The 40610-nt window shown below is 28.5% G+C and carries 27 protein-coding genes, 1 tRNA gene, 1 rRNA gene and 2 pseudogenes; 6 read left to right on the top strand and 25 right to left on the bottom strand.

The window, feature by feature from the left end:
* From T395_RS03680 to T395_RS0102110, 4 genes and pseudogenes are all read left to right on the top strand, one after another.
* On the top strand, positions 1–312 hold a 312-nt coding region (locus tag T395_RS03680), incomplete at its 5' end, for an IS3 family transposase (protein ID WP_029512851.1).
* Positions 313–407: 95 nt separating this feature from the next.
* Positions 408–3293 carry a hypothetical protein gene (locus T395_RS0102115; protein ID WP_029512850.1) on the top strand — a complete coding sequence of 962 codons (2886 nt, stop codon included), beginning with the start codon at positions 408–410 and terminating at the stop codon, positions 3291–3293.
* A 3-nt stretch (positions 3294–3296) separates the two neighbouring features.
* Positions 3297–3461: pseudogene (locus tag T395_RS03745) on the top strand (hypothetical protein); the annotation flags it as partial.
* Positions 3462–3551: 90 nt separating this feature from the next.
* On the top strand, positions 3552–10187 hold the full coding sequence (locus tag T395_RS0102110) for a lipoprotein 17-related variable surface protein (RefSeq protein ID WP_029512849.1): 6636 nt from the start codon (positions 3552–3554) through the stop codon (positions 10185–10187).
* Between the two features lie 195 nt (positions 10188–10382).
* On the opposite strand, the gene T395_RS0102105 is transcribed toward T395_RS0102110, so the two are convergent.
* From T395_RS0102105 to T395_RS0102040, 14 genes and pseudogenes are all read right to left on the bottom strand, one after another.
* A complete protein-coding gene (locus T395_RS0102105) occupies positions 10383–11006 on the bottom strand; it encodes a Fic family protein (RefSeq protein ID WP_029512848.1) in 624 nt (207 codons plus the stop codon).
* Positions 10996–11373 (bottom strand): hypothetical protein, encoded by a 378-nt coding sequence (locus T395_RS0102100; protein ID WP_029512847.1) that lies wholly within the window; start codon positions 11371–11373, stop codon positions 10996–10998. Before T395_RS0102100 ends, T395_RS0102105 begins: the two co-directional genes overlap by 11 nt.
* A gap of 202 nt (positions 11374–11575) precedes the next feature.
* A pseudogene (lon, locus tag T395_RS0102095) lies at positions 11576–13459 on the bottom strand (endopeptidase La); the annotation flags it as partial.
* 1055 nt (positions 13460–14514) lie between these two features.
* On the bottom strand, positions 14515–16854 hold the full coding sequence (locus tag T395_RS0102090) for a class I tRNA ligase family protein (protein WP_029512845.1): 2340 nt from the start codon (positions 16852–16854) through the stop codon (positions 14515–14517).
* A gap of 12 nt (positions 16855–16866) precedes the next feature.
* Positions 16867–17565, bottom strand: coding sequence for an MPN527 family putative ECF transporter permease subunit (locus T395_RS0102085; RefSeq protein WP_029512844.1), 699 nt, complete (start codon positions 17563–17565; stop codon positions 16867–16869).
* Positions 17552–18181 (bottom strand): uracil phosphoribosyltransferase, encoded by a 630-nt coding sequence (upp, locus tag T395_RS0102080; RefSeq protein WP_029512843.1) that lies wholly within the window; start codon positions 18179–18181, stop codon positions 17552–17554. The genes T395_RS0102085 and upp overlap by 14 nt, the downstream gene beginning before the upstream one ends.
* Positions 18182–18275: 94 nt before the next feature.
* Positions 18276–18986, bottom strand: a complete 711-nt coding sequence (locus tag T395_RS0102075; protein ID WP_029512842.1) for a B3/B4 domain-containing protein — start codon at positions 18984–18986, stop codon at positions 18276–18278.
* 60 nt (positions 18987–19046) lie between these two features.
* The gene (locus T395_RS0102070; RefSeq protein ID WP_029512841.1) at positions 19047–19733 is read right to left on the bottom strand and encodes a LemA family protein; all 687 of its coding nucleotides are present in this window, start codon (positions 19731–19733) and stop codon (positions 19047–19049) included.
* 166 nt (positions 19734–19899) lie between these two features.
* Positions 19900–22593, bottom strand: a complete 2694-nt coding sequence (locus tag T395_RS0102065; protein ID WP_029512840.1) for a cation-translocating P-type ATPase — start codon at positions 22591–22593, stop codon at positions 19900–19902.
* 78 nt (positions 22594–22671) lie between these two features.
* Positions 22672–22763, bottom strand: a tRNA-Ser gene (locus tag T395_RS0102060).
* A 67-nt stretch (positions 22764–22830) separates the two neighbouring features.
* Positions 22831–24120: a CNNM domain-containing protein gene (locus tag T395_RS0102055; protein ID WP_029512839.1), complete on the bottom strand. Its 1290-nt coding sequence runs from the start codon at positions 24118–24120 to the stop codon at positions 22831–22833.
* A 2-nt stretch (positions 24121–24122) separates the two neighbouring features.
* Positions 24123–25568, bottom strand: a complete 1446-nt coding sequence (dnaB, locus tag T395_RS0102050) for a replicative DNA helicase (RefSeq protein WP_029512838.1) — start codon at positions 25566–25568, stop codon at positions 24123–24125.
* A 48-nt stretch (positions 25569–25616) separates the two neighbouring features.
* Positions 25617–26066: a 50S ribosomal protein L9 gene (gene rplI / locus T395_RS0102045; RefSeq protein WP_029512837.1), complete on the bottom strand. Its 450-nt coding sequence runs from the start codon at positions 26064–26066 to the stop codon at positions 25617–25619.
* A gap of 15 nt (positions 26067–26081) precedes the next feature.
* Positions 26082–28070 carry a GGDEF domain-containing protein gene (locus T395_RS0102040; protein WP_029512836.1) on the bottom strand — a complete coding sequence of 663 codons (1989 nt, stop codon included), beginning with the start codon at positions 28068–28070 and terminating at the stop codon, positions 26082–26084.
* A 342-nt stretch (positions 28071–28412) separates the two neighbouring features.
* Between T395_RS0102040 and T395_RS0102030 the strand changes: the two genes are divergently transcribed.
* Together T395_RS0102030 and T395_RS0102025 are read left to right on the top strand one after the other, a co-directional pair.
* Positions 28413–28739, top strand: coding sequence for a hypothetical protein (locus T395_RS0102030; protein WP_029512835.1), 327 nt, complete (start codon positions 28413–28415; stop codon positions 28737–28739).
* A gap of 88 nt (positions 28740–28827) precedes the next feature.
* A complete protein-coding gene (locus T395_RS0102025) occupies positions 28828–33087 on the top strand; it encodes a rhoptry family protein (RefSeq protein ID WP_029512834.1) in 4260 nt (1419 codons plus the stop codon).
* A gap of 181 nt (positions 33088–33268) precedes the next feature.
* On the opposite strand, the gene rplQ is transcribed toward T395_RS0102025, so the two are convergent.
* From rplQ to T395_RS0101970, 11 genes are all read right to left on the bottom strand, one after another.
* The gene (gene rplQ, locus T395_RS0102020) at positions 33269–33631 is read right to left on the bottom strand and encodes a 50S ribosomal protein L17 (RefSeq protein ID WP_029512833.1); all 363 of its coding nucleotides are present in this window, start codon (positions 33629–33631) and stop codon (positions 33269–33271) included.
* Complete coding sequence (locus tag T395_RS0102015) at positions 33631–34632, bottom strand: DNA-directed RNA polymerase subunit alpha (RefSeq protein WP_029512832.1); 1002 nt, start codon at positions 34630–34632, stop codon at positions 33631–33633. Before T395_RS0102015 ends, rplQ begins: the two co-directional genes overlap by 1 nt.
* A 21-nt stretch (positions 34633–34653) precedes the next feature.
* Positions 34654–35040: a 30S ribosomal protein S11 gene (gene rpsK, locus T395_RS0102010; protein ID WP_029512831.1), complete on the bottom strand. Its 387-nt coding sequence runs from the start codon at positions 35038–35040 to the stop codon at positions 34654–34656.
* A gap of 18 nt (positions 35041–35058) precedes the next feature.
* Positions 35059–35427, bottom strand: coding sequence for a 30S ribosomal protein S13 (gene rpsM, locus T395_RS0102005; RefSeq protein WP_029512830.1), 369 nt, complete (start codon positions 35425–35427; stop codon positions 35059–35061).
* 3 nt (positions 35428–35430) lie between these two features.
* Positions 35431–35544, bottom strand: coding sequence for a 50S ribosomal protein L36 (rpmJ, locus tag T395_RS0102000; protein WP_029512829.1), 114 nt, complete (start codon positions 35542–35544; stop codon positions 35431–35433).
* Between the two features lie 9 nt (positions 35545–35553).
* Positions 35554–35769, bottom strand: a complete 216-nt coding sequence (gene infA, locus T395_RS0101995) for a translation initiation factor IF-1 (protein ID WP_029512828.1) — start codon at positions 35767–35769, stop codon at positions 35554–35556.
* Positions 35769–36518: a type I methionyl aminopeptidase gene (gene map, locus T395_RS0101990; RefSeq protein WP_029512827.1), complete on the bottom strand. Its 750-nt coding sequence runs from the start codon at positions 36516–36518 to the stop codon at positions 35769–35771. Before map ends, infA begins: the two co-directional genes overlap by 1 nt.
* Before the next feature lie 231 nt (positions 36519–36749).
* Positions 36750–37907 (bottom strand): hypothetical protein, encoded by a 1158-nt coding sequence (locus T395_RS0101985; RefSeq protein ID WP_029512826.1) that lies wholly within the window; start codon positions 37905–37907, stop codon positions 36750–36752.
* A gap of 78 nt (positions 37908–37985) precedes the next feature.
* Positions 37986–38639, bottom strand: a complete 654-nt coding sequence (locus T395_RS0101980; protein ID WP_029512825.1) for an adenylate kinase family protein — start codon at positions 38637–38639, stop codon at positions 37986–37988.
* Positions 38633–40114 (bottom strand): preprotein translocase subunit SecY, encoded by a 1482-nt coding sequence (gene secY / locus T395_RS0101975; RefSeq protein ID WP_029512824.1) that lies wholly within the window; start codon positions 40112–40114, stop codon positions 38633–38635. The genes T395_RS0101980 and secY overlap by 7 nt, the downstream gene beginning before the upstream one ends.
* Positions 40115–40316: 202 nt before the next feature.
* Positions 40317–40610 (bottom strand): 23S ribosomal RNA (locus tag T395_RS0101970); the annotation flags it as partial.

The raw sequence follows: 40610 nt of genomic DNA, 5'->3' as shown, positions 1-40610 counted from the left end.
AAACCTTGAATTCTTCACTCAGATCACGGATTTCAATATTCATCATCTAAATATCTCGATGTAGTTGCAAAAAACAATGGAAATGTATCTATGGGCAGGGTCGGAAATTCATTAGATAATAGGGAAGTTGAATATTTCTTTTCAAACATCAAATCTGAGTGTTTAAACTTTGTAAATTACAAAACAATTTGCTTTGATAAACTCAAAAACATTATCAAAGATTACATTGAATGATATAACAATGAAAGATTTCAATCTGTGTTAAATTGAAAAACACCTCAACAATATTGAGATGCTTTGAGTTTTTTATAAATTGTCTATAAAACTTGTCCTAGTTTAGGCTTTTAGGCGCTACTCTTTCTTCATCCGTATTTTTAATTCCTTTTTCTGGGTCAGTTCCTATCTATATGGGTAAAGATACTACTGATAATAAATATGACAGTTTCTTTTATGAAGATAATAATATTTATACTAATTCAAGATATAGTCCATATGGTTCATATGACAATGGAAATGGCTATCAATTCTATGGATATAAAGGAACTCAAAATTTAGTAACTGTTGGTGATCCATCAATAACTGATAATAAAAATCCTAATTTCTTAAATACAACTTATTTTGATAGATTCAGTAAAAAAGGTAATTGGGTTGATGATAAATCATTAAATGGTAATCGTAGAAAATGAAAATTAATTTTTCATAAAGAACAACCAGCTAATTTTAGAGAAAACAGATATTTAGGTGGTTTCTATCTTTCTCAAGACATGATTTTGGCGGATGATTCATTCGTTAAATTTTCATTTTATCCTGCTGATATTAATGTTATTGATTATGCTAATGTTTCAACAAAGGAAATTCCGGTTTCATGAACTAAATTACCAACCAATAAAAGTAATTACACTTTTATTAACCCGCTTTATTCTCAAAATCCTTACTTTGAAGATAAGTGAGATAATATTGTTAACTGAGTAAATCCAGAAAATACTTCTGTCACTGGAGCATCTGGATATAACAATAATAGTGAAATTAGATTAAGAGGATTGTGAACTAATTCTGCCTACCCTTGAACCGCAGAAGAGCAAATAGTTGCTGAAAGAAATGGTTTAACTCGTGATAGCCGCTCAACTATTGCTAATAGATTAATTAACGACCAAGTTACTACCCTTGGAAAGGGAACACCTGGTTTCTATCATAAATCTATTAAAAAAATTACTAAATTTGAAGATGGTAAAATAGCACGGCAATTAATTGATGATGGCTTGTTTGATGAAAAATTATTAAATAATGAAGGTATTGGTTTTTGAAATCTATTAGACCAAAATGCTGGATATATGTTTACTTTTTTCATCGATGCACCAAATGCTAGAAATAGGGGATGATTAAACAACGTTGTGGTAGTTGAATTTGAAACAGTTGATAATCCTAATTTTAGATGAAACGGCAAAACTTCTGTTCCAACCTTTTTAGGTGGAGCTTACACTCTTTTTGATGTTGGATTGAACTCTGGTTTTGAAGGTGAATCAGGATTTATCATAAGAAGTGAAAAAACTAAATCAACTGAATACAAATTCAGAATTAAAGAAACAGTTGGTTCATCTGAACCCAACATATATTTACCTAAATCATTTAAAAGAAGAGAAGATGATGAAATTGGTAATAAATTGTACGAATTAGGTGTTTATTACACTAATCAAGATGGTACTGAAATTAAATTATTTGATTTAGATAGAACAAAATACAATAAAATAAATAACGCAACAGAATATTATAGTGAATACACTTTAAATTCACCGTTTAATAATATTGATCCAAACACTTTGAAGATTAAAGCAACAATTAAAGACACTAATTTCCAAAATCAATGAAAAATTGCAGAAACAAAACTTGCTAATGCAACTAAAGATTCTCAAGGTTTTTATGTTTTTAATGATTTAGTTTATACTCCTCTTATTACTGATAGATTAAAAATTGAGCAAATGTTACAAACAGAATATCCTAATTTATCAGGATGAGTTAGTGAATTAGTTCAAAAATTTATTACTAATGAATTTAAAGAATGGGGTGAAAATAAGAATGAAAGTGATGTTTGATTTGATGATTATAAGTATACAAACATCGAGGATAATAGAAAGCATGTATCAACTTTTATTAGAACATTAAGAACAGTGATTCCTATGATTCAATTTGCTTCAGAAGTTGATCAAACTTATTATTCCGAAACTAATAAAGCATTATCTAGTGATGAAAACAAATTAATTTCTCAATTAAATTTTGCTTATTCTTCTACTCAAAATTTAAAAGATAAGGTAGTGAAACTTCACGAATATTTATCTGCTGGAAAAAATGCTTTGAAAAACAAACAACCTCTGCCAGAGGAACAAAAAAGTACTACTAAATGAGGTTATAACTTAACTACCATATTAGGTATAAATCACCAAGACTATGATCAAGCAGTAGCAAAATTAAATGGATATAAAGTTGTTGATAATGTAGTAAGTGGAAATATTTATGATATTGCTACTAGTGAATTTGCTACTACTTATCCAGAACTATATGAATCTTTAAGTCAAGGTGAAAAAACTAATCTTTACAAATTATTCAAAGATAAAGCAATTGAAATAATTAATAATCAATTCACTTTAACTGCAAATAATGGTGGAATAGATAATTTAATTGACACTAATTCAACTACAAACTTAGATAAATTAAAAGAATTCCAAGCAACAGTAGCTGAAGAAATTAAGAAACGTAAATATTTAAATGATTATGTAACTTGAATTAAAAGTAACTTAAAAACAAATGCTGGCAAATGAAAAGAAACTGTTTCAGAAAATACTCTGTCAACTCGTGAAGATGATCAAGAAAAATACAATAAATTCACTGAAAGTTTTGATAATGCAGAATATCAACAAATTTTCTTAAATGATCCAACAAAAGGATTTTTATTAGATTACAATAAATTTAATAGTTTTAAAACTAAATTAGATAATGGAATAGCCTCTTTAAGTCAAACATTAGAAGCTTTAGATGGTAACAAAAATCAAGCTAAAAAAGCTGTTGAATCATTTATTTTTGTTGAAAGCACTGAAGATGAAAGACAACAATTTAATACTTTAATAACTCAATTACCAAATAACTATCAAGCAAATGATGGAGTTGTAACAGAAACAAATTGAACTTCTAATAATCAAAAATTAGCTGAGCAAATTAACACTATTTTTGACAAAGCCAAAGCTAATTTAACTACTAAATTAAATCAATTAACTAATTTAAAACCAGATGAAAGAAATTAGTACATTCGATTAGTTAATCAAGCTCAACTTAATCCAATTAGCAAGGAATTTAGTCAATTTGGTAATGATGCAAATTTAAAATCAATTCATGATAAAGCAGTATTAATTGATCATATTCGTTCATTAACTAATTTAACCGCTAAACAAAAACAAGCTTTAATTGATCGAATAAATATTACAGATAGTGATGATAGTGATTATGTAAATCCTGAAAATTATGGAACATTTAAAACTAATGCAACTAATTTAAATACACAAATGAACGCATTAAAAGATTACTATGATAAATTGCCTGATTCACTTAAACCAAATAAAAATGGTGAAATTACTAATGAACTTTATGTTTATGAAAAAACTAAAAGTGAAAAAGATAACTACAAAAAATTTATTAAGCAAACCAAGGCAGTAATTGATGATTCTGCTACCACTCCAATTACTAATAGCACAGAAATTGAAACTTTACTAAGTGATTTAAAAGATGCCAAATCTAAATTAGATGGTTCTAGTTCATATTTACCAAGACAAAATGAATTAAAAAACATGACAGTTGAATTAAAACAACAATTGTTAAAAGAAATTGATACCACAATTACTGATGAAAGTGAAAAAGAAAAACGATTTACTCTTATTAAAGCCTTAGACCTAGGAATTGGTAAAGAATTGACTAAAATTAGTGAATGACAAACTAATTATGTAGCAGATACTAATGTTGGTTATAAAAATGCTATTGATTCACTCAAAAAAGCTGCCGATAGTTTAACTACCAAGTTAACTACTGCATTTAATTTAAATTTAGCAGATGGTAATCAAAATAAAGATAAATTCAATCAAGTTGAACAAACAGATCCAAATGATTACAGTGGACTTTATGATAAAGCTTTAGCCAACTATAAAGCTTTAAAAAATGAATTAAGCAAACTCAAATCTAAACTTGATGAAAGTACTCGTTTATATAACTTAGCTATTAACCATACTAACAACAAACCACAATTATTTGCTACTAATGTAGCTAAAAATTATGCTACTGATCAAAGTCCTTTTACTGTAACAATTAATGATAATCAACCAGAAGCTGTTATTCAAAATATACAAGTAGTTGCTGCTAATGATGTTGATGGTAAACTTGAAATTACTTATGAAATAGTTTCAACTAAAGCTAATTTAACTGATGTTAAAACTAAAGTACAAACTTATATTTTTAAAGCAGATACTCAGGATAATTATCAAACCGAAACACAAAGATTAAATCCTATTGCTAATAGCATTAATAAAGATCAAAGTAAAATTAGTCTTGGTTTTACAGCAGCAAATGAATTAGCAGATTCAGAAAAAGCTAAAAATAAAGCTAATTATTCATATTCAAATGCAACAAATGACAAATTAACTTTTGATATCACAAATATTAATCCTGAATCTGATTTTGGTAGAAGTACTTTAAACTTCACTTTAACTTCAACTAAAACTAAAGAAGATTTATTCTGAAGAAGTGATAATGATTTAACAAAAATTACTTATACTGCTCCGCAATCTGATGCTGATAGTGTAACAATCACTGGATTTAAAAATGGTGAAAAAACCAGATTAGATGGCTTAAGTGGTTATTCAATTGACAGAAGTGATAAATCTAAAATTTTAGCTTCTAAAGTTGATTTAGATGATTTAAATAGTGATAAATGAACTTGAAGTCCTGAAGCAGATGGTCAATATACCATCGTTGATAAAAAAGTTGTTGCTTATAACGATATTACTGGACAAATTAAATTGGGTTTTAAATTACAATCAACTAAAGAAAATCTTGAAACTATTAAATCAGAAGAAAAATATGTAACTATTTCTGGCTTCTTAACTGAATTTAGAAGAATGAATAAATTAGTTGACAATGCTACTCCTAATTCTGTTATTAGTCAAAAACCAGGAACAACAAACAAAAAACCTTCTGATTTAACATTGGCTGATTTTGTTACTAATGTTCCCGATTCTCTTGCTAATCAAAATGTTCAAATTAATCTTGAATCAGTGATTCTTCGTTATGATGATACAGGAGATGCGTGCATAGCTTATTCATTAACTTCAACTAGAAAAGATTTAGTTTCAAATAACTGAGAACCTGCTGTTGCTAATTCAGATCCTATTAAATCTAAAATATCTAATTGAGCAGAGTTTCATGGTTATTTAACTCCTCGAGCTGAAGAAGCTAATCGTTTAAATGCATTAAAAGTTTCATATGAAAATAAAAATCCAAAATTAATGCCTTCTGAAATTTCTGCTACCAACATTAATAGCGCCTTAGCTGTACTTTTACCTGAGAATAGTGAAGCTGAAGTAATTGCTTTAACTATTACTAATCAAGATGATCGTAGTGGTAGTTTAACTATTTCATATAAATTAAGATCAACTAAAGCAAATTTAACTAATGCAGAAACTGCAGTTAAAACTTATACTTTTAAATCAGAAACTAAAGATAAATATAAAACCGAGCAAGAAAGAATTGATGCTCTTAGTTATCAACCTACTTTAAGTGAAAATGCTAAATCAAATAAAACTGCTTCTGAAATAAAACCAAGCGATATCATTTTCGCTACAAGCGAAACAGATGAAGCTCATGAAGTTAAAATTGTTTCAAATTCTATTAATGATAAAACTGGCGCATTTACCGTTGAATACAAGATTAAATCAAAAAGAACTGGTTTAGACGATATTGTTTCTACCAAAGCAAGAACTGCGACTTTTAATACTTTAACTGAAAGTCAAAGACTAGACAAAGTAATCAATGATAACACAATCACTAAAGAAATTACTTATACTGGTCAAAAAGCTCAAAATGAAGTTTTAGCTTCAGAAGTAACTAAATGAATGTTAAGTCCAAACCAAACATTATTAAGTGATTCAAAAGCTAAAATCGTAATTACTAATAATGTGAAAGTAGATCCAAACAATAATCAACAAGTAATTGTTACTTATAATTTAACATCTACTAAAGATAATTTAACTGATGTTACTTCAAGCATAACTAAAGAAATTACTATTGGTGGTTTCAAAAAACCAATTGATAAAGAAGCAGAAAAAACACGTTTAAATAATTTAACTGTTACATTAGATTATGAAAACAAAATTACCACTTTACCTTCAGATACAGTTATTGAAAAAGTAAGTGCAACTATTCAAGAAGCTAATCCAGAAGCCAGAGTTGTAATTGATAGTATTGATACAAGAAATGAAATTGACGGTTATATTGGAATTACATACCATTTAGTTTCTCAAAAAAGCGATGAAATTTATCAAGGTGTAACTTCAGATAATAAATACGCACAAATTAAAGGCTTCAAAACTGAACAAATGCGTCTTGATGAAATTATGCAAAAATTAGCAATTGAAGTTGGAATTAAAAATATCGCAAGTGACCAATATAATAAATGAACGGCATCAAAATTATTAAAAGACTTAATTTTAAATAAATCAGCAACTAATCAAGATACAAGCTATAACTTAAAAGTGGTAGAGAAATCAGCTAATGATAGCACAGGTGAAATTAGTTATACTTGACAAATTATTTCTAATAGAGGAACAGTTAATTCACAAAACTTGAATACTGTAACTTCAAGCAGTAAATATAACAAATCAGGTACTTTAAGCGGCTTTAAAACATTAGCGCAAATTGAAAAAGAAAGATTAAATTCTCTTGATTTTAGTGACAAAGTTGAAAATGGTCTTCTTTATCATATTGATTATCCAAATAAAGCAAATGAACAAGCTTCAAGCTTAACAGATGCAACCACTCAGTGAACTTGAGATGCATTAAATCAAGATAATTATGAATTTATTAATCAACAAATTGTTGGTTACAGTGATTTAACTGGTGAAATTCGTTTAAGTTTCCAAATTAAATCAACTAAAGAAGACTTTAAATCTGTAGTGTCTGACACTAAAGAAATTATTATTAGTGGATTTGAAACAGAATTACAAAGATTAAATAAATTAGTTGATACTAATCCATATAATATTTCATTAAAAGACACTGTTGATAAAGCAAATAAAAAAGCTTCAACTTTAACTAAAAATGATTTTAGTGCTTCAATTAAAGAAAACGCTAACAATACAAGCTATCATATCTCTGATTTACTTCTAACAGATGCTAATGATAATACAGGTCAAATTAGAGTTAAATACAAATTAATTTCAGACAGACAAGTAAATACTGATCAAACTGGTTTGAAAAAATTAGTAAGCAATTGAAAAGAAACATTCAAGGAACAACAAGTAACATCTAAAGAATCATCTCCTATTAATTTTGCTGACTTCTTAACTAATACCGAAGAAGAGAAAAGAAGAATTGAAGATTTCTTACCAAAAATTGCACTTGATTTTGAAAATCGTAATCAATACTTACCACTTTATAATGAAAATGATGTAATTGGTTCAAAAGTAATTATTAAATTAAACAATAATGAAACTTTAGAACAAAACAACATTAAAGTTAAAGAAAATTCATTAACTATCACCCAACGCGATGATCGTGATGGATATATCAAAGTAACTTATATCTTGCAATCAACTAAACAAGGTTTAGAAGACGCAGAAATTGTTGTTAATGAAACAAGAAGTGCTAATACTAATAAATTAACCGGTTTTAAAACTGAATTACAAAGATTAGAAGATCTAGTTATTGATTTTAATAATAGTGTTAGTGATAAAAATCAAAAACAAGCTTCAGATACTACAATTACTATTGGTAATTTAAATCAAAATGATGCTAAAACCACAAATATTACAATTAGTAATAAAACTCGTGATGATAGAAATGGTACTTTAAGTGGTACTTATAGCATTTATTCAACGAGAGATGGTTTCAATGACATTCATGTTGATGATAAAAAATTCACTATCAATGGATTTTTAACTGAACAACAAAGAATTAATAATTTATTAGCAGATAATACAATTCAAGCTAATGTTGAATATAAATTAGATAATCAAACTGAAATTTTACCTTCAGAATTATTAGCTAATAAAGATGAAGTGTTAAACAATTTAAGTACATATTTTGATATGAACTTAGATAATGAAGCGATTAATCAAGCTGATTTAAAAATTATTGACTTAAGTGCTGATGATACCAATGGTTCAATTATCTTTAAATATAAAATTGCTTCAACTAAAGAAAACTTAACTGATATTGCATCAGAACAATCTAAAACTATTAATTTAAGCGGTTTCTTAACTGAATTAGAAAAGCATAAAAAAGAAGCTAAAAAAACAGTTGATGCACTTAATAACTTAAGTGAAAATGAAAAAGCCCAATTTAAAGATAATATTGATAAGAGTGCTACAAAAAATAAAGTTAATGATTTTGTTAAAAAAGCTCAAATCACTGATTTAATTAATCAAATTGATAAAACCTATCCATATTTAAATCTAAAACAAAAAGCAGATTTAAAAGATAGTTTAATTAAAGCACCAAATTATAATCAAGCTCTTAAAAAATTCGAAGCCTATAGTCCAATTAATGACAAAATGAAGAAATTGCTTGATTTAATTGATCACTATGATGAACTAATTGCTGATCAATCTAACATTAGATATCATAAAGCAGAGAATAAAGCTGATTTTGATGAAATCTTGAATAAAGCCAAAGAATTGAGTCAATCTACAACTGATAATGGACAAGATAAATATAATAAATTCAATTTAAATAATTTAATTGATAGTCCAACTAATACCAATTCTTTAGAGGGCGCTTATCAAAGATTGAAAGGTAAAAAAATTGACTTAATTGAAAAAATTAACCAATCAGACTTACCACAAGTTCAAAAAGACGCATTAATTGCTGAAGTAGACCCAATTGATTATAATAGCGAAAATGCACCAGTAAGCTTTGACAACATCGAAGATCAAGTAGATAAATTAATCAAAATTAAGAATGATCAAATTTTAAGCGACGATGATAAAGCTAAATTGGTTGAAGATGTTTTAGCTAACGATCCAACTGAACAAAACTACTATGAAACAGCTAAAAACATTGATAAAAAACAAAATTCTATTGATGCTATTAGACAAAATGAAAACTTAACTAATGAACAAAGAGATCGAATTAGCAATGATATTGCTTCATTAGATGAAAAAGTTGAAAACTTCAATAACGATTTAGCTAAAGAAAATGCTAAAGCTGATTTAATCGCTAAAATTCAAGGCAATAATAATTTAACTAATGAAGAAAAAGCTAAATTAGTTGATGAAGTTAATAATATAGCTAATGATGATGCTAAATTCTATGACAAATTAATTAATGAAAAAGCTAAATTAGACTTAATTGACCAATTACATCAAGAAGCTAATGAAGGCAAAATAACTGAAAAAGCTAAAGATGCTTTAATTAATGAAGTCTTAAATATAGCTAATAATGAAAATACAATTGCTAACATTGACAAAGTTAAAGCTAAAGACAAATTAATTCAACAAGTTAAAGCTAGTGATGTATTAAGCGATAAATCAAAAGATACATTAATTAACAAAATTTTAGACAATGACGCATCAAAATCAGATTTTGATGATGTTCATAAACAAAACGCACAATTATTCGTTGATGCTGAAGAACTAGCTAAAGCTAAAAATGTATTAGTTGATTTAATTAAATCTAAGAAATTTAAAAAATTAACTAAAGATCAACAAGATGCAATTAATAAAGCAATTGCTGATTCAGATGAAATTTTAAATAATCTTAACTCTCATAACAATGAAGATGTAGTTAAACAAACAGTTATTGATAAAGAATTAGCTAAATTAGAAGTCGACAACGACTGAAGTTGAATATTATTCTTAATAGCTGCTATAGCAACAGCAACTTCATTAGGTTTATTATTAGCTATTCCAGCCATTAGAAACAAATTACTTAAATAAAATATATTAAATGAAAACACCATTATCTTTAAATTTGATAACGGTGTTTTTTGTTACAAAAATAGCGCCTTTAAGGGCGCCGAATTTTCCCGTGTTTCCCGCTTTGCCCCGCAAGTGGGAAACATGGGAAAAACACCTCAACAATATTGAGATGCTTTGAGTTTTTTATAAATTGTCTATAAGACTTGTCCTAGTTTACCTTTTATTTACTTTATTTCTTTTTAAATTAATCGTGTTATCGTCAATTACTTGTTTGAGATAATTATCTTCTAATTCTTGATAATACTTTAAAAGTGCTTTACGGTAATCTGTACATACATTTAAATTTAAATTAAATAATTTTCCTTGTTTTAATAATTCTTTTTGTAAAAGCATTGTTGCTGTTCTTTTATTACCATCATTAAAAAATTGTTCTCTCGCAATTAACAACGGCAGTGAATAAATGTCATCGTTTTTACTCATACAATCCTGTATTAATTCATAATATTGACTTTTAACTAATAAAGGTGGAACATAAGTGGCACCTAATACTTTAACACTAATATTTCTAAAATTACCATTATTCAAGTCAAGACTTTTCATTAAGATTTTATGTAATTGTAAAACATAATCAGGGCTTATCTCTAAATCATATGTTTCAAAAATAAACTTTCAAGCGTTTTTAATATTAGTAGCGATAATGAACTTTTCTTCATTTTCATTTAAAAACTTGTCATTTAAAATATTTTCTGTTTCTAATTTAGTAATCAATAAGTTTTCAAAATAAACTTGTCCTTGTAATATATCAACTAATTGTTGCGAATAATCTTTATATTTCATAATTGTTGCTTTTTAATCTCCTTAATTCTTCAAGAATGCGTTTATAAGTTGTGCTAAAAAGGTTAGTGTTAAGAATATTATCTGCATTATCAAGCGCAATTAATTTAGTTGTTTGTAAATCAAAAACTAATCTTAATATCGCTTTTAGCCCCCAATTAATTAAACATCCGTTATATCATTTTTCTTCGGTGGTTTCTTTGTTTAGACGTATGCTATTACCAAATCTAATAGCATCCATTTCAATTAAACCAAACGGTTGGTTATAATTGATTAACCACCAATCGTTAATCAAAGCAATGATTTGGTTAATATCATCTGCAAACATTGTTTCTAAATGTCTTGAAATATTAGACGGTAATAGTTTCATTTTCTCTCCTTTGTCTATACAATTATATTGCCCAAGTTCCCAAGTTTGACCCTTTTTTAAGGGTTATTTTTTTAACCCATATATCTATAGGTATATTCGTTTTTAGACTTTCAAACTTGGAAACTCGGTGTTTCCTAGTTAAAAAGTGCTAAAAAACGAATTCACCTGTTTTATAGGCAAATTCGTTTTTATTTTCTATTAATTATTTAGCGTTAAATAAAACATCGTAAATTTCATCATAACTTTTAACAGGAATAAATTCTAATGCTTCTCTAACTTCTTCAGGTATATCAACTAGATTTTTCTTATTATTAAATGGAATAAAGACATGTTTTACACCTTTTTTATAAGCAGCAAATGATTTTTCTTTTAATCCACCAATTTCTAAAACTCTTCCTCTTAAAGTGATTTCACCAGTCATTGCCACTGTTTGTGGAACAGGTTTATTACTTAGAGCAGAAATTAAGGCTGTTGTAAATGTTACGCCAGCACTTGGACCATCTTTTGGCACTGCTCCTTCAGGCACGTGAATATGAATTTCATTTTCATCAAAATCAAAGTCTTTAATACCAAATTTTTCAGCGTTTGATCTTACATAAGTTAAAGCGATATTAGCCGATTCTTTCATAACATCTTTTAATGAACCAGTTAATTTTAAACCGCCTTTACCTTTGAAAGTGGTAACTTCAATTTGTAATGTTGTACCACCAACTGAAGTGTATGCTAAACCATTTACCACACCAACTGCTGGTTTTTGTTCATTTTCATCATCAACAAATTTTGGTACTCCTAAAAAGTCTGTTGCTATTTCTTTAGTAATTACAAATTCTTTAATTTGTTCGCCTGAAACTATTTTGGTAACTATTTTACGGGCTATTTTGTCAAATAGTCTTTTAAGTCCACGAACACCGGCTTCAATAGTATAGTGTTTAATAATATATTCAATTACATCATTATCAATTATGAATTGATCTTTATTTAAACCAGCTTGTTGAACAACAGCATTAATTAAGTGTTCTCTAGCAATTTTAATTTTTTCATTAATTGTATAACTACTTAATTCAATTATTTCCACACGGTCTAATAATGCTGGAGGAATATTTTCGTAGTAGTTAGCGGTTGCAATAAACATTACTTTTGAAAGATCATATTCATGTTCTAAATAGTTGTCTTGGAATTTTGTGTTTTGTTCCGGGTCAAGAACTTCTAACATAGCAGATGAAGGATCGCCTCTATGATCAGCTGACATTTTGTCAATTTCATCTAATAAAATTAATGGGTTAGATACACCAGCACGTTGAATTGCTTTAATAATTTTACCTGGCATTGCACCAACATAAGTTCTTCTGTGCCCTCTAATTTCACTTTCATCGTGAACGCCACCAAGGCTAATTTTAATATAGCTTTTGTTTAGCGCCTCTGCGATTGCTCTAGCTAACGATGTTTTACCAGTTCCCGGAGGACCAACTAAAGTTAAAATTGGTACATTATTAAAGGTTTTTTGAATCTTTTTAGTGTTTTGATCTTCTTTGAATAAATCAAGATCAATTTGATGTTCTTTATCTAAAGGTAATAATTCAGATTTTTCTTTTTTAGCTTTAGCAATGTTTTTATGATTAATGATTAAAGCTAAATATTCAATAATTCTTTGTTTTACTTCTTTTAAACCATAGTGATTTTTATCTAAAATGTCACGAGCTTTTTGAATATCCAACGTTTCAATTTCTACTTTTCTTCATGGCAGTGATTTTAAAGTATTAACAAAAACTTGAGTAATGTTAGCATCAGGTGTGCCTTGCATCATGCCTTTTAGACGGTCTTTTTCAGTGTTAATTAATTTTAAAACTGAACTAGGATACATTTTTGATTTAACTGGATCATTAAGCACTTTTTGAAACTCGTCATCGTCAGCATTCGGATCAGATTCATTAAGAGTTTCTTTAATTGCTTTCATTTTTTCACGCAATAAGAATTCTTTTTGTTGTTTATCTAAGTTTTCTCTTACCTTATTTTGAATTTCTTGTTCAATTTTTCATTCTTCTACTTGTTCTTTATCTTTATTTTTATCTTTTTTATCGGCATTATTTGCTTTTTTAACGGCTGTTGAATTATCCATGTGTTTAATTATTTTTTTGAAGAATGGCGCTCTGGCCAAAATGTCTAATTCTTCTTTTGAAAATTCACCAACTGTTGGTAATTCAGCAAGTAAATTAATTAAGTAATCAACTTGCTCAATAAAATCTCTTTTAGCTAATAATACATATCTTTGATAATTATTTAAAACTAATTGAATTGCAAAGACAGTTAAAATGATTGTGTCATCAATGCCTTGTGCATTAACAGAACCGTCTTGTTTGAGATTAAAATCAACTTTATCGGAAAAGAGACTAACTGTTTTTCCAACTTCATTAATTCAATCATTCAAGTCAAGTCCATTATTATTTCTAATTAATAATTGTTGTAAAAGTTTTGGATAAATTTGTGTTGGTACAACTTTTGAAAGTGTTTCGTCAAACATAGAAATGTTTTCAGCCATTCTTCTGAAATCATTTTCATCTTCGATTGAAAATTCTTCAAAATTGTTATATGAAGCTGAAGTAATTGCTTCAGCAACATTAGTTACTATTTGATCCTTGTCAAAAAGTTTGGTTAAACCTACCTTTTGTGTGCATTCTAAGGTTATTGTTCATTCATCTTCAGTTATTTTTTTAATACTTCTAATTTTCACTAAAGAAGCGGTTTTTAAAATGGAACTGTCTTTAAAATAGTGTTTTTTGCTTAAATTGTTCTTTTGTTTTTCATTGTTTGTGTAAATCAATAAAGCTTCAATTTCTTTACCTGCTTTATTATTTGTTTCCGCATCCACAAATCAAGGTAGTTCTTTAAATCTGAAATCTTTGACATCATCTTTTAATAGAACTCAACCTTCACTTTGAGGTTTGTCAATATCTAATACTAAGATATTTTTTCGAAATTGCATAATCTCTCCTTTTCAAGTTAATTAATATTAATATTATATATGTAAAAAAGATTTTTAGCAGATAAATATTTTATATGCTAATTTTTTTCTTTACTTCATTAACTCTAATAATGCCCAAATAAAAGAAAAAAATACAAAAAATGTATTTTTTCGCATTTAGTTTATTTAATTACAAAGTTAATAAGCTTGTTTGGTACAAAAATTTCTTTAAGAATTGTTTTGTCTTCTAAATATTTAGCACATTCGACTTTGGCTTGTTGTAAAACAAATTCTTTTTGATTATCATTAATTGAAATGCTGATTTGCCATTTGACTTTTCCGTTAATTGTGATTGCATAAGTAATTTTGTCATTGATTAATGCTTTTTCATCTGGTGTAAATAGTTCAAAGTTTTTCAAGTTAAAGTACTCTTGGCTTAATTCTCATGCAATATGCGGAATAAATGGTTCAAGAATGTTTAATAATACATAAAACATTTCTGAAATTAATTCGCTTTTATCTATATTGTCATAAGCATTTAAAACTTCCATTGTTCAAGCAATGATTGTGTTAAAGGCAAAAGTATTTTTGCTTTCATCAAAAACTAAATCTTGTTTAAGAAAACTTTGGTGTAGTTTTCTTCTTGCTTCTTTTTCTACATCGTTTAATGAAGCAAAATCATAAGTATTTAAGTAATTAACATAGTCAAAGTTTTTAATTAATTGACTTGATTTTTCCATTAATCTTTTAATAAATTTGTAGCTGCCTTCAATTCCAGAGTCTGATCACTCGAGATCTTTTTCAGGCGGAGCAGCAAACATAATAAATAATCTAATGGTATCAGCACTATATTTTTCAATCATTTCTTCGGGGCTAACAGTGTTGCCTTTAGATTTTGACATTTTGGCGCCATCTTTAAGCACCATTCCTTGGGTTAATAAATTATTAAATGGCTCTCTAAAATTAACAAGGTTAATGTCAGCTAAGACTTTGGTAAAGAATCTGGCATACAACAAGTGTAAAATAGCATGTTCAACACCACCAATATATTGGTTTACTGAACTTCAATAATTTAATTCTTGTTCATCAAATAAATGATTTTCTCTCAAAGCTTTTGGAGTTGTATAACGAGCAAAATATCAACTTGATTGGAAAAAGGTATCGAAAGTATCTGATTCTCTTTGTGCGTTTGAACCACAATATGGACATTTAATATTTAATCATTCTTGGTCAGTTAAAATAGGGTTGCCTTGACCGGTAAATTGGACATTATTGGGTAATAAAACAGGCAAATTTTCAACTTTTTCTGGTACATTGCCACATTTAGAACAGTTGATCATTGGAATTGGCGCACCTCAATATCTTTGGCGGCTTATTCCTCAATCTTGTAAGTTCATTTCATAACTAGCATCTAATGCTAAATGATCTATTTTATAGTCTTTTTGGTTAATTTTAATTTGATTTTGTTGAGCAAATTCTTGATAACTTTTTAGTCTATCAATTTCAATTAAAAGCACTTTATCAGCAGAATTTGCTGAAGCAAAATCAGTAATATAAACATCTAAAGTAATATTTTTATCTTCGCTAAGTTGCATTGTTAAAGGTAATTTAAATGCTAATTTAGCACTAAAATTTTTACCTTTGGCATTTGATGTGATTTGATTAATTTTTTCTATTGCTGCTTGATCTAAAATTTGGTCATTAATTAATTGTTGAACAATTGGGTGACTTGATGAAATAGCAATAAAATCAGCCTTAGCTAATTGAGCTTTATTTTCCACAAATGCAACCAATTCATAAGCGGCATTTTCTTGATCTGTAAATTTCGCTAAAAAGCCTTTTTTATAGTCGATTCAGTTTTTTTGCATTAATAAAACATTTTCAGGTCAATGGTTTTTTAATTGAGCTAAATCGTTTTGTAATTCTTCTGCATAGGCTGTAATTTTTAAATAATATTGAGGCATTAATTTTTGAACAACTTGGTTTCCACATCTTCAACATTTGCCGTTTTCAACTTGTTCATTGGCTAAAACAGTTTGATCAACTTCACATCAGTTAAGATAAGATTCTTTACGATATACTAAGCCTTTTTCTCACATTTTAATAAAAAGCAATTGATCAAATTTTGTGTAATCATTGTCAGCGGTTATAACTTGACGATCTCAAGCGAAGGAAATACCTAGTTTCTTAATACTTTCATTCATTTTATTAATGTTTTGATATGTTCAATCTTTTGGATGAATTTGGTGTTTAATAGCAGCATTTTCCGCTGGCAAACCAAAAGCGTCTCAACCAAATGGATGAAGCACGTTAAAACCTTTTTTACGGTAGAATCTGGCAAAGATATCACCCAAAACATAGTTTCTTACATGACCCATGTGAATGTTACCACTTGGGTAAGGGAACATACTTAAAATATATTTTTTAGGCAAAGTAAAATCACCTTTTGGTTCAAAGGTTTTATTATCTGCTCAAAATTTTTGTCATTTTTTTTCAATTGATTTTGGTTCGTAATTATTCATCTTTCCCCCAATTTAGTTTTTTCTATAATTCTTTATAATTTTAGTCTTTTTATTGATTTGTAAAACAATTCAAATTAAAATTCCGTTGATAAATAAATTAAGTAAATTAAAAGTAAAGTAAAGTGTAAAAGTGGCTAAGTAATAATTTTTAATACCAAAGCCTAAAACCGAATATTTGTTTGCTCAAACACTAGCTAAAGTTAAAAAAGAAGCATGATTTTCTAAGTTTAAAACATAGAAATATAAAGGCATAATTAAGACAATATTGATTATTGTCATTGCCAATGAAGTTAAAACTATAGTTAAAGACAAAACAGTCCAAATAATTAAACAATATTTTAAGTCTGTTTGCTTTTTTTGACTTTTTCATAGTAAATTATGAAAAATATCAAAAAAGATTGCAAAAAGTAATTGTGTTAGACACAAGGCAAAATTACCTAACAAACTTAATGGTGAATAACCTAATAAACTATATGACGGAGCAATTAGCAAGATACACAAAGCTAAAATAAAACTATATCATCTGCCAACAAATAAGTAGATGATTAATATGCAAACTAATGAGAAATCAAAACGCAAAAAATTTGCAAAAGGAACTATAAAAAAGCGAGATCCAACAAAATTAATTGTTAAAGCTAAAGCTAAAAACATTCCTGTAATAACTATTTTAGTGACATGTGTTTCTTTTCAATGAAAGTTATTTCGTACCATAAATTCTATCGCCAGCGTCCCCTAGGCCTGGTTCAATATATTTGCTTGAATTCAATTTTTGATCCAAAGCAGCTAAATAAATTTTAATGTTGTTTGCTCCAAAAACATTTTCTACACTATTTACACCTTCAGGAGCGCCAACGAGGCAAACTAATTGAACATTAGTAAAGCCATCGTTATGTAATTTTTGAATAGCATCAATCGCGCTATTACCCGTTGCTAACATTGGATCAACAACAAAAACATAACTATCTTTTGCCACATTAGGCATTTTATAAAAGTATGTTTCAGGTTTGGCAGTAATTTCATTACGATATAAACCAATGTGTCCAACCCTAGCTTCTGGAATAAGTTGTAACAAACCATCAAGCATACCTAAACCAGCTCTTAAAATCGGCACTAAAACTATTTCTTTATCAAAAGTGGAACCTGAAAAAGTTTGTTCAAGTGGTGTTTGAACAATTTTAGTTTTAGTTTGATAATCACGTAAAATTTCATAAACCATTAATGAAGCGATTTCATTTAAATTTTGTCTAAAAATTGAATGATTTGCTTCTTTATTTCTCATGTTGGTTAATTTGATTGAAATTAACGGGTGTTCAATTACATTTAACATTTTGCTCCTTATCTAATTTAATAGTTAAATAATACTAAATAACACTATAAACATGCTTTTTTTATCAAAAAATGCCATAGAAAATGGCATTAATTTAAAATTCAATCGAATTGTTATTTTTATCCACTAAAAATACTTGATTATTTGAATTGAAATTATCCGCTATTTTTTGATTTAATTCTTCAATAGCGTTCATAATGTTTGTTTTATCAGATTCTTTGTCGCTTACTTCTTCAATAAAGAAAATAGCATTTTTAGTTTCATCAGTGATCATTGTTCTAACAGCTTCTCTTCAGTTGAATGAACGACATATTGCGCCTAAATTGTCTTTATAAAGAACTTCGCCTTGATATGGAGGTTCACTTTTATCAGAGCCATATGTTATAAAAGCTTCATTGCCATTTGCTTGGGTAAATTGAATGGCACCATCAATTTTGTCTAAGTCTTCTGAGCCACAAGGAACACCATATTTAACAGAAATATAGTTATAAATGTCAACTAAAGGAGATAAATTTGGCAATTTACCTTGATTTTTAGCTCTTTTCAATAAAGCTTCAATTGAAGATTTATTGCCTTTATCAGTCGGAAATTTTTTGTATGCTGCTCTTCATTTGGCAATAACTTCATTGTCTGATAATTGTTCGTTTGGTAAGTGTGTAGTAGCATAAGGAACTGCTTCATTGATTAAATTTATAAAATAATTTTCACTATGTTTACTTTGACCTAAATTTTTAGCAACTAAAACTGCAATTTTTAGATCTTGATAAATTTCAAAAATCTTAGGGTCAATAACAAATTTTTGCATGTTGATTTTCCTTTCAAAGATAAAAATGACTTTATTTCAATAATAAAGTCATTATTTTAATTAGTTTAATTTTGCTGAAACTCTTTGTCTTTCAACGTTAGCAGCTTGGAATAATGGTAATGAAGTTAATCTCATTTTAGCTGCGCAAACACTTTTTGGTCATTGTGTAATTACAATGTTAAAGTCGTTTACGTATGAGTTGTATAGTCTTCTAGCAGCAGCAATTTCGTTTTCTAAGTATGCTGATTGTTCCATTAAGTCTCTGGTTAATTGACTTGCTTTTAATTCTGGATAATTTTCAACTACAGCAATCAATCTTGACATTAAACCATTTAAATTGTTGTTTAAATCGCTTCTTAATTGTCCTTCGCCAGTACCAACACTAGCATTCATTTGGCCAACTAATGAACGGCATCTTGCTACTTCTTCAAAAATGGTTGATTCATGTTTGTAATATGATTGTGTAGCTTCCACGAAAGTTGTCATTACTTGGTAACGTTTGCTTAATTGTGTATCGATTGTTGAAGCAGCGTTATTTACTTCGTTTTGCATACGTTTGAATTGGTTTGGTCAAATTACAAAGTATCAAATAAGTGGAATAAATAAACCAGGAATTATTGAAAGAATGAAGAAAATAATTTTTCCGCTTGTTGAAACTGTTGCTGGTCTTTCAACATTTGAAGCAACAGGGTTAAATCCTTGTTCTTGGTCACTTGTGTTGTTGTTAGGGTTGATTAAATTTGCCATATGTCCTCCTTTATATTTTTTGTATTTCAATTTTACTAAATTGATAAATTTTTGTAAATCTAACTATTAAAAAATAAAATTAGTAAAAATATAGCTATGAATTAATAATTACTGTTAATAAAAAACATCATTGTTAATTTAATAACAATAATGTTAAATTTAATAATTATTTATTAATGAATTTTTTAGTTAATTTTCAGCCTTCATTGCTTAGTGTTAAACCAAAGGCTAAACTTATACCAACAACCAAAATTAATGGTTGAGTATAAACATTTTTCATCATTCTGAATACACTTGATAAGTCAGGCACAAGCACAACAAATAAAGTACATAAAACTGAGAATGAGGCCGCTAATCAAACAATTCAGTATTTTTTCATTGAAGCAACAAAAATTGACTTATCACTCATTAAATTAATGCTATTTAACGAAGCGGCTATGCCTAAAGTTAAGAAAGCAGCGGTTGAGGCATAATTAAGAAATTCGACGCCTTCTTTACCATCATTGATTGCTATAATTGCTCCTAATGTATAGGCAATTAAAGTTAAGCTTGACAAAATCAACGATTGAATAATTAAGTTTCAACCCATGCCTCTAGCAAAAACACTTTCTTTTCTTGAATATGGAGCTCGATTCATAACGTTTTTACCAGAGTCAACTAAACCTAAAGCAATTGCTGGTAACCCATGAGTTAATAAATTAATTCATAGCAATTGTGAAGCTCCAAAAATGTAAAATTCATGATTGCCAATTTGTTTTCTAAATACTAAGAAAAATAAAATCATGCCAATTAACATTACTAAAACTTCAGTTAAAGAAGAAATTAAGAGGTTTAAAATAACTACTTTAATTTTGTCAAAAATTAAACGCCCGTTTTTAACAGAATTAACAATTGTGTTGAAATTATCATCAACTAAAACTAAATCAGCTGCTTGTTTTGAAACATCTGTTCCGGTAATTCCCATTGCACAACCAATATCACTAGCTTTTAAAGCCGGTGCGTCATTTACACCATCTCCAGTCATTGCAACAACTTGATCATGTGATTGTCAAGCTTTCACAATTCTTAATTTATCACTTGGATTTACTCTAGCATAAACACTGATTTTGGTTACATTTGCTTTTAATTCTTCATCGCTCATTTTAGCTAATTCTTCACCGCTGATTGCTAAATCATTAGCTTGATAAATGCCTAAATTACTTGCTATAGCCTTAGCTGTGTTTAAATGATCCCCAGTAATCATAACTGTTTTAATTCCGGCATTTTGCGCCATTTTGATACTTTGAGCAACATTAGCTCTTGGTGGGTCAATCATAGCGATTAACCCAACGAAAGTTAAATCATTTTCGTCAGCAAAATCTAAATTGTTTTGCTTAGTTTCTTTAATAGCAACAGCTAAAACACGGTAAGCTTTTTCACCAAATTGTCTATTAATAAGCTCAATTGGATTAATTTCGATGTTTTTACATCTGCTTAGAATCACATCTGGAGCCCCTTTAGTAATAATTAAATTACCATTTTGTGCTTTAACTAATACAGACATTAATTTTCTATCACTGTCAAAAGGCAATGAAGAAATAAGTGGCATTTGTTTTAATAATTCGTCTTTGTGTAAATTGTATGAATAAGCAAATCTTAATAAACCTGTTTCGGTTGGATCACCAACTTCATCAAATTGTTGAGTTTGTTCATTAAAATGAATTGAGGCATCATTACATAAAGTCAAATATTTTGCTAAATTAACGAAATGTTCATTAATTAAGCTTTTTTCTCCTAAATAATGTCCATTAAAATAACCATCAACAACAGTCATTTTGTTTTCGGTTAAAGTTCCAGTTTTATCGCTACAAATTATTGAAACAGAGCCTAGTGTTTCAACTGCTAAAAGGTTTTTTACTAAACCTTTTTGCTTTGTCATTTGAGCAACACCAATACTTAATAAAACTGTAGTAAAGGTTATTAAACCCTCTGGAATAGCAGCAACAGCTAAACTAATACCAATTACTAATGCATCAGTGTAAGCACTAGGTTCTGATCATGAACCTTTAACAACATTAGTTAAAATTACTTGAACAATGAAACTTACAAAAAGCAAAATAATTCCTGAAATACCAAAAATTTTGCTTAACTTATTTAATTTAATTTGTAAAGGTGTAAGAGTTTTTTCTTGACTCTGAATCATTGAGTTAATTTTACCAATTTCAGTCTGTGCACCGGTTTTTTCTACTACTACAATGGCCTTACCGTTAGTTACATATGTGCCGGAGAATACTAAATGGTTATTTTCGGCCAGAATTGAATTTTGTTCTTTGGCAAAATCAGCAAATTTTTCCACAGCTAGTGATTCACCAGTTAAAGAAGCTTCAACAACTTTTAAATTGTAAGCTTCAATAATTCTAGCATCAGCACTTATTACATCTCCAGCATTTAAAATAACAATATCACCTGGTACTAATTGATTTGCAGGTATTAATTGAACTTTGCCATCTCTTTTAACAGTAGCATTTGTTTCATTCATTTTCTCTAAAGCGCGTACTGCTTGATCGCTTTTAACTTCTTGATAAGCACCTAACATACTATTAAGTGAAATAACTAAAACAATAATAGCTGGTTCAACATATGAAATAATTAATTCAGTGCCTTGGTTTTTGCCTGAAACATGCCCATAAATTGCTAAACTAAAACTAATTAATGCTGCAATGATTAAAAGAATAACCATTGGGTCCATGAATTGTTTAAAAAACGCAACAAATCAGTTTACTTTTTTAGGCTTAATCAAGCTATTTTCGCCAAATTGAGCCAATCTCTTTTCAACTTCTAAGCTTGATAAACCTTTGTCTAAATAATTAGGAATATTCAAAATCTCTCCTTTCTTAAAAGCATTGTTTAATTATATTAAATTGCTTATTTTCTAATGCAAAAAATAGTATAAAAAAACTGGCGGAACAGAGAGGATTCGAACCTCCGCGGGAGTTGCCTCCCCTACAGTCTTAGCAGGACCGCCTCTTCGACCGACTTGAGTACTGTTCCACAAGTTTCTTAATTATACAAAAATAAATTGAATCTTTAAGAATTTGTTGAAATAATTAATTCTTAATTATTGTAAATGTTTGAGTTCAATTTCGCTGCTTTCATTAATCAATTCAGCATTGCTACCTAAACTAATTTCAATGTTTCAAAGATTGCCTTTAGCATTTATTTTGTTTAAAGTCTTGAAAGTAATATCTTCAACAGAAAAATTGGTGCTTTTACTTAATTTTTTATGTGTTTTATGTTCTAATCATTGACCTAATGTCATTTCATTTTCTTTTTTAGTAACATTAAGCTCAATTTCAATTTTCTTGATTAAGTCTTTAATTTTAACTGAACTTCTGGCGTGATAAAGTTCTAAACTAATTTCAGAAATTTCTTTTCATTCATCTTCGTCATATTCATCATAAATTTCACCAACGATTTCTTCTAAAATGTCTTCAATGGTGATTATTCCTAAGACTTCAGTTGAGCTATTATTATCTGTAACAAAGGCCATTTGGGATTTATTCATTCTTAAAATTTCTAAAGCCCTAGATAAAGAAATATTAGCACTGAGAGTTGGGATTGTTTTTAAATAATTGATCACTTTACCTTTTTGTAAATGAAAAATATCTTTGAGCAAAATAATGCCGATAAATTCATCATTGTTGTTTTTAACAGGAAGACGTGAATAGTTAGTGTCTAAAAAGACTTCTTTAACTGTTGAAATAGAATCATTAGCATAAACAAAAGAAATGTCTTTAGCTTTAACAAAATGCTTTCTTACTTTAGTACTATCAAGATCTAACGCATTTTGTGCCATAATACTTTCATTAGTTTCTAAAACGCCTTCATTTTGGGCTACATCAATCAAATTCTTTACATCTTGCTCAGTGTTAGTGATATAAATTTTTTTGCCAAATTTGCTTATAGGATAGGCAAAAATGAAAAATAAATAAAAGAAGAAAACTAATAATCAGCAAAGTGTTTTAGCTGTGTAAATTGGGTGTGATTTAGCAATCAATTTTGGAATAATTTCACCAAAAAGCACAATTAATGGTGTCATAACCAAAGTTGAAATTAGAACATTATAGTCAGCATAATGACCTAAGATTTTGCTTAATAAATAAGAAACCATTGCTGAAGCCGCAATATTAACAATGTTGTTACAAATTAAGATTGTGACTAAAGTTTGATTAAAAAATTTGTATTGTTTTTTGATTAATTTACTACTTAAAGAATTTTTAGCAGTTAAAGTTTCAATTTTGCCTGGATTAAGTGAAGTATAAGCTGTTTCAGCAGCACTAAAAATACCACTGGCAAGAATTAAAATAATTAATAAACAAATAAATAAAATTTTAACGGTCAGGGACATAATTAATTACCTTCATATTGTGTATTAGATGAGAAATTATTGATTTGTCTTTCACTTGGATCAATAAATTTACCAACCGGCATATTAAATAATAATTCAATATCAACTGTTGCTCCATTCCGGTTTTTGGCAACAATCAATTCAGTTTCTGTAAAGTCATAGGTACTATTTGGATCTTGTTCTTTAGGATCTTTTTTATAGTAATTATCTCTATATAAGAAAAGCACGATATCTGCATCTTGTTCAATCGCTCCTGATTCTTTAAGATCTGAAAGCATTGGTCTTTTATCATTTCTTTTTTCTACTTCACGTGATAACTGGCTTAATGCGATGATTGGAATGTTTAATTCTTTAGCTAGCAATTTTAATGTACGACTAATTTTTGCCACTTCATTTTGTCTGCTATCAAATTTTTCGCCTTTGTCAGTAGCAATCAATTGTAAATAGTCAATTACAATTAAATCTAATTTCTTTAAAGTGTGCAACCTACGACATTTTCAAACTAATGTTCTTAAAGTGGTAGAACCAGAATCGTCTATAAATAAGTTTAAATTGTCAATTTGTACTTTGGCTTTTTCAATTCTGGCCATATCATTATCAGTTAAAAATTTAGCATTTTTAAGTTTTGAGCCTTCAACTTCAGAAAAAATACCATAAATTCTACCCATTAGTTGTTCTGGCGACATTTCAAAGCTGAAAAAAGCAACATTTTTAGGCGAGTTGGTTTGGAATTTTGAAAAATGAGATTTAGCAACGTTTAGTGCTATGTTTAAGGCATATGCGGTTTTTCCCATAGCTGGACGAGCGGCTAAAATAATTAATTCTGTTGGTTGTAAACCTTGATTAAGACGGTCAAATTGTGGGAAACCGGTTGCTAAACCATTAATTTCGTTGCCATTGCGCTCTCTTAGTTTTAAAAGCTTGTTGTAATATTCAGCACTAACATCTTTGCTTTCTGTAAACATTTTTTGGTTGTTTAAACGATCAATACCAAATAACAATTCTTGAATTTCAGGCACGATAGTGTCTGTTTTTAATTTCGGATTGCTATTAATTTGGTTAATAATGTTAGTTAAACCCATTTGCAAACTTCTCATTTTAGAAATTTCAACAATTTCTTCTAAATAAAGCTGCATATTGACTTCTAAAGCGTTCGCATTATAAACTTGATTTAAAAATGGATTATTTACATATTGCATATTTAAATCTTTAGCAGCTTTTAAAATTGTTGCATCATTAATTGAAAAGTTATTATCGTATAAATATTGCAAAATGATAAAAAGTTGTTGATTTGCAACATCATAAAAATCTTTTTTATCCAAATAAGGAATTAATTTGTGTGAGTTTACTTGGTTATTGATAACTAAAGATAATACTTCTTGTTCCAATTCAAAATTATAAATTGAATTACTATTAGAATTTGAATTCTGGTTGGTATTATTTTCCATTTTTTTCTCCCTTTAAAACATAAAAGCCTATGAAATAGGCACTTTAGTTTATTTTAAAGTAATTTTTACTTTTAATTTAGCAATAATATCGTTGTAAACATGAATATCAATTTCATGTAAACCGTTTGATACTAAATGAACTTTTTGTACAGCGTATTTGTCTAATTTATAGCCTTTTTTAACTAATTCTTTCATTATATCTTTGGTTGAAATGGCATGATGAACATTTAAATTGCCATTAGCATCTATCTTGGCTTCTAATTGGAAATGAAGTTCTTCTTGTTCAAGTTTTTCTTTGAGTTTTAAAGCTTCAGCTCTATGTTCCATTTCATTGGCAACTAAATCGTTAAGTTTTTTGTCTAAGATTTTTTTAGTTGATTCGTTATATGGCATTGCTAAACCTTTAGCAATTAAAAAGTTTGTTCCATAACCATTGCTTACTTCAATGATTGTATTAGCTTTACCTTCTTTGGTATCTTTTAATAAAATAACTTTCATAATATCTCCTTTGAATTAATCATAATTTTTAACACTAACTATAGCTTGTTTAATATTGTCAACAAAAACATCTAATTTTTCATCGCTTACTGCTGCGGCTGTTCCAAAGTGTCCACCACCACCAACTGCTTCAGCAATAATTTGTACATTAGTTTCAAGTCCGCGGGCGCTCAATTTATATTGATTACCTTTTTCGGTTTTAGCAATAACAAAACTTGCTTTACGTCCACTAATTCTTAAAATTTCTTCTGCTGCGATTGAAATAACATCATTTGACAATTCTATGTCTTTATAAGCTAAATAATAGCCTGGTTTAACTTCTTGAAGATTTTCGAGAAGTTCATTAACTTTTTGATATGTTTCGGTATCAATTTTTAATGTTTCACTACTTTTGTATGAATCTGCTCCTTTGCTTTGTAATCAAGAAGCTGCTTCAAATGTTTTAAATGTAACATGCTTTTGGAATTGTAAGGTATCTAAATAAATTCCATTTAATAACATTTGTGCTGTTTTTCAATCAACATTGATGTCTTTTTCAATAAACATTAAGATTTCAGTAACAATTTCTGAAGCAGATGAAACAGAAGGGTCAATGATACGGTTAGCTTTTGGAGCAAAATCAATTGCTAAACCTAATCTATGGTGATCAATAACAAACACATTTTTTTGTAAGATGTTTTTTAAAGCATTGGGATTATCAGTTCTAGTTGGATGTGAATTATCAACAAAAACAACTAAAGTTTTTTGATTACTTAATTTTTCAGCTTGTTTAGATTTAATAAAGACTGTACTGTCTTCATAATAATTTTTAATAATTCTTTTGGTTGTGTCATCTTGTGTATTTGTACAAATGTAGGCTGGTTTTTTAAAAGCTTTAGCTAAAGCAACCAAACCTAAAGCTGACCCAATTGCATCTAAATCAGCATTGCTGTGTCCGTAAATAATTACTTGTTCAACATCGCTTGATTTCATTCTTTCAGCAAGCAAACTAATAAATGATTTAATTCTTGTCCGGTCAATATTTGGCAAGATTTCTCTAGTTGAGCCGTAATAACGAGCCACATCTAAATCTGAAAAGATAGCCACTTGATCTCCGCCCCGACTTTGAGCTTGTAATAATGCCTGTTTAGCTTTTTGCATTTTGACATTTAAGTTTTCGGTTCCTTCAATAAAACCAACTGAAATTGAGATTGTAATATTGCTTTCACTATCAACTAAAATATTGTGCAATTCGTCAAAAAATTTAAAGTTAACAGCTTTCATTGCTTCTAAACTTAGTTTGTTAGTTATTATTAAAAACTTACCATTGGTGTTGTATTGACGATAAACAAAATTGTATCTAGCAACTAAACTATCAAGTGTTTTGATAACTTCTTTATTTAAGTTATAAATTTGTTCTTCTGATAAAACTGATTGATAAAGCGGATAATTATCAATTTCTAATTCACCTAAAACAATAGCTTCTTGGTTATATGTTGCTAAAACATTTTTTTCAAGAGTAATATCTTTAATGCTTAATGAATTATTTAAATTTCATAATTTAACACGGTAATAAAAATTGTTATATTTAAATTCAAACTCTTTTTCTTGATTTGCTAAATCAATTCCACATGTTTGGAAAAATGCTATTAAAGAAATACCAATTCATTTGCGCCCAAAACGTTTCCTAATAAATTTGCTAGTTCATAAAATTTTGTTATTAATGTCAAAAATTATTGTTCCCATTAAATTGTGGCTAATCATTTCGTCAATGTAGTTATCAAATGATTGCTTAACAATAATTTGGCGGTTTAAATATTCTCTAACACTTAGCGTTGCAAAAATTCCCACTGCTAAAACTGAAATAATTACAAACAAAAGAAAAATTGCGCTAATTCAATTATTTGGTTGCTTAATAGTGTAATAAAGCGTAATAAAAGCAATAAAACCAATAATTGAAGCAATTAAAAGCACACTAAATATGATTAAGTTTCTTTTTCTAATACCTAATTTATCTTTATTCATTTGATTTTAATTATATATTAACTAAATTAAGATACTATTAAAAGCCTTTTAATTGTAAGATTCTAGCTTTTGTCAAATTAAAAGTGATTAGCAAAAATAAAATAAGTTATTATAAGCATAAAAATTAAAAAATGTTAATTTTTGCCAAAAAAATTTGTTTTTTTGTTAATTTGAGCTGAAATCAAGCCGTTTTTACAAAAAAAAAAAAAAAAAGAATACAATTTTTATAGTGTTTTAACAATTTTATTGGTTTTTTGCCGTTTTAATGCGTTCGAATTGTTAAAAATTACTATAAAAATGTTAAATCTAACATTTAAATTTAAATTTTGTTAAAGGAAGTTTATGAAGAAAAAATTTTTATTAACTGCAACAGCATTTTTAGGTTTAACCCCTGTTGTAATTTCAACTGGTTTAAGTGCTAATGTTAATTTGGCTGACGGTGATATTGTTGTTAAAAAGGAATTTGAGGAAGACTATTGAAAACAATTTCTTAAAGATGTTGAATGATATACAGCACCTTCATCAAGTTATCGTTCGAGCGAAGGATGAGCTAAAAAATTTAAGTTTAATTCTGCCGAATCTATCTATAAAAATGTCAAAATAGAAAAAACTGAAGATTCAGGAATAACAGAATGAACTGTTTCTTTTTTTCTGATTTCCTGATGCTAACAACAACAATCGTTTTGGACGTTGGGTATGACCAAAAGTAGTTGCTCAAAATGAAAGAGAAGCTAATGACGAAGTTGATTTTGATTTATTGGGCGGATCAAGAATTGGTGTTTTTATTTCAAAAGATTTAAAAGTGGTTTCCGGTTCAATTAAATTGTCATTAAACGATGACAATGATGAACACGGCTTTAGTTTTGACAAGTTTAAAAATATGCAGAAATACCCTAACTCAAATGAGCCAACATTCAATCCTCTATACTTGTCTAATGATGTAGATAATCAAAACAGGCTTTCTATAGAAACGTTGGATAAAATTATGAAAAATACTTTCAATAGAGACGGCAAGAATTGAGGTTTTGAAGGTTTTACATTAACAGCACCAAGAGAATGAATATGAACTCCTGGTAAAACTAATAGTCCTTTTTCATATAGAGAAGGTTCAACTATAACTGAAAATTATGGAATTTTTTCTGATGAAGCTGTCGAATTACAAGGACGCCCATTTAAGCCGGATATTGATATTGCTAACATGAACAGCAAAGGCTGACAAGTTAACTATAAAGATGTTTTTGACAAAGCATTAATTTCATACGTAACTGGTCATAGTATGTGAAAAGGCTGAACTACAGCTTTAAGAATTATTTTAAAATTCAAAACTGAACCCGCTAATAAAAATGTTTATGATCAATATGGATCATTAAGCAAATACATTCAACCTGATAGTGCTTATAAATTTGAAGATAGGTCAAGATTTTTCTCAGGTGTTATGGCTTTAGCACATAGAGAATATACTACAGTACACCCAGATGGTGACGGTAGACAAGCAACAATCGGAACATTGTTAGGTACAATCAAAACTGAAAGAGATACTGACTTAACAGTTGGAAGTAGGGTTTTAAAATATTCAACAAATATTATTGAAGACTTTTCACAAACTAATAACAAACTTAAATTAGTTGAAAGAAATAGAAGAATTAAAATTACTAAAACGGATGCAGCTTCTGACATTTTTGTTAATCCAAAAGGCTATACTAAAGACTTTTTTGGCGAAAATATTCAATTAACTAATGCAAAAGATAAAAAGAAACAATACAAAACTGTTATTTCTACCGGTTTAACTGTTAAAGATGATGTTGAACATTTTAGATGAGAGGTTTCAAAAACTAAAGCTGGAACAAGCACTGTTGAAGTTCTTAATGCTGAAGCAGACAACTTAAAAGTTAAACATATCTTATATCCAAAATATAGTGAAACAGGCGAAGCAATTTATCCTGAACTACAACCTGATTATGATACAAATAAATATATTTATGATGTTAGAACAGATAGTTTAGGTAATTTTGTTAGAGATATTAGAATAGTTTATTTAACTACTTTAGTAAGCGATGAAGACCAAGCTAAAGCTAATATTAAAGCTAAAAATATTATTAATGAAGAAGTAGATACATCGGCTAACCCAATAATTTATCACAATTTTAAAGATCAATTACTTAATGAAATTGATAAAGTTAATGAATTGCATCCAAATTATTCTGATGAAGATAAAGTTAGAATTTATTCAAATGTTGTTAAAAAAGCTGAATTATCTGAAGCAATAACTAAATTATCAAACGATGATGTCCCATATGAAATTAAGAAAAAACTATTAGAAAAAATTGTGGCAATAAACAGCGACATAACTAATGACCAAATGAATAATTATATTGCTAATGAAAAAGACAAAATTCAAGCTATTAAAGAAATAACTGAAGCAATTAAAACTGGCAAAATTACTACAAGAGATGCTGAAAAATTAATAGATTCTGTGGTTAATTTACCTACTTCAAATAGCGCTAAGGATGAAAATAATCAATATAGCAAACTTCACCAAAATGACTTAAACAATGGCATAATCGCTGAAAAATTAGATGCCATTTCTGTTATTAAACAACTTGAACATTTATCAGAAGATGCTAAAAATGGCTTTATTGATAATATTAGTGAATTAAATAACTTTGATCAAGATTTAACTAAAAAAATTCAATTAATCTTAGAAAAAGCTAAATTAATTGATCACATAGATAGCAAAGAACATTTAACTAATGAAAAAATTAAATATTTCAAAGACTATGTAAATGATTTTCCTACTTCTAAAGAAGGCTTAGCAAAATTATTAGCTGAAAAAGATGAAATTAAAGCAAAAATAGATGCTAATGAAGCTATTTTAGACTTTATCAATACTAAAAAAACAGAAGGTAAAATTACCGAAGATCAAGCAAATGATTTAATAGCTGATCTTAATAACATTGATGATTCATTACAAAAAGATAAGTTTAATAAATTCCTTGGAAATATAAAAATCAAAGAAAATGCCTATGAAAAAGTTAATTCGGTCGATTCACCAGATCAACCAAATAAATTAACTGAAGCTGAAAAACAAAATCTAAACAATGCTATTGATCAATTAGATCCTAAATCTGATTCATTTGCTAGTGATCTAGCTAAAATTGAAGCTAAAAAGACATTAATAGATGAAATAAGAGCTAATGGTAAATTAACTGAAGAACAGAAAAATAAATTAGCTGAATATGTTATTAATACAAATGCTAATGATCAAAAAAATACAGAAAATGGTTTAAATAATTTTGCCAAAACTTTGGCAAATATTAAAGAGCAAGTTGCTAAATTATCTAATCTTAAAGATGATACAAGCTTAACTAATAAAGATAAAGAACATTTTGGTAATGAAATTATTAATTTAGATCCAAGACACAAGAACTTTGATGCTAAATTAAATCATGAACAAATCAAAGAAAGCAAAATTAAGGCAATTAGAAATAATAAAAATCTTGAAGAAGCAGATAAAAGTGAATTGATTAGCGAAATCAAAAACATTAATAATAATTTAGATGAAGACACTTTTAGCGACAAAATTAAAAAAGAAGATCAAAAAACAGAAGTGTATGAAAAAATAAAAAATAGCCCTTCATTAACTTCTGATCAAAAAGAAAAATTTGCTAGAGAGCTAGATAATATAGAAAATGATGATCCTAAATTTGATAAAAAACTTCAAGACTTACTTAACAAATTTGACATCATGGATTCAGTCATCAAAGATAAGAACTTAAGCGATGAAGAAAAAAATAAATTAACTGAAGAAATTAAAAACTTAGATCCAAGCGCTGATAATTATGATGATTTACTTAATAATCTTAAAGAAAAAATCAAACTTATTAAAGAAGTTAAAGCAGATGCAACTTTAACAGATGAAGACAAAAACAAAATCATTGAAGATCTAATGAATTTAGATATTAATAGTGAACATTTCAATGATGAATTAGCCTATGAAAAAGCTAAAATTGAATTAATAAAAGAAATTAGAAATTCTAATTTAAGTGATCAAACCAAAACAAAATTAATTGAAGATACAACTAATATCGATGTTAATGGCAAAACAGAAAATGAATTTAATTCTGAATTAAATAAAGTAAAAGATAAATTTGCTTTAATTAAATCGGTCAATGATAATGCAAAACTTAACGAAGATGATAAATCTAACACAATCAAAAACATTGTTGACATATCAACTAATGATGAACAATTTAGCAATAAACTTAATAACGAAAAAATTAAAGTGGATAAAATTAATCAAATACTTGATAATACCAATTTAAACCAATTTAATAAAGATGCTTTAATTGATGAAGTTATTAATATTAGCAATGAGGATTCAAACATTAACAAAAAGTTAGAAATAATTGACAATAAAGTTGAATTAATTGAAAACATCTATGAACAAGCCAAAAAGAACAAAATTGGTGATTCTGCTAAAGACAAATTAATTAATGATGTATTAGAGTTAGATTTAAATGATGAAAAACTTAGCGAAAAAGTATCGAACATTAATTCGAAACTTAAAGCTATTAAAGAAATAGCTAATGCTAAATTAACTGATGAGGTCAAAGGTCAATTGATTGATGCTGTTGCAGACTTGGATGAAAATTCAAATAATTTCAATGATGATTTAAACCAAATAACCAACAAAATAGTTGATTTGGAAAAATTAATTGATTCTCTAGAAAAGTTAAGAACTATCAAAGAAACAAAAGGCAAAAGACTAAACTCTGATTTAATAAAATCAATAATTGAAGAAATTAATAATAGCGAAAACATTATTAAAGAAGCTCTTAATACAACAAATGAAATTGTTGCTAAACAAACTAAAACTAATTTAGAATTGGTTGAAAAAGCTAATAAGGATGCAATTACTCCTTTAATAATTGCAACTTCTGTTGGTTTAGCAATTATTACTTTTGGTTTATCTATCTTGCTCCCTGTTATAATTAAGAGAAGAAAAAGAAAGTTTTAATTATTAATAAATTTTAACGAATATGCCTTTTTCACAGGTATATTTGGTGAAAAAATAATACAGAATGTATAACACCATTGTCAAATTAGATAATGGTGTTTTTTGTCGCGCACATTGCATTAAAAAACACTGGCATTTTAACCAGTGTTGCGTTAATTAAAGCTTGAAATAAATTTAAGTATTAAACTAATTCGATAATTGCCATTTTGGTGTTGTCGCCACGACGAGCAACAATTTTGTAGATACGTGTGTATCCACCATTTCTGTCTTTGTATTTAGGGGCAATTTCGTTAAATAAGTGTTTTAAAAGGTCTTCTTTGTTATTAACTAAAGTTGGACGAAGGTAAGCAGCAACTAAACGACGGTTTGCTAAAGTAGGATTTTTAGCTTTTGTAATCATTTTTTCAACATGACGACGTAATTCTTTAGCACGGGTTAAAGTAGTGGTAATACGTCCATGAGCTAATAATTCGCTTGTTAATGTACGCATTACACCTTTTCTTCATTTGGTATCACGGCTATAAATTTGAGTTGGATTAGCCATTATTCTTCTCCTTTTTTAAGTTCACGATCGTTATCTTTAAGTACGCTGATAATTTCATAAATAGATTTTCTACCCAAGTTTTTAGTTTGTTCTAATTCCTCTAAAGTCATTTCGCAAATTTCTGATAATTTAGTTTTACCAATTCTTCTTAAAGCATTGTATGAACGCACTGATAAGCCTAATTGACTAATATCGATATCGTTTTCTTTTTCTTCCATTTCAACAACTTTTTCTTCAGCAAAAATTTCTAATTTCATTTCATTCACATTTCCAATAACTTTAAATGAAGCAACTAAAATTTCTGCTGCTTGTTGAATAGCGTATTTAGGATCAATAGTGCCATTAGTAATTAAACGGAATCTTAATTCCTCTTCAATTTGAGGGCTTGATGAGTTTAATTCACTAACTGTGTAGTCAACTTTTTCAATTGGTGAGAAGTCAGAATCTGTAGCAATAAAGCTTCCTTTTTTAATTCTGCTATCCACTTTACTTAAAAAGCCGCTTGTATTAATGAATTTTTTGTTTTCTTCGTTTGATCTAAAGCCTCTGCCAGCACGAAGATAAAGTTCAATGTTTAATGTACCTTTGTTTAAGGTAGCAATGTGTTGGCTTTTGTTCAATACTTCAATAGTTGAATTGTTAATTTCTAAATTACGAGAAGTAACTTCTCCTACTCCATCTGCTTTTAAAGTAACTTTAATAATATCATCGTCAGAAACAACTTCTGGATCATATTGGAATTTAACTTTACGTAAGTTCATGATTAATGTAACAACATCTTCTTCCACACCAGGAATAGTGTTGAATTCATGATCGATATTTTCAATTTTTACAGCAAATAAAGCTAAGGCTGTAATACTTGATAATAATGTTCTACGTAAAGCAACAGCTAAAGTATTACCGAAACCTCTTTCTAATGGTTTAAGAGAAAAAATAGTTTCGTTTTGATTTTCACTTGAGTTTTGTACTTGTTCATACACAAGTTTGGGCATCTTTTCCATAATTACTCCTTATTGATTAAATTATCTTTGTTTTTCACGCTTAAGAATACGTTTTGGAGGTCTTGTTCCGTTGTGTGGAACTGGTGTAACATCTTTAATTTCTGTTACTGTGATACCTGCAACTTCGATTTGTTTACGTGCTGAATCTTTACCAGCACCTAAACCTTTAAGTCTAACTTTAACACTTTTCATACCGTGTTCTTTAGCAGCTTCTGCTGCTGCTTGAGCTGCTAATGATGCTGCATAAGGGGTTTTTTTCTTAGAACCTTTGTAACCAATAGCTCCTGATGAGCTTCAAGCGATTACATTTCCTAATTCATCTGTAAAGGTAATAATTGTATTTTGGTTTGTTGAATGGATGTGAGCAATACCATTGGTAATATTTTTCTTTTTAGTTTTTCTAGCCATAAGTTTGTCTCCTTAATCCTATTTACCTTTTTTACCAGCAACAGTTTTTCTAGGACCTTTACGTGTTCTAGCATTTTTCTGTGTGCTTTGTCCTCTAACAGGTAATCCTTTACGGTGTCTAAGACCACGGTAGCATTTAATTTCCATTAAACGCTTGATGTTTAAGGTAACTTCTCTACGTAAATCACCTTCTGTTGTGTATTTAGCTGCTTCTTGACGAAGTTTTTGTAATTGTTCGTCTGTTAAGTCTTTAGTTCTAGTATTTTCGTCTACATTTGCTGCAGCACAAATTTCTTGTGCTCTTGTTCTTCCAATACCATAAATGTAAGTTAATGAAATAACAATACGTTTGTTATTTGGGATTTCAATATTTAAAATTCTAGCCATATTTTATCCTTGTCTTTGTTTGTGTTTTGGTAATGAGCAAATAATTCTAATAATGCCTTTACGTTTAATAACACGACAATCTTTACACATTTTTTTTACACTAGCTCTAACTTTCATTATTTCTCCTTATTTGTGTCTGTAGGTAATTCTGCCCAATTGTAAGTTGTAAGGGCTAATTTCTACTTCCACTGTGTCTCCTGGCAAAATCCTAATGTGATTTACACGGATTTTACCTGAAATATGAGCTTTAATTAACATGCCATTTTCGATTTGCACTTCATATTCATCTGTTGAAAATGCTTGTGTTACTTTGGCAGTCATTTTAATAGCATCTTTTGCCATTAAATTCCTTTCGTTAAAACAATACCCCGACCATCTTTAATTAAAACAGTGTGTTCGTAATGAGCAGAATTTAAACCACTAGCGCTAACAATGGTTCATCCATCTTTTTTTGTTTTAGTTTTTGCATTTTTTTGCAAAATCATTGGCTCAATACAAATTACCATACCATCTCTTAATAATGGACCTGTTTTGGGATGCCCATCATTAAAAATGTTTGGTTCTTCATGTAAGGCAAGTCCGATACCATGCCCACAGAAATTGTTAGGGGTATATAAATTATGTTTTCTAATAACTTGACCAATAGCATAACTAACATCGCCCACTCTTGCCCCTGGCTTAATAGCATTAAGTCCAGCGTTAAAAGCTTCAATAGCAACATCAATTAATTTTTGATCTTGAGTAGCAATTTTGCCAACACCTTTTGTGAAAGCTGAATCGCTATTGTATCCTTGATATTTACAACCTAAGTCAATGCTTACTAAATCGCCTTCTTTAAGTTTGTATTCTGAAGGGATACCATGAATCAATTCTTCATTTACAGAGATGCAAGCAGTGGCTGGAAAACCATAAAGACCTTTGAATGCTGGTTGTGCACCTCTTTTTACTATTTCATTAAAAGCGATTGAATCAAGTTCTTTTAATGAAACTCCTGGTCTTATGAAATCTCATAAGATCGCCTTGACTTCTGCCAGGATTTGACAACTTTTAGTGATTTTTTCAATTTCCGCAGAACTTTTTATTTTAATCATGTTGTCTCCTACACTTGTAAAAAAGCCCTAAAAATGCTTAAAGATATAAAGCCCTAATAGCTTTATATATTTAAACTAATTTCAAAAAATATACTTATTAATACAAGTGTTTATATTGTATATTAATATTAAATATTTACTATAAATATTTTTGATTTTTTTCGAATTTAATTTAAGCTTATTTAAAGCACAATACGACAAATTGCTATTATTTTTATAACTAAAAAGCAACTAAACAGTTGCTCTTTTTGCATGTTTTAATAATTTACCAAACATTATTGTTTTATAAACTAAATGCATTCAAATAGTTCCTAAAACTAAGACGCTAGTTGCTATTATTAAACAATAGAATGATGTGAAAATTAATGGGTTAGTGTATCATTCATAATTTAGTTTTTGAATATAAATTAAAGTGATATTTAAGAATGAGTAAGGGTGTTGTTTGTCTTGAACAGTTAAAATTATTACTAATACAATTGCTCAAAAAGCTAATATTAAATCAATTATTGAAGCATTGGCATATTTACCTTTGGTAAAGAATTTGTTTTTGATGTATAAACCAGTAATTAAAATTGCTTCCAAGACAAATAAAGAAATAATAATATAGCTCAAAACTAAATTAGTTAGATAAGGGTTTTTTACTCCGTTATTTACTGAATAAAGATCAACAAGCAAAATAAATTCTTCTTCGGTTCTAAGTGCGGCATTTCATGTTTCATAATTAAATTTTCTAATTAAAACAAATGTTATAAATAGAATAAAAATAATGCTATTTAAAACAATGAAAAGTGTTGGTAAAATTATTTGACGATTTCTTACACTGTTCTTTTTAATTAATGAAATAATTGAACTGATTATTAAATATGCTGTAAATGCTATTAAAATAAATTCAATTAAAAACAAGAATGTAAAATATTTAACATTTGGTGTATTGCCGTTATTAAAAAGGTAATTTGTTGATTTTGTAAATCAAACATTATGACCCATAAATTTAGTGTGGGTACTGCGTAAATCCAATGGAATTGCTTCTCAAGATTCAGAATCAGCAACTGAATGAAAAGAATAATAACAAATCTCGGTGAAAAAATAACTTATTATTAATAAAAGAATTATTGAGCAAATTAATAAAGCTGTTTTACTTAGCAAGTTAGCTTTCAATAAAAATTTATTTAAGAATTTATTGAACATTAAAATAACGGCTGTTGCAAATAATGGGGCTAGAAATATAGCTATCAATATAGCAACACTAATGCTATTTGGTGATGCTTTAAATTGATTCCCTGGTACGAAAAATATAAGAGTGGCGACTAATAAAAAGATGCCTATAACAAACTGTAAAATTAGTTTTTGATTTAGTTTCTTTTTTAATTTAATGATGTTTGCCTTCATTTACACCTCCTACTTTATTTTTATCACTTTAAAAGTTTAAAGAATTAAAAAATCTGCCTAATGGCAGATAATGTTAAATTATTGGTTAAATTTGCTTAAAATTGCGCTTACAACTTCTTCAGGTGTCACACTAGCATCAAATTCATTTAAGTTGTGATGTTCACGGTAATAATCAAGTAATGGAGCAGTTTCTTTACGATATACTTCTTGTCTTACTTTAATATTTTCAATACTATCGTCTTTTCTCATTTGTAAAGGAGTTGAACAGTTATCACATAAATCGCCTGTTTTTGAAGGCAATGAATAAAGGTTAAAATTTTTGCCACAATTTGGACAAAATCTTCTGCCGTTTAATCTTTGCATAATTACTTCTTCAGGAGCACTTAATTCAACTACTTGGTAAGTAAAACCAGGAATGCTATTTAAGAAATTAACTTGATCTAAGGTACGTGGATAGCCATCTAAAATTACTAAGGCGTTTTGCGCCATTAAAGTTTGTAATTTTTGTTTAACAGTTTTGTTAGTTACATCATTTGGCACATATAAACCATGTTCAACATATTGGGCTAATTCTAAACCTAATGGTGTTTTGGCAGCAATTTCTTCACGGAAAATACTTCCGGTTGATAAATGAATCATATTAGCTTTTTTAGCTAACAATGCTGCAGCTGTACCTTTACCAACTCCTGGTGGGCCCATAAAAACGATATTTGGCATTTGATTTTTTATCATAATAATCCATCTCCATTTTTCTTGTTTTTGTCAATTTTGCCTTTTTTAGCAAAAAGGTAATCGTTGTTATTACTAATTTGTGAGTTTCAAGCATCACGTGATAATGTTTTTTGATTTGATAATGTTTGAGTTTTCTTTCTTGCTTGATATTGTTGAATTGTTTCTAAAGAAACAGTTACTAAAATCATCATTCCTGTGCCACCAAAACTAATGATAGCTGGTAGTTTTAAAAGAATAATTTGTAAGTATTGCATTGAAGCCATAATAACTAAATAGAAGCCACTAAATGTTGATAAACGCATAACAATGCCTATTAAATAATCTTCGGTTTGTTCACCAGGTTTAATACCTGGAATAAAAGTAGAATTTTTAGCAAAATCTTCTGAAATTTTATCAACTCTCGATTGTTGTAACCCCATAATAAAACTGAAGAAGAATGTTATAACAACTAATAAACTTAAACCAAGTGGTTGAGTAAATTGTAAGTTTTGTTCCATTCAAATTCTACCTAAGTTAGCTTGCGGTAAAATTCTCGCAATCATTAAAGGGAAAGAAATAATCATTGTAGCAAAAATTATTGGCATAATTCCAGCTGGATTTAATTTAATAGGTAATTTACCCATTTCCTTAACATTTCTACTTCTTCCAGCTCCTATTTGTTGAATAGGAATGTGGCGCTCTGAGTTATAAACTAAAGCAATAATAAAGATTACTACTAAATAAACAAATAAGTATGTTAAGAATTTTAATGAGCCAACTAATAATGATGTACTACTATCAACTCCAACAAAATATTGGAAAGCTGCTTTGAATTGCGCTGGTAATTGGAAGGCAATACCAACAAAAATAATTAGCGAAGTACCATTACCAATTCCTTTGTTTGTGATTTCTTCAGCTATAAATAATGAGAATAATGAAGCACCAATTAATATCATTGGTAATAAGAAATAAATTGTTACCCCACTTAAGCTAGGATTATTATTCAGTGGAATAAATTCAATTAAAGCACTGTTTCCACCAGCTGCCAATGATTGGGTTAATAATATAGCTTGTGGATAAGCTATTACAAGAGTTAATAACCTAGTAATGACATTCAGCTTTCTCCGCCCTTGTGGACCACTTTGACTTAATTTATGAATAGCTGGGAACAATCTAGTTTGTAATAGTGACATAATTAAGGAAGCATTAATAAATGGACTAATTCCTAAGGCAACTAATGAAAAGTTTCTTAATCCACCACCACCAACTAAGTTAAGGGTATTTAAAAAGGCGTTTTCATCTATTGCTTTATCATTTTTAATTCTTACAAAAGGAGCTTGTATTGTAGTTGCTAAAATATAAACTGTAATTAAACCAAGAGTGAAAAAAACTTTTTTAAGCAGATCTTTGTTTGTTCAAAAATTAACTCAAGCATGTTTGAGCCTTAAGAAAAAATTTGAAAAACCAAGTGTTGCGTTTTTAAAAAAGCTTTTCATTCTTTTATTCTCCTATAAATGAAATACACGCTAATTATATAAAAAAGTTTCACTTTTCTAAATAATTGGGGGTTATAATGTGCATTTTTCTCTTTTTTATTTGCTATAGAAATAAAAAAAAGCACCTTTGGTGCCATATTCTTTGAAAACTGAATAGTAATTTAGGTTATGGTTCATTGAAATGTCTTATTAACACATAACAACTTTTAAACCGATCGATTTATTAGTAATGGTCAGCTCAACGTATTACTACGCTTACACCCCCATCCTATCAACCTCATAGTCTATAAGGAATCTCAAGGGAATACTTATCTTTGAGGAGGCTTCCCACTTAGATGCTTTCAGCGGTTATCCTTTCCGTACTTAGCTACCCTGCTATGCTGCTGGCGCAACAACAGGAACACCAGTGGTACGTCCACTCCGGTCCTCTCGTACTAAGAGCGGCTCTCATCAATATTCCAACGCCCACATCAGATAGGGACCAAACTGTCTCACG

The organism is Mycoplasmopsis iners ATCC 19705, from assembly GCF_000701805.1.
GTDB classification, from domain to species: domain Bacteria; phylum Bacillota_I; class Bacilli_A; order Mycoplasmatales; family Metamycoplasmataceae; genus Mycoplasmopsis; species Mycoplasmopsis iners.
This window is presented reverse-complemented; position numbering and strand designations above follow the sequence as displayed.